The organism is Coleofasciculus sp. E2-BRE-01, assembly GCF_040221695.1.
Lineage (GTDB): Bacteria > Cyanobacteriota > Cyanobacteriia > Cyanobacteriales > Coleofasciculaceae > Coleofasciculus.
The window spans coordinates 1-57,671 of the sequence record NZ_JAVKEA010000211.1; the positions used below are offsets into that span (position 1 = coordinate 1).

Annotated in this window: 54 protein-coding genes and 2 pseudogenes (1 of these 56 running past the window's edge); 22 read left to right on the forward strand and 34 right to left on the reverse strand. The window is 47.1% G+C overall.

Annotated features, from left to right (window positions below):
• From RIG66_RS28080 to RIG66_RS28090, 3 genes and pseudogenes are all read right to left on the reverse strand, one after another.
• Positions 1-230, reverse strand: a pseudogene (locus RIG66_RS28080) (IS4 family transposase); the annotation flags it as partial.
• Between the two features lie 6 nt (positions 231-236).
• Complete coding sequence (locus RIG66_RS28085; RefSeq protein WP_446382507.1) at positions 237-641, reverse strand: hypothetical protein; 405 nt, start codon at positions 639-641, stop codon at positions 237-239.
• Between the two features lie 360 nt (positions 642-1,001).
• Complete coding sequence (locus tag RIG66_RS28090; RefSeq protein ID WP_446382508.1) at positions 1,002-1,331, reverse strand: hypothetical protein; 330 nt, start codon at positions 1,329-1,331, stop codon at positions 1,002-1,004.
• A gap of 182 nt (positions 1,332-1,513) precedes the next feature.
• Between RIG66_RS28090 and RIG66_RS28095 the strand changes: the two genes are divergently transcribed.
• Entirely contained in the window at positions 1,514-2,290 is a 777-nt protein-coding gene (locus RIG66_RS28095; RefSeq protein ID WP_446382510.1) for a CHAT domain-containing protein, read from the forward strand.
• A 112-nt stretch (positions 2,291-2,402) separates the two neighbouring features.
• On the opposite strand, the gene RIG66_RS28100 is transcribed toward RIG66_RS28095, so the two are convergent.
• From RIG66_RS28100 to RIG66_RS28175, 16 genes are all read right to left on the reverse strand, one after another.
• Positions 2,403-2,906, reverse strand: a complete 504-nt coding sequence (locus RIG66_RS28100; protein ID WP_446382512.1) for a GNAT family N-acetyltransferase — start codon at positions 2,904-2,906, stop codon at positions 2,403-2,405.
• A 71-nt stretch (positions 2,907-2,977) separates the two neighbouring features.
• Complete coding sequence (locus RIG66_RS28105; RefSeq protein WP_446382514.1) at positions 2,978-3,526, reverse strand: type II toxin-antitoxin system TacA family antitoxin; 549 nt, start codon at positions 3,524-3,526, stop codon at positions 2,978-2,980.
• A gap of 183 nt (positions 3,527-3,709) precedes the next feature.
• Positions 3,710-5,362: an ATP-binding protein gene (locus RIG66_RS28110; protein WP_446382516.1), complete on the reverse strand. Its 1,653-nt coding sequence runs from the start codon at positions 5,360-5,362 to the stop codon at positions 3,710-3,712.
• Positions 5,363-5,364: 2 nt separating this feature from the next.
• Entirely contained in the window at positions 5,365-6,999 is a 1,635-nt protein-coding gene (locus RIG66_RS28115) for a hypothetical protein (RefSeq protein WP_446382518.1), read from the reverse strand.
• Positions 7,000-7,062: 63 nt separating this feature from the next.
• Positions 7,063-7,431, reverse strand: a complete 369-nt coding sequence (locus tag RIG66_RS28120; protein ID WP_446382520.1) for a hypothetical protein — start codon at positions 7,429-7,431, stop codon at positions 7,063-7,065.
• 122 nt (positions 7,432-7,553) lie between these two features.
• A complete protein-coding gene (locus RIG66_RS28125) occupies positions 7,554-9,458 on the reverse strand; it encodes a type IV secretory system conjugative DNA transfer family protein (protein ID WP_446382522.1) in 1,905 nt (634 codons plus the stop codon).
• Positions 9,459-9,516: 58 nt separating this feature from the next.
• Complete coding sequence (locus tag RIG66_RS28130) at positions 9,517-10,077, reverse strand: hypothetical protein (protein ID WP_446382524.1); 561 nt, start codon at positions 10,075-10,077, stop codon at positions 9,517-9,519.
• A 40-nt stretch (positions 10,078-10,117) separates the two neighbouring features.
• On the reverse strand, positions 10,118-12,013 hold the full coding sequence (locus RIG66_RS28135) for a hypothetical protein (RefSeq protein WP_446382526.1): 1,896 nt from the start codon (positions 12,011-12,013) through the stop codon (positions 10,118-10,120).
• On the reverse strand, positions 12,010-12,735 hold the full coding sequence (locus RIG66_RS28140; protein ID WP_446382528.1) for a hypothetical protein: 726 nt from the start codon (positions 12,733-12,735) through the stop codon (positions 12,010-12,012). The genes RIG66_RS28135 and RIG66_RS28140 overlap by 4 nt, the downstream gene beginning before the upstream one ends.
• 6 nt (positions 12,736-12,741) lie before the next feature.
• On the reverse strand, positions 12,742-14,424 hold the full coding sequence (locus RIG66_RS28145; protein ID WP_446382529.1) for a TrbI/VirB10 family protein: 1,683 nt from the start codon (positions 14,422-14,424) through the stop codon (positions 12,742-12,744).
• Positions 14,424-15,200, reverse strand: coding sequence for a hypothetical protein (locus RIG66_RS28150; protein WP_446382531.1), 777 nt, complete (start codon positions 15,198-15,200; stop codon positions 14,424-14,426). The genes RIG66_RS28145 and RIG66_RS28150 overlap by 1 nt, the downstream gene beginning before the upstream one ends.
• Positions 15,201-15,212: 12 nt before the next feature.
• Positions 15,213-16,256 (reverse strand): hypothetical protein, encoded by a 1,044-nt coding sequence (locus RIG66_RS28155; protein WP_446382759.1) that lies wholly within the window; start codon positions 16,254-16,256, stop codon positions 15,213-15,215.
• Positions 16,257-16,272: 16 nt separating this feature from the next.
• The gene (locus RIG66_RS28160) at positions 16,273-16,986 is read right to left on the reverse strand and encodes a hypothetical protein (protein WP_446382532.1); all 714 of its coding nucleotides are present in this window, start codon (positions 16,984-16,986) and stop codon (positions 16,273-16,275) included.
• 23 nt (positions 16,987-17,009) lie between these two features.
• Positions 17,010-19,799 carry a hypothetical protein gene (locus RIG66_RS28165; RefSeq protein ID WP_446382534.1) on the reverse strand — a complete coding sequence of 930 codons (2,790 nt, stop codon included), beginning with the start codon at positions 19,797-19,799 and terminating at the stop codon, positions 17,010-17,012.
• A 14-nt stretch (positions 19,800-19,813) separates the two neighbouring features.
• Entirely contained in the window at positions 19,814-20,134 is a 321-nt protein-coding gene (locus RIG66_RS28170) for a hypothetical protein (RefSeq protein ID WP_446382536.1), read from the reverse strand.
• Between the two features lie 5 nt (positions 20,135-20,139).
• Entirely contained in the window at positions 20,140-20,679 is a 540-nt protein-coding gene (locus tag RIG66_RS28175; RefSeq protein ID WP_446382538.1) for a hypothetical protein, read from the reverse strand.
• Between the two features lie 230 nt (positions 20,680-20,909).
• Here RIG66_RS28175 and RIG66_RS28180 point away from each other — a divergent pair, with 230 nt between their 5' ends.
• The 4 genes from RIG66_RS28180 to RIG66_RS28195 all read left to right on the forward strand — a co-directional run bounded on the left by RIG66_RS28180 (position 20,910) and on the right by RIG66_RS28195 (position 22,721).
• On the forward strand, positions 20,910-21,158 hold the full coding sequence (locus tag RIG66_RS28180) for a hypothetical protein (RefSeq protein WP_446382540.1): 249 nt from the start codon (positions 20,910-20,912) through the stop codon (positions 21,156-21,158).
• A gap of 108 nt (positions 21,159-21,266) precedes the next feature.
• Positions 21,267-21,773: a hypothetical protein gene (locus RIG66_RS28185; protein WP_446382542.1), complete on the forward strand. Its 507-nt coding sequence runs from the start codon at positions 21,267-21,269 to the stop codon at positions 21,771-21,773.
• Positions 21,774-21,901: 128 nt separating this feature from the next.
• Positions 21,902-22,288 carry a single-stranded DNA-binding protein gene (locus RIG66_RS28190; protein WP_446382761.1) on the forward strand — a complete coding sequence of 129 codons (387 nt, stop codon included), beginning with the start codon at positions 21,902-21,904 and terminating at the stop codon, positions 22,286-22,288.
• A gap of 91 nt (positions 22,289-22,379) precedes the next feature.
• Entirely contained in the window at positions 22,380-22,721 is a 342-nt protein-coding gene (locus RIG66_RS28195) for a single-stranded DNA-binding protein (protein WP_446382544.1), read from the forward strand.
• A 17-nt stretch (positions 22,722-22,738) separates the two neighbouring features.
• Here the strand turns inward: RIG66_RS28195 and RIG66_RS28200 are convergent, their stop codons facing one another.
• The 5 genes from RIG66_RS28200 to RIG66_RS28220 form a co-directional block, all read right to left on the reverse strand.
• A complete protein-coding gene (locus RIG66_RS28200; RefSeq protein WP_446382546.1) occupies positions 22,739-23,398 on the reverse strand; it encodes a hypothetical protein in 660 nt (219 codons plus the stop codon).
• A 79-nt stretch (positions 23,399-23,477) separates the two neighbouring features.
• Positions 23,478-24,182 carry a DUF6753 family protein gene (locus RIG66_RS28205; RefSeq protein ID WP_052307505.1) on the reverse strand — a complete coding sequence of 235 codons (705 nt, stop codon included), beginning with the start codon at positions 24,180-24,182 and terminating at the stop codon, positions 23,478-23,480.
• 15 nt (positions 24,183-24,197) lie between these two features.
• On the reverse strand, positions 24,198-24,950 hold the full coding sequence (locus tag RIG66_RS28210) for a mobilization protein (RefSeq protein ID WP_446382548.1): 753 nt from the start codon (positions 24,948-24,950) through the stop codon (positions 24,198-24,200).
• A gap of 61 nt (positions 24,951-25,011) precedes the next feature.
• Entirely contained in the window at positions 25,012-25,404 is a 393-nt protein-coding gene (locus RIG66_RS28215; RefSeq protein WP_446382550.1) for a hypothetical protein, read from the reverse strand.
• On the reverse strand, positions 25,397-26,542 hold the full coding sequence (locus tag RIG66_RS28220) for a ParM/StbA family protein (RefSeq protein WP_446382552.1): 1,146 nt from the start codon (positions 26,540-26,542) through the stop codon (positions 25,397-25,399). The genes RIG66_RS28215 and RIG66_RS28220 overlap by 8 nt, the downstream gene beginning before the upstream one ends.
• A 374-nt stretch (positions 26,543-26,916) precedes the next feature.
• Here RIG66_RS28220 and RIG66_RS28225 point away from each other — a divergent pair, with 374 nt between their 5' ends.
• Together RIG66_RS28225 and RIG66_RS28230 are read left to right on the forward strand one after the other, a co-directional pair.
• On the forward strand, positions 26,917-27,843 hold the full coding sequence (locus RIG66_RS28225) for an A1S_2505 family phage non-structural protein (RefSeq protein WP_446382554.1): 927 nt from the start codon (positions 26,917-26,919) through the stop codon (positions 27,841-27,843).
• Between the two features lie 618 nt (positions 27,844-28,461).
• Positions 28,462-29,901, forward strand: a complete 1,440-nt coding sequence (locus RIG66_RS28230; RefSeq protein ID WP_446382556.1) for an SWIM zinc finger domain-containing protein — start codon at positions 28,462-28,464, stop codon at positions 29,899-29,901.
• A 269-nt stretch (positions 29,902-30,170) separates the two neighbouring features.
• Here the strand turns inward: RIG66_RS28230 and RIG66_RS28235 are convergent, their stop codons facing one another.
• A complete protein-coding gene (locus RIG66_RS28235; RefSeq protein ID WP_446382558.1) occupies positions 30,171-30,539 on the reverse strand; it encodes an HNH endonuclease in 369 nt (122 codons plus the stop codon).
• Between the two features lie 792 nt (positions 30,540-31,331).
• Between RIG66_RS28235 and RIG66_RS28240 the strand changes: the two genes are divergently transcribed.
• Both RIG66_RS28240 and RIG66_RS28245 read left to right on the forward strand, forming a co-directional pair.
• A complete protein-coding gene (locus tag RIG66_RS28240) occupies positions 31,332-31,682 on the forward strand; it encodes a plasmid mobilization protein (protein ID WP_446382560.1) in 351 nt (116 codons plus the stop codon).
• Entirely contained in the window at positions 31,679-32,875 is a 1,197-nt protein-coding gene (locus RIG66_RS28245) for a relaxase/mobilization nuclease domain-containing protein (protein WP_446382562.1), read from the forward strand. Before RIG66_RS28240 ends, RIG66_RS28245 begins: the two co-directional genes overlap by 4 nt.
• 161 nt (positions 32,876-33,036) lie before the next feature.
• On the opposite strand, the gene RIG66_RS28250 is transcribed toward RIG66_RS28245, so the two are convergent.
• The 5 genes and pseudogenes from RIG66_RS28250 to RIG66_RS28270 form a co-directional block, all read right to left on the reverse strand.
• Positions 33,037-34,188 (reverse strand): site-specific integrase, encoded by a 1,152-nt coding sequence (locus tag RIG66_RS28250; RefSeq protein WP_446382564.1) that lies wholly within the window; start codon positions 34,186-34,188, stop codon positions 33,037-33,039.
• Between the two features lie 110 nt (positions 34,189-34,298).
• Complete coding sequence (locus tag RIG66_RS28255) at positions 34,299-34,454, reverse strand: hypothetical protein (RefSeq protein ID WP_446382566.1); 156 nt, start codon at positions 34,452-34,454, stop codon at positions 34,299-34,301.
• A gap of 38 nt (positions 34,455-34,492) precedes the next feature.
• Positions 34,493-36,169, reverse strand: coding sequence for a DNA repair helicase XPB (locus RIG66_RS28260; RefSeq protein ID WP_446382568.1), 1,677 nt, complete (start codon positions 36,167-36,169; stop codon positions 34,493-34,495).
• A gap of 38 nt (positions 36,170-36,207) precedes the next feature.
• The gene (locus RIG66_RS28265; RefSeq protein ID WP_446382570.1) at positions 36,208-38,052 is read right to left on the reverse strand and encodes a helicase-associated domain-containing protein; all 1,845 of its coding nucleotides are present in this window, start codon (positions 38,050-38,052) and stop codon (positions 36,208-36,210) included.
• A gap of 194 nt (positions 38,053-38,246) precedes the next feature.
• Positions 38,247-39,065: pseudogene (locus RIG66_RS28270) on the reverse strand (hypothetical protein); the annotation flags it as partial.
• 18 nt (positions 39,066-39,083) lie between these two features.
• On the opposite strand from RIG66_RS28270, the gene RIG66_RS28275 reads away from it, so the two are divergent.
• Positions 39,084-39,326 (forward strand): hypothetical protein, encoded by a 243-nt coding sequence (locus RIG66_RS28275; RefSeq protein WP_446382572.1) that lies wholly within the window; start codon positions 39,084-39,086, stop codon positions 39,324-39,326.
• Here RIG66_RS28275 and RIG66_RS28280 read toward each other — a convergent pair.
• Both RIG66_RS28280 and RIG66_RS28285 read right to left on the reverse strand, forming a co-directional pair.
• The gene (locus RIG66_RS28280; protein ID WP_446382574.1) at positions 39,323-39,775 is read right to left on the reverse strand and encodes a DUF932 domain-containing protein; all 453 of its coding nucleotides are present in this window, start codon (positions 39,773-39,775) and stop codon (positions 39,323-39,325) included. The genes RIG66_RS28275 and RIG66_RS28280 overlap by 4 nt on opposite strands.
• The gene (locus RIG66_RS28285) at positions 39,772-40,134 is read right to left on the reverse strand and encodes a DUF932 domain-containing protein (RefSeq protein WP_446382576.1); all 363 of its coding nucleotides are present in this window, start codon (positions 40,132-40,134) and stop codon (positions 39,772-39,774) included. Before RIG66_RS28285 ends, RIG66_RS28280 begins: the two co-directional genes overlap by 4 nt.
• A 150-nt stretch (positions 40,135-40,284) precedes the next feature.
• Here RIG66_RS28285 and RIG66_RS28290 point away from each other — a divergent pair, with 150 nt between their 5' ends.
• A complete protein-coding gene (locus RIG66_RS28290; RefSeq protein ID WP_446382578.1) occupies positions 40,285-42,090 on the forward strand; it encodes a macro domain-containing protein in 1,806 nt (601 codons plus the stop codon).
• Positions 42,091-42,221: 131 nt separating this feature from the next.
• On the opposite strand, the gene RIG66_RS28295 is transcribed toward RIG66_RS28290, so the two are convergent.
• Complete coding sequence (locus RIG66_RS28295; protein WP_446382580.1) at positions 42,222-43,064, reverse strand: hypothetical protein; 843 nt, start codon at positions 43,062-43,064, stop codon at positions 42,222-42,224.
• 120 nt (positions 43,065-43,184) lie between these two features.
• On the opposite strand from RIG66_RS28295, the gene RIG66_RS28300 reads away from it, so the two are divergent.
• Entirely contained in the window at positions 43,185-43,406 is a 222-nt protein-coding gene (locus RIG66_RS28300) for a hypothetical protein (RefSeq protein WP_446382582.1), read from the forward strand.
• Positions 43,407-43,547: 141 nt separating this feature from the next.
• Here RIG66_RS28300 and RIG66_RS28305 read toward each other — a convergent pair whose 3' ends face one another.
• Positions 43,548-43,814: a hypothetical protein gene (locus tag RIG66_RS28305; RefSeq protein WP_446382584.1), complete on the reverse strand. Its 267-nt coding sequence runs from the start codon at positions 43,812-43,814 to the stop codon at positions 43,548-43,550.
• A gap of 77 nt (positions 43,815-43,891) precedes the next feature.
• Here RIG66_RS28305 and dnaX point away from each other — a divergent pair, with 77 nt between their 5' ends.
• From dnaX to RIG66_RS28355, 10 genes are all read left to right on the forward strand, one after another.
• Complete coding sequence (gene dnaX / locus RIG66_RS28310) at positions 43,892-45,034, forward strand: DNA polymerase III subunit gamma/tau (protein ID WP_446382586.1); 1,143 nt, start codon at positions 43,892-43,894, stop codon at positions 45,032-45,034.
• 146 nt (positions 45,035-45,180) lie between these two features.
• A complete protein-coding gene (gene holA / locus RIG66_RS28315; protein WP_446382588.1) occupies positions 45,181-46,110 on the forward strand; it encodes a DNA polymerase III subunit delta in 930 nt (309 codons plus the stop codon).
• A gap of 7 nt (positions 46,111-46,117) precedes the next feature.
• Positions 46,118-47,293 carry a DNA polymerase III subunit beta gene (dnaN, locus tag RIG66_RS28320; protein ID WP_446382590.1) on the forward strand — a complete coding sequence of 392 codons (1,176 nt, stop codon included), beginning with the start codon at positions 46,118-46,120 and terminating at the stop codon, positions 47,291-47,293.
• Between the two features lie 234 nt (positions 47,294-47,527).
• Complete coding sequence (locus tag RIG66_RS28325; protein WP_446382592.1) at positions 47,528-49,837, forward strand: hypothetical protein; 2,310 nt, start codon at positions 47,528-47,530, stop codon at positions 49,835-49,837.
• 54 nt (positions 49,838-49,891) lie between these two features.
• Positions 49,892-52,006, forward strand: coding sequence for a DNA polymerase (locus RIG66_RS28330; protein ID WP_446382594.1), 2,115 nt, complete (start codon positions 49,892-49,894; stop codon positions 52,004-52,006).
• Between the two features lie 14 nt (positions 52,007-52,020).
• A complete protein-coding gene (locus tag RIG66_RS28335) occupies positions 52,021-52,488 on the forward strand; it encodes a hypothetical protein (protein ID WP_446382596.1) in 468 nt (155 codons plus the stop codon).
• 6 nt (positions 52,489-52,494) lie between these two features.
• A complete protein-coding gene (locus RIG66_RS28340; protein ID WP_446382763.1) occupies positions 52,495-52,626 on the forward strand; it encodes a DUF6884 domain-containing protein in 132 nt (43 codons plus the stop codon).
• A gap of 61 nt (positions 52,627-52,687) precedes the next feature.
• Entirely contained in the window at positions 52,688-52,954 is a 267-nt protein-coding gene (locus RIG66_RS28345) for a hypothetical protein (protein WP_446382598.1), read from the forward strand.
• A 174-nt stretch (positions 52,955-53,128) separates the two neighbouring features.
• Positions 53,129-54,835 (forward strand): UvrD-helicase domain-containing protein, encoded by a 1,707-nt coding sequence (locus RIG66_RS28350; protein ID WP_446382600.1) that lies wholly within the window; start codon positions 53,129-53,131, stop codon positions 54,833-54,835.
• 202 nt (positions 54,836-55,037) lie between these two features.
• Positions 55,038-57,671: the 5' portion of an NACHT domain-containing protein gene (locus RIG66_RS28355; protein ID WP_446382602.1), read on the forward strand. It continues 255 nt past the right edge of the window; only the first 2,634 of its 2,889 coding nucleotides appear in the window; its start codon is at positions 55,038-55,040; its stop codon lies off the right edge, out of view.

Genomic DNA, 57,671 nt, shown 5'->3' on the forward strand with positions numbered 1-57,671 from the left:
AGACGACAGACATATTTTTGTTGCTTTTGACAGCGAGTTTTGTTACCTTTTAAAGAAGCGATAGTATAAGCCATTGCAATTAATAAGACTAAACGATTTAAACGTTCTATGCATGCCTTAGTTCCTTCTAGGTTATAGCCACCCGTCTTACAATCTTTGAACAAGGATTCTATACCACTGCGAGATTGATAAACCTGAATAACTTCATCAATACTACTTAAATTGGTCAAAATGAATTAGCCTTGTTTTTCAGATGAACCTCGATACTTCCGTTTCCAATAAGCGGCTAAATTAAAACGACCAAATCCCTTTTTCTTTGTATAATTAACTCCCGAATGAAATAACTTCATCCCCGGAGTTAAACCTAACTCACTTAGCTGTTGATAGTTTCCTTTTGATTGACGGATATAAGTATCTTGCTTGATCCGCAATGCAAAAAATACCTTCTTTGTCTTCAGCCAGTAGGCTAGTTCAACGCGGCGGAATTCCCGATCTCCAATGAGAACAATTTGATAACGGGAAAGCAATTTTAAGACTGGACGAATAACTGCTATTTGTTCGGATATATTGCTACTGCCCGCTTTCTCCAAAAATTGCCAATATACAGGAAAAGAACGTTTTTTCCAAATCACAGCAATCATTAACAAGTTATTGCTGTCCCATTGGGTTCTATCTATAGCCAGAATAACACGACTCCCGAGAGGAACTTGAGTTCTTAATATATATTTAAGTATCGGGAACCAAATTAATGGTAGACTAAGATTGGGAAGAACTAAAAACCTTTGTAGATGTTTTCTCCTACTTTGATAGAGGATGGGTACAGGAAAGAGCGCGGCTAATCTCTCAATCTTGACTTCTTTGTGTACTTGAAGCAGCCACAGTAAAATTTCCAGGGTGAGGAGTTGAGACTCACTTAAATAATTCTTAAGACAACTGTGATAGAATCGGGGTAGCATTATTTATTGGGCGGTTAACTTGAACCGAGATAGACCGCTCTTTTTTTACCATAAAATACATATATTTTCATTTAAGTTTTTGCAAAAACTCCAAAATGTCCTAACGGAAGCAATTCCACTCAGCCCCAAAATTGAAATTCCCTCACGGTGAGACTTTTCGGGATTTTTCTGTCGTCTTTTCTCCTGTTTAATCGCTCTGTGCTTTGTTTGTATCAGGGTTTCAAGCGCAATATTTTCTATTCCCTTTAATTGCGCGATCGCATGCGCCTCTCTTCCTCCAGATTGCCTTTCTCCACAACCCATGCCTGACAAGGGGTTTGAATCACCCGCTTCTTCGACGCGATTCGAAGAAGCGATAGCGAGAGCTTCACGCACGCCGCCCCCAAAACCTTGTGACCTGAAGGGGTGCTGCTGAAGGGGGGAGCATTTAAGGATTAAAGATAACCAACTGACTCTTGGATCATCACCCAGGTGATTATCATTCTCATTCACGTATTCATTCGCAATAAACCTGTCAATAAGCTCTCATCTTTTCGAGGCTTGAAGGGGGAAATGCTTTGCCGGCCAAGCTTTTGAGCTGCTTGTCACCCCTTCAGGCACCTAACACTCTTGCCATTATCGCTGACCCCGTTTTCTCTCCAGATGATAAACGCTTCAACGGTGAAACCAACCCTCCATCTAAAGGAAATCGTGGTACAGAAGACATCGCCCAACGTAGTTTAGAACGCTCAACCACCACCGCCGAACTCGACTTACAACCTCTACCCTTTACCCGCGATGAAGCCGATGATATTCTTGAACTACTTCCCAACAAATCGAGTTTGGGTATTTTCGATTTTGACGCCAATTTAAACCGAGTCAAACGTTCCGATTTAAGTAACTATCAGATTATCCATTTTGCCACCCATGGCATCCTCAATCGTGAATACCCAGAACTATCAGGATTAGTTGTATCCTTAGTAGATTCTCAAGGTAATCCCCAAAACGGCTTCTTACGCCTGAATGATATTTTCAACCTCAATCTCCCCGCCGAATTAGTCGTCTTAAGCGCTTGTCAAACAGGCAGTGGAAAAAATGTCAAAGGAGAAGGAATCGTCGGCTTGACAAGAGGATTCATGTATGCAGGCGCACCAAGGATTATTGCCTCATTATGGAATGTCAACGATGCATCAACCGCCGAACTCATGAGCCAATTTTATCAAAAATATCTGCAAGAAAATCTACCTCCAGCCGAAGCCTTGCGACAGGCACAATTAGCCATGTGGCAAAGCAATGTTGATTGGCGAAAACCCTATTATTGGGCAGCCTTTACCCTTCAGGGTGAGTGGCGTTAAACACAAATATGCCATCATTATGTAGGGGCGCACCGACGTGCGCCCTTTACTAACGTGCGCCCTTTGCCCATATTTACCCTTTCCCAGCGTGCGCCAAATTTAACCCTAAAATTTATTCCATAGCCTTTGATACTGTTTTCAAAGGAATAAATAATGACAGCGAATTATTTTGTAACGCGATAAAACCATATCTCAAATAAAACGCCTTAGCCTCCTCATTCAGTGCATCAACTACAACTGCAAAAATACCCACATCCTGAGAAAGACGAATCGCACGACGCAAACACTCCATCAGCAAAGCTTCTCCCAACTTTCTACCCTGCATTGAGGAATCAACTGCCAGTTTTCCCATCCGCATCGCTGGCACCGGATAACGTGGCAATCCTTTCCCATAACTTTTCGGCATCGACTCCCGTTGAATTTCCGACATACTCACCGAATAATAACCCGCAACATTCGGTTCTCCGTCTTCGGGAATGGCTACGAATGTTTTAGCGATACCCTTTTGATGATTTTGTTTGGCATATCTTTTGAGATAATCATTTAATTCTGGAACGCCGCAGTCAAAGTTATCCCGGTTTACCGAGTTATCTATCGGCTTAAATATCCATGTCACCTCAAGACGATTCCTGTTTACAAAACAATAGATGCTACACCATTTCTGTCATACAGTTACCCATTCCCCGATTAATTCTGATACTTTTTAAACGCCTCTTTTAAAACCCTATTGGGTTCAGGTGGATTTTTCAAAGCCGAGGCAAAGATATCCCAATCTTGTTCATCTAAAACCATGGGTTCTGGAGTCGCTAATTCCTGAGTCGCTGCATCCAGAACAAGTTCAAGTAGATATTCACTCAAAGTTAAACACCGTTTAGCCGCCGCCTTTTCCAGAGTTTTCTTGTGTTGAGGTTCCAGAATCAAGCTGATATAAGTTTCCTGGGTATCAGGGGATTGACTTCCCTTTGCCAAGGATTGTCCCATCATCCCTACCTCTGACACCGATTGTGTTAGAGAACTGTTCTGTGTAAACAGGTTGGGCGAACTATCATCGTGATACTCTGAACCCAAAGATTGAGACGGTGTAAATGCTCTCGCCTCCTCAATGTCCTCAATCGCTAGATACTGATTAAGTTCCTGTTGTTCACTCGGCGTCAGTTCACCTGCTTGGCTACGAACCAGAAGCGTTTGCAGGCGCTCCTTATTTTCTTCAGGGACTTCAATCGTCAGTTTTGGCACGGTATAACCTTGAAGTATCGATTCTTACTGTTATTTTATAACTTAAACAAAAATAAACGCCAAATAAAGCCCAAACTGGCTTTATAACCGACAAAGGAAGTCCCTATTTTTGTTTAACCAACTGATAAAACCAGTGGCAAAATGAAAATATTGATTGGCGAAACCCCTATTATTGGACAGCCTTTACCCTTCAGGGAGAATGGCGTTAACATCTGTTTCTGAAGAAAAAACACTCGAATCCCCCTCTACATTACCCCACAACGTCATCGGCGGTGGCGCATACGCTGAATCATCCACAGACGCCGCCGAAGTCGCCATCCGTTTTGCCGCATTCCGCATCCGCAGCAGGCGATCCGTATCCGCCATATACAGCGGAGTAATCTCCTCCCGCGCCGCCATCAGCTCATCCAACCCCAAAGTAATTTCCCTCGCCCCAGCATGAAACTGCCGCTTAGCTGCCTTCTCCACCATCCCCGCCAACTCAGCCCCCGTACAATTAACCGTGCGAGACAGCAGAATCCGCCATTCCTTCATCGTCAACACCGAGCCATGGCGATAGCGGTGGTCAAATCGTGCCAAATGTAAGTGTAAAATATCCTTACGCTCACCCGCTTGGGGGAAATCCACATAGAAAACCTCATCAAACCGCCCCAAGCGCGTCAACTCCGGCGGCAAAGCGTCCAACCGATTCAGCGTAGCAATCACAAACGTCTGAGAAACCTTATTCTGTAACCACGTCAGCAGAAATCCCAGCACCTGGCGCTGCTTCACATCAGCCGGAACACCGGGATCAGGAAACAGCTTATCAAACTCATCCAAATAAACCACAGCTGGTGCCGATGCCTCCACCCGGTCAATTAACCGCCGCAAATAAGACGCACCTCCCGCCGCGATCGCACTCGTATCCACGCTAATCAGAGGAAACTCCAGCATCTTAGCACAGAACTGACAGACCAACGTCTTCCCCGTCCCCGGAGGACCCACCAGCAACCACCCCTTGGGCAAAGGAATCCCCAACCGCCTAGCCGCCTGAGTGTAATCCCGCTTCACCCCATCAATAGCGTCCCGAATCCGATCCATCCCACCAAAATCCGACACATCGGGTGACGGTGTAAACGCCAAATCAAACTGCTTCAAGCGCTCCACCTTAAAATCCAGCAGTAAACCCACCCCCTTTGAAGCCAAAGAACCACCACTTTTCGCCACAGCCAAGCGCAAACTCATCTTAATCTCCTCAATAGACAACCCACCAGCTCGTTGCGCTAATGTAGGAACTATCTCTAAATCGACTCCCGATTCAATCTGAGGTAAAAACTGGCGCAGCATCGCCTCTCTCTCCTGATAATCGGGCAAAGGATACCAAACCTCCGGAATCAGGCTCCTAATCACCTCTGGCAGCTCCACGTTCTGCAAACCCAGTAAAATCAGATATATCGAACCATCCGACCGATCCGAAGCAATATTAATTAGCTGAGACACCACTCGCCCCGCCACCATCCGAGATGGCACATCATCAGCTTCCTGATCCAGAAACGGATGCAAATCTTCTAAAATATAGACTCCCGGCACTGCCTTGTCAGACAAAAACTCCAGCACATCCAGTGGCTGCGATCGCTCCACACCGCACACATCCGAATTCCCCTGACTGGAAACAGCCCGCGACAACTCCTGAAAACGCCCCGTTCCCAAATTCCACAAATAACAACGTAACCCAAACGCGATCGCCAACTCCCTCTCTATCGCCCGAATCACATTCACCCGCTCAATTAACGACGCTTGTAGCGAAACAACATGACAACCCGACTCAATCGCCACAGTAACTTCAGCTAAACTCATAATCAATCCATCTCCAACTGCATCTTCCGACTTGGCTCCCCGACAGACACCACCGACTCAGGTTTAGTCTGTACAACCAGCGCCTTCAAAACCTGCTCGAAATGCACCAAATCCTTCTCATCCATGCGGCTGCGTAACTCCCCTCCAGCCTTAGCCAACAACGCCCCGCGCCCATCCTTAGCATCGATGCGTACTCGACCATCAGCCGTAGCCCGCCACTTATAGGAAAACTTGCCATCAATCCGCACATTCCCGCCCTGAGTCGCGGCATAATCACTCAAAGCCTGGGTAATCCGATTCACCCGTGCCAAATAATCAGCTTCATGGCTTGCCATTGACCGAAACCCGCCCTCAGGCTGCCGAGACGCTGCAACAGAAGCCTCCAACTGTTGCACCTGTGCCAAATCCGCCTCAGCTAATGGCGGCAACCCCTGATCCACCCTAACCCCCAAAACCGTGGCATCAAATTCCATCAGGGGATTATTCTGTTGATCAGCAAGTCTGTACCTCAACCCCTGCTTAGATAAACGATAGGAAGCCCCCTCGTAAACCTGCCCTGAACGCAACTGGATCTGATGAGCAAACCGCTTCAGCGTAGATGCCGCTCGATACTGCTGCCAATAACCATGCACCTTAGCCATTGAGGATTGCACCGTCACCGATAGCGTCTGCCACCAACGAGTCTTATCTCTGTTACGTTTGCCCAAGCGTTCCCGCACCAATTCCTGTACCTGAGAAATCGACGAGTCACTAGACAACGGCGGCGACTGCATCTGGGACGTCAACCCCTGCATCAGAGACTTAACCGCAGCCTCCGGCAATCGCTCAACAGACTCCATCACCGCATCCAAACCCTTCTTTGTCGGTTGCCGATTTATCCTCCCTACCGACTCCCCAGAACGATGAGGTACACTTGGATGGATCTCACCAGATTCCTTTCGAGTTCTCTCAACTCCTTTATTGGGATTAACCGCAAAGAAGTCTTCAAATAGTTCTGGTTGTGCATCCTTCGTTGATTGCGGCTGATTGTCCTCCTGGCTCACGCGATCGCGCTTAAGTTGCTCCAACACCAACGGTACCATCAGTTCCGCTAAAACTTCTAACTGTGCGTTGCGTTCCTGGCGATTGGGGTGTTCCCCAGTCAAATCCTCCAGGGTTTGAGATACCCCAGACTCCCTCTCTTGGCTCCGTTCAGGCGACACTAACCCATCTGCCATCCCTGACACCCCAGCTTTGGGTGCAACACCTGCCTCCGTTTCCTGAACCTTTTCTGGCGTAAACGTAGTTGCCCGCCCTCGTGAATCAACGTGAAGAATTGGCTGACCATTGATTTGAAACGTCAACCCTTCCTGCTTCTCAACACCTTCACCCCTAGACCAGGAACGAATTCCCTCAAATTGCTGAATATGCTCAGGCGTCAAATCATTGACAAAATTACCCTTTTCATCTTTACCATAAAGCAAAACCGTCTTCCCATTTTCATCCGTCTGAACAATTTGCACATTCGCTGACTCATCCTCTAAATCCCGCTCCAACTCCGGCAAATTCATGTCCAAAAACGTCTTTAACCAAGCTTCGACAAGCTGTTGATAACGTTCCTGGAAAGATGCCGCGTTTCCTGGAGACACTGAAAACATAAAACCTCCTGTATAAATTAACGCTTTCCCCAGACTCCCTCCTAGATAGGAAACAGCTTACTATTACCGCTCATCTGACCTCTCAAACAGAGCCGCAACACTCACCAATGACAGGCGATTAATGACTATCTCCCCACCCCCCTGAAACAAAACTAACTCCCCATCAAAATACCAAGCAGTAAACTCAGAAACATGGTCGAATGGCACCTCAACTGAATACCCATAATCACCCACTCGACCAGCAAGTAAACCCTGTTGGTCAAATACCTCAACCACTAGGGGAGAATAATCCATAGGCAACGGGGAACAATGATAAGCTTCAATGACTCGCATTCTCCACTGGGGATAGCGCAGCAAAACCTCTATGGATTCAATCGATAATTCTTTAAGCAATTGTTCAATCACACCCCTATGACTCTCAAAATTAAACATTGTTCAAAAATCCCCTAATCGAACTATCTACTGAAATTGCCTCAAACGGGTCAAATTCAGCTAGTAAATCTTCCCTCTTTTTACGTCTTGTGACCTCTAACAGCTATTACTGAACCTCCGCTTTAAAAAGCTTCTGGGACAAGTGAAGAACTAAACCCTGTAGAATTCGTCTCTGCCTCAACAGAACCCTCATAAGCCTCCGGATTAACTTGGGGTAGGGGAAATAATTTCTCAGCCAAAGCGCGACGTTCCTCAAACTGCTCTCGACGCTCGTCATCGGAAATCAAACAATGATTGCGCTCAATTAACCGCCGTTTTATCACATCCCATTTCCCTTCCGACCATTTCTGCTGAGCAATATCTGCTGGCGGCACCTTAATCGACTGCAATACCGGAACGTAAGCTTCTTGACCCCGTTGATAACCCGGATTCACCACAACCGCCCGACCCGTTCCTAACTTCAAAAATTCAGAAGGCTCCAATAAATACCGCTTTTGATGGTGGTCAGTCAGACTGTGAGAACGTCCACCTTTGCCTGCACTGCGCGTCAGGCTTTTCGACCGAAACTGAATTTCTTGTTCACCCAAATAGTCAGCAAATAACTTAGCTGATTCCCCATCCTGGGGATTAAACAAAAACTTAGTCGCCGTTCCCCCAAAAATTGCCCGTGCTAGCTCTCGACCATAACCCTTCTCTAACTGAGACAAATTCTGATATCCTAGAATGCCACAAAATCCATCTTCTCTATTCTCATTAAGCCAATTAACTAATTGTGGTAAATATAGAGTTGGTAGTTCATCTAACACTGTTACTAACGGGTCTTGACGAGGTACAGTGCGCGAAACATTCCGCACCACAACCATATGCAAAATCGCCGCTAGCAGAGGTCCGACAATATCCCGATTATTCCGGTCTAATCCAAAAACAATCAACTGCTTCCCATCCAAATCCAAAGGTAGCGTCGTCTTGCCACAAAACGCCCCCACAAAGTCTTTCTTCAGGAAACGCTGAAAGATTCGCTGTGCCGTACCCAAAATGCCCGCCACTGTCTTTTCCGAATCCTTAACACTGATAAGCTGAGAAAGGGGTCGGCTCGTCCAAACCTTCAACGTTCCATTTTTCGATGCCAACTCCAGGCGCTGTGGCAACTGGTCAAGACTCAAAATTGCCTGTGCCATCATCAAGTCACAGTATTGAGGAGAACGTAGCCGTCCCACTGCCTTAGTCAGCATCAAAACGCCTGCTACCAGCGTATCACCCGCTTCGGAGAAAAAGCGATCGCCATTATCCGCTCCCCCCCTATCGAAGTTCCGATTAATCACCTCCGCCAACTGACCCGCCGCTACAGCGTCTTCTTCATCCCGTAAAAAGTCTAGAGGATTGCAACTCTCACTTTCAGCAAACCCCGGTGCAAACACCCGCACATTGTAACCCCGCTTGAGCGCATACGCCACCGCTCGCAGAGTCTGCGCCGGATACTTAAAATCATAAAGACATACCGGAAATCCTTGATCAAACGCCGAACGCACCAACGGGTCAATCACTGAGTAGGTTTTTCCCGTCCCCGCACCTCCACACACGGAAATACCCCGCTGTGCATCCGGCACATACAGCGTCGGCGACGCGCTAAAAAATCCTCGAAGTGCTTTTTCCCAGCGCCGAGTTGGATGAACTCGCCCCCTTTGAACCCACTCTTGTTCCAAATGAGAGCGGATAAAAGCTGGCGTTCCAATAAAGAGTGCCACACTGTTCCGCGCCACGTTTTTGATCTGCTTTTTCGCTTTTTTTGCCGCTTTCCCTTTCTCCTGAGAACCCCCCCAATAGGCTGTTGCCACTTTACCCTTTTTAGCACCCCAAATATGAGCAGCAACGAGAAGTGCTGTACAACCGAAAAGCACTGCCCCTAAGGGGGAAACAAACTTGTCTTCTAATTGTTCCCATCCCAATTGCAACGAAGGGGGTATTTCCTGACCAACGCCAGCAATTTGATAATGAACGACTGGCTTGTTCAATGTTTTGCCAAACATAATCTTATGGTATTTTGCAAAAAAGCTGGGTTTCCCTATCCGGAAATTAGTCCCTAAACTAATTTGAATTTTCTCGGCTTTGTCGCTGCCGATTAACTGGCAAAAAAGACCCTTGAGAAAAACAAAATCGATTCGAGACGACAGCATTTTTCTCCACCTGAGAAACTACCAGACAAGGAAATTCATTGCCATACGACGATTTTTCGACAGCAAACAATGGGTAATCTTCTGGTAAAGAACGCCTCAGATACAAACTCAATACCCGCTTACCGTCTCCTGTATAGACCACATACAAACAGCCTTGTCTGCCACAGCTATTTGGGGTATTCAGGTCAAAAATGAAAAGCTGATTACCTCCTTGGATAGGAACAGTTTGAACTAACACACTCTTCTTGTCCAACTTAGCTTCCGCACTCGCCCTTGAATAATTGTCCTCAATCACCTGCTCTAACAAAGGCTCAGATACAATCGGGTAAGCGGGAACAAATCCTTCCTCAGCCGACGTAGAGCCTGAAAAAGCCATCCAACTTAGCACAATAATCCCTGAACAGCCAACACCAAATACTGCTAGCTTTCCGGGTAAATTTAATAAATCCCCAAGGTCAACAATTTTCTTCATGGCTCATTATTCTTCAACATGAACAATTCAATTGTTTACATTAATTACAACCCATTGAATAAATAACCTGCTGATAGTTTCTTGCTACTTGAGAGCCGTAAGATTGAACGGAATACTTTTGGTGAATATCTGTAGCGGGTGAATCAATTGGCACAGCAACCCCGCCAAAATGCATCTGAGCTATCCGTTCCAGTAAGCGATTGTCGGTAAAATAATCTCCGGTTTTTGGGTCTGTTTCTTGGGACGCCGCATCAATCAAGTAGCGGGCATCTGCCTCAAATAAATCCTGCTGGTCAACGGGTGAAAAATAATATAGAAGTTGCTCTTGGCTCACCGATTCCCCTTGATCAAGCCCTTCTAAAAACTCTTTTCCACCAGACTTTGCCAAGATTTTGGAGCGCACATCATCCCGGTAACTCATAAACTGCATTGCTCCTAAACCGCGTCCGCAGCGACCACGGCTGTCACAGGTGAAGACACCAACCGTGTCATAATCTCCTTCAATCTGCGATAGCGATACAGCTAAGGCATCCAGTACTACATCCTGATATTGATTTGAGCAAGAAAGGGTCGGTGGCAAAAATGAACTCAAGCTTTCCGAAGATACAAACGAATTTCCAACACGACTTTTCACAGACGCAGATGTACTCGGTTTGGAATTAGGCTGAAACTCACTCGATGAAATAGCTTGCATTTCCGAAATAGCCACCTGAGTTGGTGTTGAAACCACTGAAGGATCTCCTGCCTCTAACTGCCCCAAAAAAATCGAATCCATTTCCTGGTAGGTCATAAAAGGCAGAGGTCCAATAAAATACGGAGTACAGCCCAAATCAGGAATTCCGCGCTGGCACATTCTAAAAAACATGGCGCTAGTCGCTGTCCCTGTGGTTTCATCCATATCCCACAACACAACCTTAAAGGCATCGCCAAATAGGTGTCTACCCACAGGTTCTTTCCCACCATTAACCGCTGCCAAAACACCAAAACCGCCTCGGGTTTCCTGATATTTACCGCTGACCCACTGACGCCCTAAAATACTCTCAGTGCCAGACAGTTCAACATGAGCGCAGCCCGCCTCACAAGACACCTCAAACCCTTCAAGAGTACTGCCCGATATAGTACGTTGGCGCTGCTGTTCTGCGGCTCCAAAAACCACATCCACAATACCCACCCCATCCCCGACGGCGGCTGGGGGATTGGGAAAGTCACTGAATGGCACCTGGCTCAAACCGGGAATGTCTCCAATTAGAGTTCTCTGCCAATCTTTAAACCGCTCAATGGGTGTAATATCGAGATTGGGAATATCCCTCAGGGCATATTCATCAAGGGGCAGATCGGCAAAAGCCAGCTCACCCAAATGTGGCGCTCTTTCCAGAAATTCCCCAATGGTTTGATGCACATTAACTCGACCAACGGCTTGCTCAATTAAATCCTGTACGGGTAGGACTTCCCGAATCGGAAATTCTGCCAAAGATTCAATCCCATCAACCAAACTTTGCAGCGTCTGGAACGGCATTAGACCCAAGGATGCCAAACTCACCGAATCCAAATCTAATCCCACAATCTGACTGATGGTATCCAGGTCAAAATTCTCCAGGCTGAACGAATCTTGAAAGTCCCCTAGCGCCAAATACTCTTCAGGTTTCTGCCCCTTTGTCCAAGAGCGAGAAGGATCGTACCCCAACTGAGAGATAATATCAGATGAGGCATGATAACTACCCGAACTAGCAATCGGCGGCAGGCGATCAAAGGAAATGCTCTGCCAAGAAGGAACCCGTGTTCCCCCGAACTCAACCGTCGGCACACTGCTACTGACTGCCATCGTTGGGGACGATTGCGCTACAATTAACAGTCCAGACAGTACCAAGGACAGAGCTATACCCGTCACGAAAAAGTACAGCCAAACGAATAAACCACGCGATCGCATTTTCATCATTGTTCCCCCTGCAACTCAACAAACGGCTTCCCCCCATCAGAAAAACCCGAATCCTCACCTCTACCCAACTGCTCCAGGCGTTCTACCAACTCCAGAGAAACTCCCGCCTTTTGCCGAGCATCTTCTAGCCGATAAGCAGCCAACAAACTTAAAAACTGCACAATTCGCCGATCTAAAAGACTCCCTGACTCCAACAAATTTTGGCGAATCGCCTCCTGACGCCCCCGCTCTAGAGCCGAAACATCGACTAATCGCCCTGGCACACCGGGCGGAACCACCTCAACCGTGTGATAATCTGGAGGACTCGAAGCCCGAACCACACGAAACACACTCAACCGCCGCTCAAAGGAAGCCGAACGAGTAATCACCGTTAACTGAGCGCTTGTTGCTGACAGTAAGCCAGGAATAGAAAGCGGCTCAATGCGGCGCAAATGCAAAACCTTTGCAGAAGAGGCTTCACACTCCGACTCACCCAACCCCGCCAAACAGCCATCCACATCCAGCACCACCCAAGACGGGTCATCTAGCCAGACTTTTTCAATCACTTCCCCAGTTCTCATAAAACTGATATTGATCCCATACCCCGGTGCAAGCCTTATTTCTGATACCGAACTCTCATTAACCCTCATCTGGCGAACCCCTGTAGAGGCTAAACTCAGACTGGGTACACCCAAAACCGACAGCGAAACAATCCCCGATAGCAGAAGATTTCTAAGTTTCATAACTTCTCACAACGTAAACGACTGATTGACAAAAACCTGCACTCCCGCTCCCGCTTCCACATACCAGAGGGTTTCCATCTCATCCAGCCGAGCGATCGCACTCTGATTGCGCTCCATAATTTGCTCTAGAATGGGTGTGGCTCCCCCTTCCAGGACAGCTGCCCAAATATTAGGTTCTGATGTCTGCGATGTGGTTGTGGTGGAAGAGATGCCATTAGTAATCGATGTCGAGGTTTGCGATTCCGGGCGATTGATCACTTCCCCAACCTGGGTGAGAGCGCCCAGTAATGCGGTGGAAACATCCATTGAGGCAATCTCATCCCCATGGTCAAACCAGTCCTGAGCCACCAGCGGTTCCCCTCCAGAGCCGCGCACCACCAAAGCGCCGTCCGGCAAAGCATAGTCCCAATCGCCTTTAACCACAGACAAAGCATTGGCTTGCACCAAGCCGTTCTCCGCGACGTTCGCTATCTCAAACACAACCTGGGTTCCCGCTGGGAGGACTTCAACCCCCAATCTATCCAGAAGGGGTTGGTTCAGCGTGACCACAAAACGTCCTTCCGTATTACCTTCTCCTGACCAGATAACCGGAGTCATCAGTTCTCCTGATGCCATTGTCCCCACCGTTGCTCGCCGAATAGGTCTACCTTGCAAAATTCTGGATTCGGCTTCTGCCAACACTCCCTCAGTAGAGGGCGGTAAGGTGTCCACCGCCTCGGCTATGACAACAGACTCCTGGGGCAAAACCTGATCAGCCGATGGAACCGATACCCGTCTCATCTGCCGTTCTTGAGACAGTTGTACCCCCTGTGCCTCACCGTTTTCAGCCTGCACTTGACCGTAACTGCCCAACTGTGCCAAAGCAGTCCAGCGCTCCATAGGATCAGTCGGCTTAGGGCTTGGGGTCACCTCAGGTTGCACCTGAGAACGAGGACTCGACGGGGCTGTCGCCATCGTTGGAGTAGTCACCTGAGACAGAGCGGATGACCGCCTGGGCTGAGGACGAGGAGCAGGCGCTCTCGCTACCGTTCGCCGGGGCGCTGGCGCTGGTGGTGGTGTTCGACGAACGGGCGCTCTCTGAGGAGTCTGTGCCTTACTCTCTGGGTTTTGTTCCGTTTCTCCAGGTTGAACCCCTTCCTGCTCATCCTGAGAACGCCGCTGGCGTGCTTCATCAATTTTCTCTAACTCTTCCGCCTGCTGCGACAGAGCCAGTTCGGTTTTCAGCTTACCATTAGGATTGCCTTGTTCATCCGCCATCACTTTAGGCGTTGGCGACGGTTCCGGTTTTGAAGCCGTCTGGGGTGAAGGTTGTATTCCATCCATAATCGGACTCAAAACCAACCCAGCACAAACAAAGACCACCAGTAATCCTGACCCAACCAATGCTCCTTTAGACCAACCCTTTTGAGACATAGGTTGGGGTTCGGGTTGGGTCTCATCAAACAGCTCCTCAATCGACAAGATGGGGCTATCGGGTTCTAGATTATCCCCATTCTCAGGTTGAGTCGATAGTTCCGGTGATACAGCCGCCGGATTGGATGTATCGTCTTCCTCAAAACCAATCAGTTTCGCTAATGATTCTTCGCTCCAATCATCGACTTCATGGGTTAACTGATCAACAGAATCGTTTGGGGAATTCTCGACCTCACTATTACCCTTGTCGGGTATTTCTTGAAACTGAACCATCATCAAAGCTCCTGTTGCTGTAAATCTCGAATAGCATAAATTTCCAGTCCACTCGTCCGGATGGCTTGAACAATTTGGGCTATGCCTTGAAGATGAGATGCATACTGAGGAGGGGTTACGGCTCGAACAAATACATCCTTATTAAAGGCAATGGTTTCACCCAAAACATTGGTATTGTCTACAACAATCAAGTTCGCCACAATTGGCACTCGCCATTTTCCCGACTCAATCTTCACCGGATTACCAATATCAATGGGGACAAAAATAACTTGCGTATCCTCTTGAAAAACGCCGGCTGGTGTTAGACGAGCCACCTCCGTGAGAAACTCTTTGCGAAAGTCTTCACTCAACGCAAATGCTGCTTGATAGGCAGGTGTTGTCACCTTACCCTGACGCCCCTCAGGGGAACGGATTTTCACACCTTTATCTTTCATCTCCTGACCCCCTTCTGCCGGAGATGGCACTGTCCCTTCCCACGTCATTAACATCGCCAAGGTAGCGCGAACAAATTCCTGAATTACCTCTGGAGTTCGCTCCAGAGAACCCAGGGGGGCAACATGAATAGAGGAGCCATCTGCCATTTGGACTAAAGTTGGTGCAGGTTTATGGCTGAGATTTTTATAGGTTAAATACTGCAAAAAATCCACACCAAATCCTAAAACATGGAGTCCAATGGCGGACAACGTAATAATACCCAAAAGGTCACTGGAGGAAAACCGTGCTTCCTGGGGTGAACTGAGAAAGCGCAGTCGATAATTATTGCGTTCTCTTGCTGTCATTGTCTGCTTAATTTATCGGATTAATGTTTTCTGAACGTTATAGGGGAGCAACCGTCCCAAACCAAACGTAGCCAGAGTTGAAAGACTATTGAAAACTGCCATCCCTCCTCCGGCGGCTAATGCTAGGGATAAAATAGGAGAAATTAGCCCAGTGGCAAAGGCAAAAATCATCGGGTCACTATCCCCAGCATTCAAAACCATAACGGCAACTAAGCCGTTGATAATGTTGAAAGAAAGCTTAACCATTCCCACTGAAAAAAAGCCAGTTAGCCAAGCAAAAATTGCTTTATTGCCAACGGGTAAAAGTGACCCGCCCACCGCTAACGGACCTAACAACCCCGTTAGCAACATAGAAATCTCGACAATCCACTGGAAAGCAATGCCAAATGCAATCAACCAACCGCGAACAGCCATCTGCAAAATATTGGTGTTAAAAATCTCACCTACATTGAACCGTTCCAGAAATCTCTGAAAGCGATTTGATGGAGAGTTATCCAAGTTCCCAGAGATTTGTTGGGCTTGCTCTTTGGCATTCTCCAGACAAGAGAGTTGCTGTTCTTGGTCAGCTATTGCCGCGCATTGGTCAAGCAAGCCCCGCGCCGCATCCTCAGCCCCAATTTCCTGAACGATCTGCCGATACGCTTCCTCTAAGCGAACGGAACTAGAGGTAGATTGCAAAACCGTTTGATTTGCTTGGTTAATAATACCGCGCACCTGCAACGTACAGGTGGCTAAAAGCCCCCCATCATTTGCCAGTAGCACCACAACAACCAGGGGCCAGATAATCTCTGAAAAGGATGATCCGGTTCCATCCTCCAACAGAGTCTTCGCCCACTGCACTGCCCAAATCAGCAGCGTTCCTATTGCAAACAGTACCCCTAAATTAGCGATCGCGGCATACAAACCGCCACTATTGCCCAGCACATCCTGCCAAAGCTGATCCATTGCCGCCGCAATCGACTCAGCCGCTAACGCTCCATCGGAGGTAATCTTGGCAGCACTTTCACCGGAATTGGGATTAATCGAGGCAACAATGAACGGAATTAAAACAACCATCATCAACTCTGGACGCTTAGAATAAACCGGCTTGAGAGGTGATTCTCAAATTGCTAAACCCGACACCCACCCGGTCAGCATTCTCAAGTTGGGTTTGACCATCGAGTGTGCGTGAGATATTAGTAAGCTGGGTATTCGTTTGTGCCTGTTGCTCGTTACTTTTGAGTAGGTTCGACTGCACACTGCCCATCACTTTTGCCGTTTGAGCATTCTGAATTGCAATCTGTTTCATCACATTTTGGGTCACTACCTCAGTTTGAGCCAGATCGCTGGCTTGTTGCACCGCATCAACCGCCTGCTGAGTCTGCTCATAAACAGCTTTTTGCTGCTGCTGACCCTCCTGACTCAAAATGCCAGCAGCCGAGGCTCGAGTGGTCTGACGGTCGATCTCATTCGCCGCGCGATCGCCCGCATAAATCGCACCTTCAGAAGCCGCCGCCGCTTCTTCAGACGCTTGGCGAGTTTGACTCGGATCGGGCAACCCCAGCACTCCAGCCGCATCACCAACAATCCCATCAAATTCCGACCCTAACGCCTCCGTCAGTGCCTCTGCCTTATCTTGTAAAATACCATTGGCATAGTTCTCAATCTCCGCAATTTGCTGGTTGAGCCAATCGAGCAATCCAGACAGGGGTTCAGACGAGGGTGTCACGGCTAAAGCCGGGGGAGAACTCATTGTCGATAAAACCAATGCAACGGCTAACGTTGCAGCATAACGTCCCTTGTTCATCACGGTTCCTCCTTTGTTACTATTCAAGAAGCGCGAATTGAGGCGACCAACTCGCGAGAAAACTGATTAAGTCCGACAAACTTATTGCCATGGCGCTTCATCGCTGCACTTCGCATCGCTTGTTCATCGGGATTATTCGCCACGGCTGCCAAAAGCACGTAACCGGGATAGTATCGGGCGGCGGTGTAGGTTCCCCTGTCATCCACCAGCCACTGAGAGTACATTCCCTCTTTTTTCGGGAAAAAGCTCTCCGAAGCATTCCGGGCAATAACCTCCTTGGGATACTTGAGAATCTCGACAAAACTATCCACCGCTGTCGGTTGAATCCGCCCCACCAAGCGCGTGGTCATATTCTGAAAAATCTTCGCACCCCCTGGAGAAGCAGCGATAGTATTTGGGTCTTGCCCAGAAAGAATCACCCGGACGCCTGCCTTAGCCCCATTCGCACACAGTCGTGCGACTAAATTTGAAATCGCGTCATATTCAAACAGGATGGGACTCTCATCAATGAAGAAAATCGAAGCTGGAGATGCCAACGCCCGTCGCAACGCCGCCGAATACGCCGAAAGCGAAAGAATGGCAGCATCATCGTCATTGGAGAGATTCGCCAGTGCAAACACCAACAACTGTGCGTCGGTGCGGAACGTGGACGGACGGCTAATCGCTTTGCCCACACGACTCTCCATCCAAGACGAAAGCCGCAGCTTAATTTGCTCCATCGCCGTTCGGATCTCATCGCTGTTTCCATCCAACTCCAGCCGCTCATAAGAGCAAAAGGGTACAAAGTCGCGCAGGGTGGGCATATTCTGCCACTCTTGGCTACCAAAACCAGCCCGATAACTCATCCCATAGCGATCGCGAATCAGTTCATCTTTAAAGAAGCCATCAATCGCTAACGTCAGGATTGACCGCACAGTGGAGGAAAACGCCTTTTCCCTAGCACTCTCTCCAGCTTTTGCACCAACCACCATCACCATCAGTGCTGACACCAAAAAATCCTTATAATCTTCAAAGCGATCGTTCTGGTCTTTAGGTGAGAGCTGGGAAAGGTCGGGCAGCTCAAACAAATTAATCGCCTCTGAACGAACGTTGAAATAGCTGCCGCCGACAAAGTGAGTATAATCAGTAAACGTACTCGTTCCATCCGGTTTGGGATAGTCCATAACCACCACCGGAAGACCATGAGCCAGTGCTTGGGTAAGGATGCCCGAAGCCATCACGGATTTCCCGGATCGGGTTGTGCCGAATAGTGCCAGATTCTTGTGCTGTTTGAACAGATCCAGATAAATGGGTGTCCCGCCTTCATCAGCAACCAACTCTAACCCCCACTCATCAATCGTGCGCGTCTTGACCAACGGCATCAGTCCTGGCACCTCGGAGGTGAGATAAACTTGCCTTCTGTTAAACGGTTTCGCCAGGAGCTTCTCCCAATTAATGGGAAACGTTTGCACCCAGACACGCCACGGATACTCTTGTTCCCTAGACACCCACGCGGGTCGTAAAAACAGAGACTCCAGAAAACGGCAGGCTTCATCAAGGGGTCCCAATCGGGTTCGGTGTACCAGAAAGGTTACAGCGGTGTGAAAGGGTACTGCCCCTTCGTACAATGCTTCTTGGGCTTCAACGCCTTTTTTGATATTCAGATGTGCCTTAACGTCAATGGAATTCTTATCTGCCGCCAATACCGTTGCCGTATTAGCCTGTTTAGTCAGGCGCTGCATATTGGTTTTGACCAGAGCCTCATTCGCTCGCGTTAGCTGACAAAAGACCTCGGTATCCCAAACGCGGTCTTTTGCGATCACCTCCCAAAGATACCGCAACTGTGCCTCTTTATTGCGCCAGCCTGCGGGCTTATCCACAAAGGTCAAAACTCCGACATACTTGCCATTCGCTTTAACCCAGCGTCGTTGAGCAACTGGAATGGGTCCTTCAACCAAAAGCGTCAGGGGTGATAGCTCCGAATGCACCTCCTCTCGTAACCCACGTTCACCCAGAACCACCACCTGCGGCACTTTGATGGGCGGTGTACTATTGAAGCGCTGCCAAAGAATTTCCCACAGTTCCTCATCCGTCAGCGCCCGAATCTGCAAACCAATTTTATTCGCTAGTAACTGTTCCCACTGCTGAAAGCCATAGGCATAAGCAGAAGTAAACAGCCGCTCCATCCGCAGAAACTGTACCTTATCCAGTTCACCTGTAAAGCGCCGCCAATACCGCTCTAATTTCGCCAAAACCTTTTCAATCGTATCATGACTCCCTGTGGTATCTGGCTCAACGGTATAGGTGCAATACAGTCGCAACGTCTTGGGCTTGCGTAACCCTAGCCGAGTCAGCTCCTGCACTCTAGAGCGTTCTGAGAGTGTCAGAAATTTCAACTCAACCGTTGGTGCAACAGCTATAAGCTGTTTAAGTTGTTCTTGCCTAGACACATCCGTTGTGAAGGATGATAAATGAATCGTCAGGTGTTCCGAGGGCGGAAAATCCTTTAAACCTGCTGACAAGGCATCAAAAACTGGCTCAATTTCATCCGCACGCAGAGTGGGATGGATACCCTTACACTCAAACCCAAACTGGATAGTAAAACTGTTCTCACCTTTACGAAGAACATAAGCACCCACCTTGCGCCCATCCAGCTCAATCCGCAGCATAGTTACCAGGGAAAAAGCATCTTCAATCGGTGTTCCTTTGCGCCGAGTGCTGCCGTCGTGGATTTGACGAGCGCCTATTTTTGCCTTGCCGGAGGTGGGTCTTTTCACCTTCACCTGAGCCGCCTTTTTTGCTCCATTAGATTGTACAAGAGAGAAGAATTGCATGAAAATCCCCCAATCTACGATCGCTTTTTGCTATTTCTATTTCGCTGTCTATGCAGCAGTGGGCGATACAACCCATACCCGCGAACCCAGTAGGGAGTGCCAATGAACTTGGAAAGAAATCGCCAAGGTTTACTTCCGGTAAGTACCCACCAGGTTGCCATTCCCCAGGCGGCTAGCAGTCCCGTCCACAACCAACTCAAACCCAGCAGCACTTTAAAAAGATAATATGCCCCTCCAGCAATTACTGCCCATGGAATAAACTGATCCGCTGGAAATGGTCCAATATTCGGCTTGTTACCTAGGGACTGATTTACCTTTCGGAATGACTTTTCCATTGCCATTAACCCGTAATCAGTACAGAAACGATGTCAGCTACCGTTACGGCAATGACAATAATTAAAGGAGTACGGGCTAAACCTTGCCAGTCTTCATCTTGTCTTGCCGCGTTGATAATCCGTACCAAAGCAATCCCTACATACAACAAGAACAAACCCCGCAGCACATTAAAAACCAAAGGAATAACATCCCCAGCATCAGGGAACTGACTACCTAACCAATCTTCAGCCGACTGAAAAAATTGAGCATTTGCCGGAGTTGCCATGCATTGGAGAATAAACAGCCCTCCTACAGTCAGCAAAAGGACGCTTTGCCAGCGGTAACGCCGATTGATTTGGTGCATCCACCTGAGCAGACTACTAACTTCTTTGTGCCAAACTAAATAACTTACGGCTGAGGCTCCAATTGCCGCCGCCGCCACACTGAACGTGCTAGTTGTGACCACTAAATTTGTGAGCAGCGCTCCCGATGCGCCCAACATTAACCCGGCTGTATCTTCTTTAAGAGAAGCCTTTTTAGTTCTATTACGAACAGCTAGCGTCATATCAATGCCTCTTTTTCTCGAAACAATTGCTGATATTCTTTTAATACCAAACCGGATTCACTTAAAAAATCACTCGCACCAAATAAGTCTCAAGATAGAGGGATATAGTGAATAGATGCCTGAGTGTTGAATGAGGCTCCTAGCCAGAGTTCAGTCTGTTAAAACTTGCGTTCTCTTTCCTAAGATAGAGAGCAAAACGTGCAAAATTAATAAAACTTAACATTCAAAACATGACCAACCGACAAACACCACCACCTCAACCCGCTAACCAATTCTTAGACCGAATTGACCGTCTAATTAACTGGGCTTTAGTCATAACGCTGTTTTTGGCAGCGGTGTTAGTGATACCCACAAACGTCCCCATGGGATTAGTCCTGCTAGTGCTTCTCGGCATCCTTTATCCTGACAACAAGCTTCCCAAAAGTCTTAAACTGGCTGCCACCGTACTCGGATTAATCCTCATCGAAGTCGTTCTTTAACCCCTATTCCACTCAAACAGAAATCGCTATCGCTATTTAAAACGTGACAAAAATGCCCCCGACCCATTAAGCGGTCAAAGGGCAACTATTACGTTTAACTGCTTCACGATGAATAGTAGCGAACTAGCCTTCAAACATCTGCTCAAGTCTGCCAAAATACCATCGCTAAACTTCAACTCAAAAACCCTGATCCAAACGGCAAAACAGTTCAAGATTGGTCGGCAGCGAATTGCAACTGCTACACCTTATATCGCGGCAGAATTCGGAGACAGAGCTACGGGACAATTCAACTGGGATAATATCCCCGCCCCCATCATTCTGGATCTGATATTTGCCACCGACTTTGCCATTAACTTCCGAGGTTGGCACATTGCCATCGACGTTACATCTAATCCAAACACCTTAGACGATAAACAGGCTAAATTAAATAACGTCGAAGCTAACAGCGGACTCAAACACCTCCTGGATGCCATTGGTATCGACCATTCTGTTGTTTGCTTGGTCAAAATTCCCGGCAGTCGAAAGCCTAAAATCCAACCGAATATCCAAACACTCACTCAACTCTTACGTCAGGTCATAAAAGGTTCATTGCAAGTCGGAGAACTTGCCCTCTAAAAAATTAGCTATCTTCTGACCAGTTATCAGCTCACTGGTCAGGAGAAAAAAGCGCCTATCGGCGCTAGGGAAGTGAAACAAAAAATAACCAAAGAGGTACAACCATGACTCTAGCGACAACCAGCATCATGGACTTAAACCACATCCAGTTAGTCGGTCGCGTTGGCGCTGACCCTGAGGTGCGTTACTTCGAGTCAGGCGCCACCAAATGTGCGCTGACTCTTGCCGTTGATAAGCGACAGCGCCACAGTGAAAAACCCGACTGGTTCAACCTGGAAATGTGGAGCAAAACCGCAGAAGTGGCTGCCTCCTACGTCCGTAAAGGAAAGCTGATTGGTGTTTCCGGGTCTTTGGAAATCCAACGCTGGCAAAATCCTGAAGACGGTTCTGAGCGCTCCAAACCGATTATTCGGGTTAACCGCTTAGAATTGTTGTCACCGAAACAAGATGATAACGATTCTAGCTCAATCGATAGCGATAACAACAGCGACTTAGACGACGACTGCCCAATCTAGGGGCAACAAGCGGGCATCTATCCCAGATGCTCGCTATTCAAAAGCCTATCGGCTTTTTTTTTGTGAAGTCAATTAATAAGGAATTTACCTGATGAACACTGCAACTCTTGGCGCACAGGTGACCGAAGCGACTGAAATTCGCTACACCATTGACGGTGAACGGAAAGTCGCTGTATTTAAGGTTGTGTTTAAGAGCGGGTGGGGAGACAACCAGCGTCTAGAACCGTTGAAAGTACTGGCTTGGGGCAAACAAGCTGATGTTGCCCAGCAGTTAGCCGTCTCTCAAGAGGTAATTCTCAATGGCTATCTCTCTATGAATGTCGTCGAACGAGATGGCTTCAAGGAAAAGATAGCCCAAATGACCGCTCTTGGCATCTTCACAACAGCAACTGCTACTGAAGAAATGCCAGAAGACGAACCGCAAGCTGCCTAACAGCAATCAAGATTCGGCTAGAAAGCCGGATCTTTTTTTTTCAAGTATCGCGACCGATAATTGTGTTTGTTCATTCGCTTGGCACTCTGAACCGTCCACTGTTTGATAGGCTGTAGCATCGGTACGTTTTTCAACAATTTCTGATAGCGATGAAGTCCCGTCAAAGATGCGATTTCATCAGCTAACTCCTTGCAGCAGCTTTTCGGATAGCGAACGACTTGCTCTTCAGCAAAACGTATGACCATCCAATTCCCTTTCAGAAAAAACGTATTGCGATAGCGATCACGCCAGTCATCTATTGAATGAGTCGCACGATTATTTTGAAAGCTAAACGGCTCATCTACCTCGATGTCCCAACATAGTCCAAGTTCAGGAAACATTAGGGCAAAGTCAACACTGTAGAAAGCATCCTGGTCGGGAATAGGAAACCTTAGTTGAGTGTGAATGCGTTCGCCAAAATATTGTCTCAAAACCTCTCCAAATGTGGTTTCGCTAGCCCCCAGAGGTGCATCACTTATCCCATCAGGCTGTCTAACTCGTCCAGCTAGCAGACCTGTTAACTGAAAAAGATAATCGCGTAGCTGTTCAGACCGACAGCAATCCTCTTCATGAGGAGGTGAGTATTTTTGTCGAAACCTTGAAATCAACTGAGGATATAAAATAACAGGATAACTCATGGTTTGGCAACTTTATGTATCGTAAGCCAATAAACGCCTCAACGTCATCAGTCATAATTGAGACGTTTATTGTTTGTATTCATGACTCAAATTTTCGTTTGGAAACAGGTTCAACCCACAACGCACAGAATCCTGAACTCACCTTCCTTCCCCCCAACGACAACGTTACACCCAGATTTTTCACATCTTGTTGGCAAACGGGTAAATAATCCTGATTCCATTCATACAAGTCACGCGCCTGTCTTCCTTCCTGAGATTTCGCCCAACGCAACAGCGCTGCATCATCAGCGGTCAGACGCTCTCCAGCAACATATCCACCCTTCAAAAACGAGGGAACCGTCATTCCCCCCACAAATCCCACTGCCAGCACCACCGCCGCCGCCACCGAACCCGGAACAATTCTTTGCCAAAACGAAGTCAGTTCCTGCCTGTGAGCTTGACGAATCAAACTAGCTGCCGCCTCGGAAATCGCCGCCTCCTGTCGCCGTACAATTTGCCCCTCACACAACTCCAACGCACCGACAACTTTTGCCGCCCACCGCTTAAACATAGTATCTAACTCGGCTGGCTTTTCGTTAAGCAGCACCTGAAGGGAACCCGTTGCCAAGAGAATCACAAACAATGGGTCGCTGTAGTTTGTGTAACCCGTGCGGGCAACCAACTCAAAGACCTTGCGTTTGAATTCTTCAGACTGACCCTCAATCAGCTGATCTAAAAGTGTCTTGCTCTGATGAGAACCTTCCCCTTCCTCAAAAAACTCCTCTGCCAGCTCTGAACGTGCCACCAATCATTCCCTCCCTCAAGCTACTTGGTCTTTTTCAATAACCGAGTGGTCTTCAAATGCCTCTACAGTCACTAGACCTGTTTTCTCAATAGCGTTATAAGCCTCTTTCATGAAATTAACCACCCGCTGCTTGGATAAAATGGGCAAATGCTGGCTGTCCTTCCGAATAGCATCAGCAAACGTTAATTGTTTTTGGTCAATCAAATTGCGTTCCATTGAACTCAGTTTGGGAAACTCTACTTCCAGGACTGAGTATTTCTTCTGAAGTTGCTTCAACTCGTCATACAACTTCAAATGCTCCCAGTCATCGCATAGCCCCATATTCTTAACAAAGACATGGCAAATTTTCCCCTTAAACTCCTGTAAACTTTCCAGGAAAAGCTTAATACTATCATGACCGCCCGTACACAAGAACCACTTATAAATTTGAACGTTGTATTCCTGGGCAATTTCTGAATCAATCAAGTTATTTCTCTTAATCCAATCGGTCACCATCGGATAGACCTGTGCGGGAAGATTCACAAAAACAGGTTTTTTCAATGATAAATTGAAAATCAAATCGACTTCAAAGGACTTCTTTTCCTGTTCGCTAAAAAAGACTTGATGACAGTTATCCGGATAAAAAGCTCCCACATCTGGATTGGTTCTATCTGATTCGACAAAGTGGAAATCTAACTCTTTATCCAAACAGTACTGGAGTAATACCCGACAAAATAATGATTTACCGACTCCTCCTTTTTCGCCATCAACAAAGTGGATTTGTGCCATTTTTACCTCTCAAATGAATGATTATCAGAAGTTCATGCGTTTAGATGCTCTCTATTTTTGCTTACAAACCACTTGCATCAAACTCACGAGAAGCTGCCTGAGAAAAAGCGCCCCACGCTCCATCTGATGGTTTTGATAAACCTCTCCGAACTGCCCGAGAGGAAACGACTTCTTGCTGATAAGAAACTAACTCCTCTGGCTTAAGCCCAAACGCCTGCCGTAACTGTTCAATTTGTCCCTCCAAACAGAAAATAGCCTCTTGCGCGGCGGCGGCAAGTTCTGCCTGATTTCTCACACCAGTTGCCTGATAAGCAAATGGCAACCAATAGGCTCTAATCGGCCTCAGCACCAACTCATTTGGAGACACTCCACTTTTGAGATAATCAAGAACAACACTATCCGGCGTATCTGCCATTGGCTGGAACCGGAACAAAATATCCCGTCTCTTACGCACTTGTGGCTACCTCCGTTGACTCACGCAAAGATTCGACTAAAGACTGACCAACAATGCTTTGGAAATAAAGGTACATTCCATAGGCATCGCTAATTCGATTACCCAGTTCTGCATCCCGTAGGTTGGGAGGCAGCTCTACACCATGCCAGATCACATCCACCCCAGCAAAATGCTCTTCCAACTCCCGTTTGAGATAATCGGCTGTCCCTCCTGATAAAATCACCTCATCCAGATCTCGTGGCAGTACTTCCCGCAACCAGCTTCGCAGCGCCAGGGCATACTCTGGACGACATTCAACAATTGCATTAGTCAGCGCCGCCATTTCCTCTTTGCGTCCCTCACGGGTTACCGACTGCAATAGGGGTTGCAATAGCTTCGGTGAGGGTTGTTCTCCACCAAGGGCGATCGCTCGTGCTAACCTTCCCGTATCCAGACCCGACGTGCGGCTATCTACCATCTCCACCAACCGCACAAATCCAAAAGAAGAGGTCACACGCTTGCCAACTTGTCCCCGTTCTGAAACCAGCACACTGGCATTCCGGTAGCCCAGCATCACTACTGCACAAGTCTTGCGTTTTAGAGCCATTCCCTCCGATTGCGTCCGCATCAAATAGATTCCTGCACCTTCGGGCTTACAATCAAAGTGCGTTAGCTTTACCCTCAACGTTCCATCCGGCGTCTCAAACCGCTCTAGACCCGAAGCAATCATCGCTTCCAATCGACTAGCATTCTCGTATTCCCCCGGTGGCAGTAGCGCCGCGAGCGCCACTTTAAACCGATTTCCTAAGCCCAGAGACGTTGCTGCCACCCAAACGGCTGCCAATGTTTTGGGATAGGCTCGCTCGTACTTAAGTTGAGACAACCCCGCATTCCCATGGAACCGCTTGGCGGCTAGATAACCCACAGCATAATAGCTTTCGTCAACTTTAACCCAAGCCCTATCTTGTGGTAAAGCTTCTCCCATGTCTAGGCTTAGCCGCTCGTAGGCATCAACGGATGCGGCAGGTACGCCAATTACTTCTGGCTCCATACATAACACAGTAGGCTCTCCATTTTTGCCCATATAAATCACTTTGGTGAGAGAGCCACCAAAATCTAAGACCAGAAACAAATCGGGTGGTTTTGGTTTTCGACCCATGACGAAACTCCTTTCTATTCAAGAGTAATTTAACTCAATAGGAATTGGAAAGACCTTGAAAAGACTTCATTTAATTTTCCTCAAGTTCTCCTCAAGACTATTGTTATTCTTAGCAAAGAATCCCCATAGACCACCATAACCCCTCAGACATAGCGCTCATTTCAACCTTATCCCCAACCCAATTTCATCATCTCTCTCTATCAAATGGATGAATTTCATTCACGGGAAATCAACGAATTGAGGTTGATGTTCTCTCTATCTTGTGAAAGATAACCCTCTACAGTTACTTGAGGAAGATTAAGTCAAGTTCTTCCCAAAGAGGGTTTTCATTGAGGCTATCGCCTTACCTCAAATGAAGTGATTGAGGTAAAACCATGGCACATCCCGGCGTAAATATCTATTCTGGCAGTTGTGACCCGCTCGGTGCGGCGCTGACATTTCCCACAGAACTCAGCTTTAAGAAGGGAAAAATCTTTCAGCACTATCCAATCACCGACAAGAGGGGAACCCTATACCGAGACGCAGAAGGTGCCTATCAGACTTTGAAGAAGCGCTATCCTCAAGGTTCGCCAAAACGACTGGAACTGTACATCCGCATCGCCACCGCGAAGTTCAAACAACATCCCCAACTGGCAGAAGCGATCGCCAAACGGGGTGGCATTCCCTGGCTCCAAGAGTGCCGTCACCAAACGGGCGCTCTAACCAAACGTTTTCAGTGGTGGGAAGGAGAAGGTATCAACTCACCGATGATTCGATGCCTCATTGAAGCATATCGACGATACCGATGTTCTGTTTTAGCTCAAAGAGAACCTGCTCCTAATCCAATTGTTGAGCTAGAAGAGGGTGATGTCTTTGTCTTTGGATCAAACGGGAAAGGTATACATGGCGCTGGCGCTGCACTTCAAGCCTTTGGACAAGAGTATCACGTTGAGTTGGTTAACCGACAGCAACCATGGCAACCTGGAGAAGAAGTTATCGGCAAATGGGCTATCTATGGCAGACCAAGGGGCTACCAACAGGGTCATGCTGGGGCGAGCTATGCTATCGAAACCAAGACGGACTGGCGGCGAAAGCAATCAACTTCACTATCCGTTATTCGTGTCCAGATTGAGGAGTTGGTAACTTGGGCTAACCAACATCTTGACCGTCGGTTGCTCTGTACGGCAATAGGCTGCGGTAAAGCCGGCTATTCCACAGAAGCTATTGCCTCCCTTTGGCTGGAACTGGAGCCGGAAATCCCATCCAATATCTTACTAGCTCCTTGTTGGAGAGACTATTTCAAGCAGCAAGGTTCCGTCTGAACTATAGCCCGACAGAGGATATCTGTTGGGCTATTTTTTTAGAGCGTTAAAAAAGAGCGCACCGTTCCCCACCTAAATCTTCCAAGACGCTGCATTTAAGTCAAAAAATTTATTTTGATACATCCCAACATGAGAGATAATTGAGGGATAAGTGAGGGAAATTCCACATTATTTCAGACTATTATAAGTGAATCTACCAACTTATACGGCAAAATAATACCTGTTGGTTGTTCACGATTCCGACGAATTTTCCTCAAATACCCCTCACACTCTTCCTGAGAGAGCAACGCTCCGCTTTGGTGCTAGATTGAGGAACAGGTAGCCCCCCGCCGTAGGAGCAAGCCAAGTGTTTGTTCCCCCATTTGGATTCCAAACCTTGAAGGGGAAAGGTATTAACTCTCTTGGAGTTAGCGATCGCGCCTCCCTTGCGTTGTCAATATCTATAGTGGATGAGAGAGTTGAGGCACAGCAATAGAAAGCATTGTAAGCTTCAATGGGTAAGCCCGTCTTCGAGGGAAACATGTCAATACCTGAGCTACTTGAAACCCATTACCGCGATCGCACAACACCCAAAGTATTCCAGCCAATCTTGTCCAAACACAAGGGCTGATCCAAAAATTGGTCGCCAAGCAGCCAGAGTTAATTGACGATATTGATGACATTGTTACCCAAATCACCCAACCCATTCCCCAAGCTCCAATCAGAGCCAAACGTCAAACATCCGTAGATCCCCAACCCTATCGCTCTCAGGTTAAGTCTCTGATGCGAAATGCCTTGCGCTATTGGGAAGAGGGATATGAGGATAACCCGATTGAAGAGGAATTACCTGATATTTTGGCACAGGCTCAAGCCTTTAGTGAACAAGGCGATGGCAATAATGCGCTGGTTATTCTAGAAGCCATTACCCAAGCTTGTACCGAAGATTGGGATGACCTAGTTGAGTATGGTGGGGATAGTGATTATTTAATGTCACTCCTTGATCCAGTTTGGGCTGAGGCAATTTTAAGCGCTAAATTTCAACCCGGTGAGGAAGTCGATTTACAAATCAATTTAGAGGACTGGCAAGATCGGTTGGGAGCAACGTTTAACTTAGCTTCAGCCGCCTTGCGTCAAGGGTGGGATGATTTGGCATTACAGGCTGTCTTACGGGGAGAATCAACAGATTTGTGGGAGGATAATCGTCCCGACGATGCTGACCAACTTACTCGGATACGCCTCTCTATCTTAGAAAGTCAACAACGGCAGGAAGAATACCTCAATCTTGCCCGTGCTGAAGCGATTGAACCAGAGTATTTGACGATGTTAACTCGTCTGGGGCGTGTAGATGAGGTGATGGCACAAAGAAATCAACTCACCTGTGTTGAACAAGCATTAGAAGTCGCCAAAGCACTGCGAGAACAGGATGCCATACCTGAAGCTCTCTTAATTGCTCAACATGGACTAACACTTCCAGAATCCATGCCATCTCATTCCTATTGGGCAACCCTAAGCCAATATAAACCCTTGGGCATCCATCGCTATCAACTGGCAGACTGGACGAGTAACTTAGCCGAGGGGTTGGGTGACCAAAAAGCGGCACTTTCTGCCCGAATAGAAGCCTTTAAAGCACAGCCATCTTTCAAAGATTATCAAAGCGTGCAGCATTTAGCCGGGGAGAACTGGTTAACCGTGCAAGGCGACTTGCTTGAACATCTGCGGCAATGTGATAATTGGAGTACCCAAGAAGCCCAGGTGGATATCTTCTTGCACGAAGAGTTAATTGATGATGCCATTGCCGCATTAGGACGTTATTGTCGTGACCACTTAATCCATCGGGTAATGGATGTGGCGATTTCCCATCGCCCAGAATGGGTGATTGAACAAGCTCGTCACCATGCAGAAGATATCATAAATCGGGGTAAAGCAAAGGCTTACGATGCAGCGGTGGAGTGGTTGCAAAAAGCTCGCGCTGCTTATTTCCAGTTAGGGCAACAGAGTGAATGGAATGATTACCGAACTCAGTTGATGACGACTCACGCTCGCAAGTATAAGTTGATGGGGTTACTTAAGACGATTTAAAAACTTCCGCCATCGTAACTGAATGGTTGGTTTGTCGATGAGGAGGATAAGGAGATTTACGTTTGCAGCGCTCTGTACAGCTTATTCGAGGTATTGATAATCAAGTTGTTGAGGCGGTTCTACTGACTCTCGCACAGAACCACATCAATGACTCTCCTGTTGTGAGGTTCTGCATCTGTAACCTCTCAATCCGATGAGAAATGGCTCGTTCATCGTTGAGTTGTTTCAAGGCGATAATCAACTGATAGCGCACGTAGGATGCTGATTTCTCAACTTGAAGTTAGAGAGAATAAATGGATGTTTGGAATAATCTTCAATACCCCATTCTCATCATAAATATAGCTAAACAAGGACAGTTGACCAGGAGAGACATTACCATTGCGTCCCCCATGGACAGCAATATGACAAGGTGTACACAAAGGAATTAGATTTTCCGGTCGGTTGTCCTCTGGCATAAAATTAGCATGATGCACCGATAGCGTCGCCATTGTCCACTCCGAACGGGTGAGATTTGATGGCTTTTCGCCGGGACGCAGACATTGTTTCCCACAGTGGCGACAGCGCCAAAGAGCAGCTTCTTTGACAGATAGGGCGATGTCTGACCAATTATCGGCGTAGCGCTGGCGGTTGATTGGCATCTTCGGGAGAAAGAGTATCTGGGAACAGCGATAAGCACAACTATTGTATTCGGAATGGGGTTGCTATGATAGCCATCGCTCGTACAAAGGCTCCCAGGCTGCACTTGTTTATGATATCTGCTTTTTCGTCAGCCTGTTAACGGGTTGGTATGTGAAACCGCGCTGCATTAGATTTATTTTCTGTTCCCCGCTATCCCTAGAACATCGGTTCAATCGCCGAATCATCTACTGAAATTCCTAAAAAACAGTCACCTCAGCGACTAAACAATTCCTGTTTTGACCTTAAACAAACGTGCCATGGCACGTTTGTACTTTTTCCGGGGTATTTTCCTCAAAAAATGAGGGACAAGTGAGGGAAAACTTACACCCAATTAGCGTATTATTAGCCAATTGACGCTAACCTAAGCCCTTCTGCCTTACAGTCCTGAGTAAATCTTATCAGCTATTTCCCTCAATTATCCTTCCTAAAAATTCCAAACTTGCCCCAAATAATCTTCCTTAGGATAGTTTTTTGAATAAAATAGAGCCAATGAATCAGTTTTGCGCTAGGTTAATCGATATACAGCTCCCCACTACCAGAGCAAGCCAAGTGTTTGTTCCCCCATTTAGACTCTAAACCCCGGTTAACACCCCTTCCAAAATCGGCAACTCACCCCACACCTTTCCTCCATTCCAACAAACATCACTTTCTTTTTTGAAGACCAATTGAAAATTGTGACCTGTGTTCCCATAGCTTTTCACTCTCTATCAATACTTTCCTCCCGCAGCTATAACAGGTAGCCGCCATGAACCATGAACAAAACAACTGAAATTAAAATCCGAGTCACACCGACTGAGAAAAAAAGCTGGCTGATTAAAGCTCAAAAAGCCGGGATAAGTCTTTCCGAATATCTCAGACGCTGCGCTTCCCGGCGAGAAATACCCGCTCAACCACCAGAGGTCAATTACCACTTAGTCCTCCAACTGGGTCGAATCAGCAACAGTCTCAACCAACAGGTTTTGGCGATGAACGCGGCTGTGACATCCGGACAAGACATTTCCAATATCGCTGAAGCAACAGAAGCCGTTGCACAAGTCCTCGACTTACTCAAAACTGTACAATCCCAACTCCTCAACCCACCTGAATCCCTAGACCAGAAATGATTGGCAAAATCACCAAAGGCTCCGACTTCAACAGTCTGCTACGATATATTGAAAGCAAACCCGACGCCCAATACCTGGGTGGCAATATGCTTGGCACCACCAGAGAGGAATTCTCTCAAGCCTTTCACCTGGTTTCCCGCCGTTCCAACCGAGTCAAATTTCCCGTTGCTCACATTTCCTTAAGTCCCCACCCCGACGAAAAACTCTCTACTATCCAAGTCTTGCAATTTGCTCAAACCTACCTGAACAAAATCGGATGTTCTGAGTGCCAGTGGGTTCTCTACTCTCATAACGACACAACCACCGAAGAGGGCAAAGTGCGATCGCATTTCCATATTGTAGTCAATCGGGTGCAAATGACCAATGGATTAACCGTATCCTCCTGGATGGACTGGAAGCGTTCTGAACGAACCCTCAGAGAACTAGAGAAACAGTATAATCTTACCCCAGTAACACCAAGCTGGGACAGTGAAAAACAGGCTCCTTCCACTGGACAGGAACGGCGACGCCGACGGGAGACATTCCAATACGAAAGGGGTTTGCGTTTATCTCCCCCAGAGAAACCTATCAAGCAGCGTCTCCAGGAAACAATTGACCAATTCACGTCTATTCCTCTGACATTACCTAACCTGATTAAACAACTAACCACAGTCGGTGTGAATGTCCGCATTTCTGCCAACGACTCCGGAAACCTTACTGGTATCAGCTATGGCTTTAAGGGACTCGCTTTTAAAGGTTCCCGACTGGGAAAGGCTTATACCCTAATGGGATTGCAAAAGTATCGAAACGTCAGCTATGATTCTTCCAGGGATTATCTGCCAATCCAGCAATTGTGTAACTCAAAAACACCTCCCTCTGATAGCACCTCTACAAACTCTACTCAAGTCTCTTCCACTCAATGGCAGCGCACTCAGTTTGTTGCCACGGTTCTCAAGAATTTGCTGGCTAGCCAAAAGACAAACTGTCTCAAAGGAAGGAATTACCAAGCTACCCTAAAAGCTGGACAATTATCCCTAATACATTTACCTTCTAATACTGAAATTATGAGGGCTAAATCTAGCGAAAATGCCTGGGAACCGCTTACGGCTTTTCTCAGTGACCAGCACATCATGGACTTTCAGGAGATTCACTCCCAATTAGCACAATTGAACCAATCTAAACCAACTAAAAATAACTCATTTGTTGAACTTTAATTTCTCCTGTCTATGAGGGCTTCGTCTACTTATTTTATCCTTCAGATTGAAGTGCAAAATTGTCAATCAATATCAACAACCATGCCAGTAATTATACCGACTGGAGTTTACCGAGTTGAACCGATCATTTATCCTAGTCAGGTAACAATTAGTATTTTCCTTCAAAAATCGGTCAAATCCTCCTCTAACTTAACTTGCGGCGGTCTAGGTCGGTCAGGTTTAGCCAACAACCGCTCAAAGGCTAGCTGATGGTGTTGGTCAGCCAACCACGCATGATACGTTTGACTATGAATCGTCGCCGAATGTCCCATTTGTTGCGCCGCCAGCCCAATTTCCAGACCATACTGCATACTCCGAATCGCCCAACAGTGGCGCAAATCATAAGGGCGAAACGGCATCTCCTGACGCCGGAAATACCGAGTCACTCTGTTCCCCAAATCGCGGTTAGTCTTCCCGTGACAAGCAGGCAGTTTAACCTCACTCAAGCTAAACTCCTCCACCCACTCCGGATGCAGGGGCCAGACTCGCCTAGCCCCCGTTTTCCCCGCCAAAACCCTCAACACTCCCCCACCCTGGGAAAACTCTTCTAAATCCAGATAAAACAACTCATGGGGGCGCAATCCGTAGGTCGCCAGCATCCCATAAGCCCAGCGCCAAGCGGGGTTAGACAGGCGATAGTACCACTCAACAATCACCCGATCACTCGGTAAAGAGCGGGGAGACACTTTAGTCGGAGAGTAGTTTCCGGCAAACCGCTTGGCATCAAAATCAACACCCGCTATTTTGGCTAACTTATCCAACGCCAAACAAGTCTTCTGACGGATGCGAGTATCTGGCGGCGTAGCGGCAATAGCCTTTTTGAGGATTAGTTCGGTCAACGATTGGTCACCAGGCAGGCGCTTAAACACCTCATTATAATTCGTTTCCCAAGTCGTCAGAGATTGAGGCGTTTTAGCTCGCCGCATAAAATAATCCATTTTTAGCGCACCAACCCAATCCCCAACTGTTTTATAAGGCAGGGTTCCCGTCAGACGATGGCGCAAATAAGGCTTCCAAGAAAATTCCCCACTCTCAAGCCGAAAACCCACTTTCCGGGCTTCTTTTTCCGCCATAGAAAGCCCGTCAACCGTGGCATAAACTCCCAAAGCAATCTCTTGTTGATGAGGAAAAGACTTATTACTCATTGGACGCGGGGGAAGTGTTGCCCGCAAATATAATCGATTGCCTTTAATAATAATTGTCACCCTCGTCTTATCAGTTTTCAGTCTCCTGTTAGCCTGATTGAGCAACTCAATAAATTCACAATCTTTCATCAATAATTTGGGTATAATAAAAACGAGTACACTTCAACACCGAGGGAGTTTGGAAGATGGAGACAGATACTAGGCGATCGCCCTTGCCCTTAATCGTCAAACCCTCGTTATTATGGGCATCCCACCCCGTTGACTCCCCATCGCCTCACCTGGGTGACAATCTGTCCCTCTAACCGCAAGTCAGCGTTGGGCGGTTTCCCCCCTTGAGTATAGGACAAAAGCAGACTTAAACCAAAGATGGGAAGGGGTCTAGTGTCTTCCCTCATTTTTCCCTCTGTTGGTTTGAGTCCAACAAGCAATGGAATCAAGAGAGAATCTCTATCTCATAGCCATAACCTTGCTCCGTCAAAAATAACTGTCGGTGACGGGCAAAATCTTCTTCACAAGTCCGCCGGGAAACTAGGGTATAGAAACGCGCCACTCTGCCATCGTTTTTAGGGCGCAGAATCCGTCCCAAGCGCTGGGCTTCTTCCTGTCGGGAGCCATATTTTCCTGAGACTTGAATTAACACGTCCGCATCGGGTAAATCAAGGGCAAAGTTACCGACTCTTGAGAGGACTAATCCTTTTAATTCTCCTGTGCGAAACAAGGAATAGAGTTCTTCCCGTTTCCTTTGGGAGGTTGAACCGACAATGAGGGGAAAGGCTGTCACCTTGGCTAAGTGTTTGAGCTGAGAAAGATACTCCCCAATAATCAGGATTTTGTGGTCGGCTGCTTGTTGGATCAAATACTGAACCACCTCAACTTTGCGGGGATTTTCTGCCGCCACTCGGAACTGCTGGCGACGAGGAGTAACCGCATAGTGCATTTGCTGCTCACTATCCTGGGGGATGCGAATTTCTGTACAACAGGCTGTGGCGATGAATCCTTGAGTTTCCAATTCACGCCAAGGTACGTCGTAACGCTTGGGACCAATGAGCGCAAAAACATCTCCCTCCCGTCCATCTTCTCGAATCAGAGTGGCAGTGAGTCCCAAACGCCTTCTGGCTTGGAGTTCAGCGGTGATGCGGAAGACAGGGGCTGGGAGCAGGTGGACTTCATCATAGATAATCAGCCCCCAGGAACGGGCGTTAAAGAGGGAGAAGTGAGGAAAATCAGCCGCTTGGCTAGGACGATAGGTGAGAATTTGATAGGTGGAGAGGGTGACGGGTGCGGTGGATTTAACCTCGCCACTGTATTCGGCAATGGCGTCAGGGGGTAAGTCTGTTTTATCGAGGAGTTCTCGACGCCATTGTCTCACGGAGGTTAAGCTGGTGGTTAGGATTAAGGTATGTTCGCCAACGGCTGCCATAGCTGCCATACCGACAATGGTTTTTCCTGCGCCGCAAGGAAGGCAAATGATGCCACTTCCCCCTTGGACGTAACCGGATTGATAGAAGGCTTCGGCGGCTTGTTGTTGGTAGGGGCGGATTTGGAACGGTTGACCACTGCGAGTCTGAGAACGTAATTGCAGGGGTAAGGTGTCACCTGTAACGTATCCGGCTAAGTCTTCAGCCGGATAGCCCAGATCAACTAAGGCTTTTTTGAGTAGTCCGCGAAAGCTAGGGTTAACGTGAAAGGAGACGGGGGAAAGGCGCTTTTCTAGGAAAGGGGCAACCGATTTTTCCCGGATTAAGAGTTCTGCCAAAGGCGGGTCAGCAACGTTAAGCTCAAGAAAGAAAGGATCGTCTTTTCGCTCAAGGCGGGTGAGTCCGTAACGCTCTCCCAGGGTCCGGATTTCCTGAATTACTGCTTCGGGAACAGGGTACTTGGAATAGTGATGGAGTGCGGTGAGCATCCCTTCCACTGCTAATCCGGCGGCGCGAGCATTCCAAATACTCAAGGGGGTAAGGCGGTAGGTGTGGATGTGTTCTGGGCTTTTGATCAGTTCAGCAAAGGGAGCGATGGCAACTCTAGCCCCATCAGCCTTAGGGGAGTGAACCTCTAAGAGAATGGTGCGATCGCTCTGGACAATGAGGGCATTTTCGGGGTTGTAGGACATTTAAAGGCAGAAGAATCTAAGGCAGAAGGTAGAAGAGTTTAAGGCTTTGGCAAACTATAACCTAGCTTCTGCAAAGCACGGTGAAACCGAGTTTCCGATTCAAGTGGCACCACTAAACGGCGTTCCCCTGCCAAGAAACAATACTTTTTGGTGCGGGAATCATTGGCAATTAAGACGGCGAGCGCCGGATCATTACATTCAATTAAACGTGCTGTTCCTAAATCCTGCAAACTCCCTGTCCGGGACTTGACATCGGCTAAAAATTGTTCAACGGTTTGGGGTAAAGGTTCCGGACTGCGTGCCACTAAGAAGTCTTCTAATTCTTGGAGTCTGTAACCTTCTGCGACGGCTTTGAGTAGTTTCGTTTGGTCTAAACGCCACACCGCATCAGAAACCTTCTGGGTATACAACTCCAGTAGCAGCACATCAGCCGCTGTCAGGGATTCTCCCATTGCCGCTATTTCCAGATTGGGTAAGACTCGCAAAACCGGTTGAGCCTCTGGAGAGGCTGGGATGTAATGATCCGTTAGTTCTAAACAGTAAGCGCCAAGAGGAGTCAAGCGGAAATACAGCAACCCATCGTAGCGGCTCAAGAACTCTAGGTCATCGGTTCCCCAATTGTTGCAATAGTCAGAACGAGCCTCCCGTGGAGAAATGTACGCCACATCAACCATGCCTAACGTGGCAGCATATTCAAATAGTAGGCAGAGTACATACCTGCCTTGCAACATACTCCAGTCGTGATACCCCAGATAGCCTAAACTGCCGTAGCCAGCTTCACAAATATAGAGATCCCAAGGGTTACGGGTGACTTCAAAATCATAATCGCTTGCCTGGATGTAGCGAAAAAATTCATCCACCTGAATCCAACGATTGACGGGACAAGCGTATAGTGCCATTGTAATCGCCTCCCGCCGTCCCACCACAGCGGTTAAGCTTCTTTTCCCTTTACCCGTTTGCCCTTTAATCTGATCAATACGCCTGAATTCATCCAAAAGTTTAGTTTTACGCCATTTCTGCCAAAGGGTGTGTAGGGTTTTTGGAGGAGGAAGAGTGAGGGCTTTTTGACCCGCTTTGGTTAAACGCAGTTTTTTGCCGGACAACTCGGCTAAACCGCCTGCTTGCACGAGCATCGACCAAGCAAAGGCACGGATCAAGCCTATGGGTTGGTCATAAAAGTTACCCTCTTCTGGAGGGGGATCGGTGTAATAATCTCCACCAGAAAGTATCGCTGTCATGGTTTTCAAGGTAGCCGTAGAAGGAAAGCGAGTTTTATCGCTTACAGATACCTTACCCGTATCAATCAGCCGCAGCACCGCTAGTAAGTCTTGCTGTGCGGCTCTTTCCATCAACCGCTGCTCAACAGAAACATCGACAACTTGGGTTTTAAATGTTCTACTGTTGTAGTCAATGACTGGTTGTTCTTGCTGGATAGTTTTGGGAATCTCATTCTCTGTTTTCAGCTTAGCTTGAGCCGGAGGTGGCACGAAAGCAGACAAGCGTTCCTTCAATTCCTCTGGCATCAGATAGTCGAAGAAAAATAGTCCCAACCTGGAAGGGTTTTGCAGGGTGCCATAGGCATTAACCGCACCCCAATTGGGCAACTGCCCATACTTTGCCTGAAACTGAGCCGCATCAAAGTGTGAATCCAGTGAATAAACCACTTCTGATACAGCAGTTTGTTGGAGTGGGTCGAGTTTTTCCCACTGTGCTTTGAGTTCTTTTCCTTGCAGGTAGGGCTGAATTAGGGCAACCAGTTCGGCTTTGCGGGTTGGTCGTTCGGTTGTTGGCAGGTGTGGCAGGAGTCTTCTGAGATAGTCTACAGTTTGCTGGTTGAGCGCCTCAGCAACGGTGGCAATGATTGGGTCTTTGGAGTAAGGCATCAGCACTGATGAAGGTGACAGGCTTTAGGAATTAGGGTAGCAGGAAAAGGGAGAATCCGTTTTCGCCCATCGATGAACTTGGCGTTGGTTGGCAAAGAGAATTTGTGCGCCATGGCGCACATTTTTAACCATCCTCAATTGCTTTCTATGGCAAACTGCCGTCGCAGAGCATTAGTGGATTCCTTAGAACATGCACGAGTCACCTGTTTGACTGGTTTGGGGGTGAATTGGACAGCCACACACCATCTGCCATCCTTCCGGTAAAAATGCCAGGTTTTAGCTCCTTGTGCTGGTAATCGGTTGATTCTACGGCGAAAATCTCCAATTTCAGATGACACATACTTGCCAAACTTGTCCTCTAAGCAGTAGGGAACCCGAATCTTAATCGTTTGCCCATCCCACTGGCAGGTCTGATTGCCGAATGACTCGTCTTTAGCTCCTACCACATAAGATTGTCCTTTGGGAATAGTGACCCGAATGGGAGCCGCTTTAAGGTATTTGATTTGCAATTGGTAGTGGTGGAGCTTGCGCTTTTTATGGTGCAATTGAAAGCGTAAATTCTGCCAGTTAGTATCCTTGTACTGAAGAGATACCGAAAGAGGAAACTGACAGCCAGTTTTACTATTCTGCCAGTTTTTTCTACCGTAAAATTTACGGGCATTTTTTAGCTTGCGTGTAGCCTTTTTAATCCACTTCTCGCCGGATTTGACCTTAGCAGCTAGCACCTTAATGTGACGCTTACGGTTGGCTTTCGCCGTATCTACCGCCCCCTGACTGAAGGCTATCACACTATTGGCGTGACGCTTGTTTATCCCATACGCCTGCTGCAAATGCGTATTCCATTGAGATTTGTTGAATTCATCTTTCCAGAGGAGATAATTGGCTGTCTCGCATACTGCTTGATGGAAAATAAATGAATATTCGGACAGGAACATTTCCAGTTGAGTCTTTCCCAACGGGTTTAACTCGTTGGCTGGAGTAGGAAGTCCTTTGCAGTATGTGATAGTAGCCATTGATTCGACCTGGCGGCAATGTATGTTGAACAGATGCGGCTTAAGGACAAGGCTCCTCAGCCTATCCCCTTTGCGGTTCATACGTTGTCACAGTTGCGTCAGCACCTGCATCAAAGCCGTCTAGAGAAACAGGAGCAAGTCCGCTATGGGTTAGCCCAAACTCCAGTGGAAACGTTCAAGGTCCAAGAGGAAGAACGGTTCTGTGACTTCCGCTTGAAAACGGCGCTGGGTAAGAATTTTGCGGGTGTAGGATATTATTAAGCCAAAGTGCTGGCACTCTGGGTAGAGCGATAGGAGAGAGTGTAAGAGGCAGATGGGTGTGCATCTGGAGCATCATTGAGCATGGCTAAGGCGACCTGATGAGCCTTTGTGCGTAGGCGAGCGCCAGAGCCAAACCACGTTGAAAACAGACGAGCTTCGGCGAGTGCTTCTCGCTGATGATCCAGCCATTCAGTAATGCTGTTGTAAGCATCCCAGAGTGTTTGACCTTGGTTACCCCGTCCGCTCTCAAAGTTAGCCACGAGTTGTGACCAGGCTGGGTGTAAGGTTGGTTGTGTTGTACCCAAGACTCGTCCTATGTAGTCGGCGAGTAACTCAGTTGTGAGTTCCTTATGTGCCATGGCTTGGTATTCCTCGACGCTGTACTGGAATTCCTTCTGGGTTAGGTCGAGGATGTTATGGATATGTTCGAGTTGTTCGGTAAGGCTCAAAGAGTGAGGAAAATCCAAATGCGTTTTCCACCTTTGAGGCTACCTGCGGCTTCTAACTGCACGCCGCCTCTCGAGAGGAGGGGGTCAAACCAGCGAAAGGCTTCTTCGTTTTGCAGGGGGGTGTAGTCATGCTTGACGATACCGAGAAACGCCTGATCGCGATCGCGCCGCAGCTTTTTCTTGAGAATAATCTCTGAAGAATTTCCTTCAACCTGATATAAGGGTTCCTCAATGACTCGCCAATTCAATCCGGCTTCAACAATCGCTTGTTCAGTCGTTGGCGGATTTTGCAAGACGGTGTCAAGTTTATGCCAAGCGGCTTGATGGACAAAAAATCCTGACTCAAATTTGTGTGACATGAGCGAACTCTCCTTGGAAGAGATTGTGAATGATTTCTAGCTATTGGTTAGAGTGGCTCTCAACAATTGGTTCTAATTAGAGTTTATAATTCAAGGATATGTTTCCCTGATCCGGCTTGATGTCCCCTTTAAACAATAAGGTAACATCCCATGAACGCCCCACAGATTGAATTTGTTCCCCTGCGCGATGCGGTGAGTACAGAGGCTCTGACGACCCTGGATGTACTGATTAAAATTATTCCTCCCCAACCAGAGGCTAACCTAAAACGACCCGAACTTAATCTGGGTTTAGTGATTGATCGTTCCGGTTCGATGGCAGGGAAGAAAATTGCTTATGCCCGTCAAGCGGCATGTTATGCGGTGCAGCAACTTCTGGGGAGCGATCGCGTGAGTGTGACGATTTATGATGATATCGTCGAAACCTTAATTCCTAGTACCCTCGCCACGGAAAAGAATTACATTACCCGTCAGATCGAACGGATTCACCCCAGAAACATGACTGCCCTCCATGATGGCTGGGTTGAGGGCGGTAAGCAAGTGAGTCAATATTTGAATCATGAGGGGTTGAATCGGGTGATTTTGCTCTCAGATGGACTAGCTAACACAGGGCAAACCAATGCTGACGCGATCGCCTCTGATGTCTATGGACTGGCACAACGGGGTGTGAGTACCACGACAATGGGGGTTGGGGATGATTACAACGAAGACTTGTTGGAGGTGATGGCGAATAGTGGGGATGGGAATTACTATTACATTGATACTCCCGAACAACTGCCAGAGATTTTCCAAACTGAACTGCAGGGCTTAATGGCAACCATGGGGCGGGAAGTGCGGCTAGGGATTGAGCCACAAGCAGATGTGGACGTGGTTGATGTCCTGAATGATTTGGATGTCTCCCTTCAGGGTGAGTTCAAGTTACCCAATTTGGTCAAGGGTAATCCTTTTATGGTTGTGGTGCGGCTCAAGGTGCCACCCATGAGAGCAGCCGACAGTGCCAACCTCTGCAATTTCCGTTTAAGTTGGGATGAACCCGAACAGCAGGAACGACAACGGATACGACAGATGTTTCAACTGCCCGTCGTCGCGGCGGCTGCTTTGGCTGAATATCCCCTGAATCCAGAGGTGCAGCAACAGGTGGTGCTGATGAGTGCAGCACGCGCCAAGAAGGAAGCGGTGCAAAAGGTGGATGAGGGAGACTATGCAACCGCGAGCCAATTGCTACAAACCGCCCGGGAGCAAGTGTTGGCAGCCCCGGCGTCCCCTTTGATGGAACAAGAGGCGATCGCGTTAATGGATTTGGATCGGGATCTTCAGTCACGACGGGTACAACAATTTCGCAAAATGTCTACTTACCAGTCTCATAGAAGTCGCCGCAGTATGAGCCAGTCTACTTATCATGACTATCAAGTGCAGCGGAGTCAACGCTATCGGGGGCAGAATTTACCTGATGATCTGCGGGGTCGAATTGAGGTGATTCAGGGGGATATTACAAAACAACAGGTTGATGCGATTGTTAATGCTACGGATAATTATCTGTCGGGTAGTGCTGGTGTTGATGCGGCAATTCACCGGGCGGCTGGATCTGGGCTAAAGAAAGAATGTGAACAGATCCATCGTTGTGAGACAGGTGAAGCGAAGATTACCCGTGGCTATAATCTGCCAGCTCGATGGGTGATCCATACAGCAGGTCCAGCTTGGCAGGGGGGCCATCAGGGAGAGGATCGGATGCTAGCTCTATGTTATCAGAACTGTCTAACGTTGGCAGAGCAATACTCGATTAAAACCATTGCCTTCCCGGCTATTAGTACAGGGTTTCTGGGCTTTCCAAGTGACTGGGCATCCCGAATTGCTTGCTCGCAAGTCAGAACATTTTTACGGGGACATGCTGCGATTGAGAAGGTGGTTTTTGTTTGCTTCCAGCAGCGGGATTTTGATTGCTATTTAAATAGTGTTTAATCAGATGTTACTCCGGTACAGATTGATAAAAATAAAAGGCGATCGCTAAATACTCTGATTGAGCCACAAGTATCCTTGTTTAAAGCGAAAAGAGCCAGTGAATATCGCTCCACATAATTTGCCCATGTCTTTTATTTAGCTGATTTCAGTTTAGCCTTTGGTTTGACTTCTTTCAAATGAGCAGGAATCCATTTATTTTTCCAATCATCTTGTAGCAAATTTTGAGCATTACTGGGATTGATAAACATTTCTCGACCAATTGGAATGGAGTAATGATTTTTAGCATATTCACTCTTAGTCCCAATACTTTTTTTGTAATGCTTCCACATCTGCTCACGTAAACTGTTGTGCAACTGTGCCCACTCATCCTCAGTTTGATCAGGGAATAACCGTGTTAACTCATCCTGAATAAAAGATTCTGGATAGAGCACATCAAACATATGCAATCCACCTTTACCTCCTCCTGCACCTTGACCAAACACTCGTGCCGCAAAGTTCTCAGTAGTGTGTCCTGCTGTTGTATGTCCATAGACTGTACTTTGAGACCCAAGTTCTTCAGCCAACGCCGCCGCAAAGGAATCCTCTCCACTGCGCTCACCCTGCGTGTGTTCAGTCCACTCTTCATAGGAGGCTGCATCCTTGCCTTTTTTCTTATCGCCTTTTTGTTTAATTTTTGCGGCAATTCGAGCGCGATCTGCACCTGTATTACAGGCATACAACTGTACGTTTACATCATCAACTAAGGCATCTTTTAAACCACTGACAAATGTTTTCACATTCTCGGATTTTAGTTCAAATTTATTAGACTCATGCAATCCCAGACCAAAGGGTTCACCATGAGCAAATAGAGCTAGATTTTTAATTCTCGTAAATTGGGGAGGTGTTGTCGTGTCATTGTCTTCGGGATGAGACTGTTTATATTTATCGACAAGTCCGAGATGGATACGCTGTAGTGTTACCGTAATCTCACTCAACTCCTTAATCGGGATGGCTACGCCAATGTCAACGGAATAGCAGCAGCGTTGTAACCAAAACGTTCTGCCCCAGACTTTTGTTCTTCAATTGATCGGGTATCCTGATGCTTTGGCTGTGCTATGAAAGGCAAACCAAAGGGGCGGGTTTGCCTGAGACTGGTTTTAGGTAACTCCGCCGATCTTGCCGGGATGCCCTTACCAAACCCACGAGTTTTGGAAGGATTAGCTGCTGGAGTAAAAGTGGACTCCAAAGAAGCTTTTTTTGAGATGTGCCGCCGGGTACTCATGACCACCTCTGTTTTTGATGAAGTCGGAAGCACTCTCACTATAGACGCAACGTGAGTGTTCACACCTAGACCTATCAAAAAACTTTACACTTAAGAAGTCATCAAAAAGTAAGTTCTGAAAACTTGAGGAAAATCCAGGGGTAAGCAAATCGGCACTTAATGCGGTGTAGTTACTAGACCGACATTCTAACCCGCTTTACCAGGTTTTTGTTGCATGATAAACGCCTTGGTCATCCTGAGTAATGATTCCTTTTTGCAGCAAAGCCTCCACATTAAACTTAACCGTAGGAGAATCGGGTTTCAATTTTCGTGACCAATAGGGGGCAGTCTGTCGCACTTTCCTTAACAAAGCCAGCCAACTCATGGGAGAGTCTTGCAAAAGTATTAAAATGAGTTCCTGTAACTTCTTGGATTGTCTGAATATTCTTTTCTTTTTTGTCTTCTTCGTCTTGGGTTCATTCATCTTTACTTCCCTCCAGCCATTAGATTTAACTATTCCCGGCGACTGCCTTAAAAACACGAAGATTCAAACTCTACATAATGATGACATCTCAACAATCCTACCAACCTTGGCATCTAAAATACCGCCCTCAAAACCTATCTGAGCTAGTTGGTCAACCCCTAATTGTCAGAACCCTAACCAACGAACTCAAAACGGGAAACCTACCCAACGTCTTCCTATTCGATGGTCCACGAGGAACAGGGAAAACCTCCACCGCCCGAATTCTCGCCAAATCTCTTAACTGCCTATCATCGAGCCAACCAACCCTCACCCCCTGTGGCATCTGTTTGAGCTGCCGCAGCATCTGTTCAGGCAGTAACTTGGATGTCCGAGAACTGGATGCCGCCAGTAACAACGGTGTCGATGATATCAGGGAACTGATTAATTACAGCAAACTGTCAACAACCAATCGCTACCGTATCATCTATCTAGATGAGTGCCAAATGTTGAGCCGCTCTGCCCAAAATGCGGCTCTCAAGCTATTTGAAGACCGACTTCCTAATACTATTTTCATTCTGGCAACAACTGAATCTGAAAAACTCTTAGATACTATTATCAGTCGCTGTCAACATTTCCAATTCAGCCGTCTCTCTACCCAAGATATCATAGAACGATTAAGCCAAATAACTCTAAATGAGAAAATCTCGGCTAACCCTGAAGCTCTCCGGCTAATTGCTCAGCATTCTCAAGGAGGTATGAGAGATTCGGTACAACTGTTAGAGCAATTGGCTATGAGTACGAATGGTAAGATTGAACCTCACCATGTCCGGGACGTCATTGGCAGTATTCCGACTGATTCCTTAGTAGACCTTTGTGTTTCTATTTTCCAGGATACACCCCAAAGACTTCATAATCTGATGGCGCTGTCTAACCAACTCAACGATGAGGGAGTAGAACCCGTTCACTTAGTCAGAGAACTCCTCGCCATTCACCGAGACTTGCTGGTGTTTCAACTTTCCCAAGACACTAATTCTCTCACACAAGGTAAAGTTCCCTTCGCCAGCCTGATTGACCTGTCCTCCATCGAATCTCTATCCCAGCTTGTCTCTATCCCAGAAATACACCATCGGCTCCTAATCCTAGAAGCCGCAGCGTTAAGCGTTCAACAATCCTCTAACCCTTTAATCGGGCTGGAAATTTGCCTGCTGCAACTTGCCTATCTTTCTTTAGGAAAGGAATGACACTTGCAGTAAAAGAGATGGGGAAGTGAGTTCAAAATTCCCCACCTTCCTTAAGCTAAAACGCATTTCAATTGTGTATTCCCTGTTGCCTGTTGCCTTCCTTGGGATTGAGGCATCCCAATCTAAATGCCGTCTTACTAGTCTCTATGAAAGCTTTCACTCTCACAGGAAATGATACCCATCGAATCACGCATTTTATCCAAGAACAGAAGCATAATTTAGATCCAAAGTGGGCGATTTTCAATGTTCAACACTTCTCCTTTGAGCAACTAGAAGATGCCCTAATTTACGCCCAAACTCTGCCTTTATACGGTCAAGAAAAACTTCTAGTTATTCGAGGTAAAATCACAGCCAATCATTTTGAATTGCTCAACAAACTGCTGTCTCTAAATACACCCTCAACTGTCGTTCTAATTACTCCAATCGACACCCGTACTCGCATCGGCAAACTCATCAAACGTGCAACAACTGTCAAACAATTTAATTGTACGCCTTCCTGGAAAATCAATGAACTGGCGACTAACGTTCAGCAAGAATCACGCACTCTGGGAGTCAACCTACCTCTAGCCGTTGCTACCTACATTGCCAGCGCTACAGGTTCTAACAGCGCTCGCACGACTCATGAACTGGAAAAATTAGCCACCTGTCGCGGTGAGGAAACTCTAACCTTTGGTGAAATCAAACAGCTAATCCCTAACCTCAACCATTCAATCCTAGAACTTGCCAACGCTCTCAAACACAAAAATGCTCTGCAAGTGAACCAACTAAGCCAACAGTTACTTTCGGTTGGAGAACCTCCCCTCAAAATTACAGCCACACTGCTAACCCTCATTCGGACTTGGTTAAAACTTAAAGCGGCATTAAAGGCTGGAATCCGCAGCGACAAAGAGTTAACAACTGCTACAGGTATTTCTAACCCTAACCGCTTGTACTTCCTCAAGCAGGACATTCAAGGACTCTCAACCTCATGGCTGATCAAAAGTGCGATCGCGCTATTTAATCTCGAAGGTGAAATCAAACAAGGACTACCCTCGGATTATTTTACCACCCGTCTACTGACTCTGCTTACCTATTAGAAAAACAATGAAACTAACTTGCTCCTCTGTTGACCTACAAACTCACCTTTCTCTCTCCTGTCGTGCGGTTCCATCTCGACCCTCTCACCCCATTTTAGGTAATATACTCCTATCTGCTTGCTCAGACACGCAACAGATACACTTAACAGCGTTTAACCTCAGCTTGGGAATCAAAACCCGTTTCTTGGCTCACATTGAAACGGGAGGTCAGGTTACTATCCCAGCTAAACTTTTCCAGGATATCGTGTCCCATCTGCCCGAGGGAGACATTACGGTTTCGGTACAACCTGAAGCCCAGGAAACAGAAGACGCTGACCCCAGTTGGATGATTACCCTAACCCACGCCAGCGGACGATACCAATTCAAAGGCACAAACCCGGAAGACTTTCCCCAACTGCCTGCTATTAATGGGGGACATTCCCTTCAAATTCCTACGTCATCGTTAAGCGAGGGAGTCCAAAGTTCGTTGGTTGCCACTAGCACGGACGAAGCCAAACAGGTTCTGTGTGGCGTTCACCTTACCGTACAACCCGATTCTCTGGAATTTGCGGCAACTGATGGTCATCGACTTGCGGTAGCGCAGACGGCGACTCAGGTGACGGAGACGGAAACTACTGATGAGGCACAAGCGGAACCAACCCAACTGACGATTCCCACCAAAACCCTCACTGAGTTAGACCGGATACTCTCCACCTCCAAGCCAGAAAATCCAATTGCCCTCCATTACTGCCAAGGTCAAGTTATCTTTGATGCTCAATCAGCCTATCTGACTAGCCGTACTTTAGAAGGGCAATATCCAGAATACCGCGCCTTGATTCCTAAAAAATTCAAAAATCACATTACGGTCGAAAAACGTCAGCTACTAAAAGCTCTGGAACGGATTGCCATATTAGCTGATCCTAAGAACAAAGTGATCCGATTGACCCTTGACAAAAAGAACCAAGACGTTCTCCTGACAACCGCCACAGAAAATGGCACAGGTCAGGAAGTGATTCCCGCACAAATTTCCGGGAAAGACCTAGAAATTGCCTTCAACAGTCAGTATCTCATTGAGGGTCTAAAAGTTACCAAAACTTCTGATATCCGACTGCAAATTAATGAGACCCATTCCCCGGCTATTCTTACCCCATTAGGGGGACAAAATCTCACGTATTTATTAATGCCTGTGCAGATCACGGGTTGAAAAATTAAGACTTTTTCCCCCACCCTACAGCTAGTCTGCCGTTTAGCTTTCTGAGCCGCCCTTTCAGAGGAGGCAGAGGGGTTCTGGAACCTCATCCCTAATCCGATGAAGTAACCCTTCTGCTTTGTTCTGGCTGGTTGCGGCTGTGTCAGCTAGATGCATTGGGGTTTTTCCTAGAAAGTCTTTGCTCGCTATCGCTCGTATGGAAGCGATTACACTCTCACGGTATAAATTATGAGCGAAAATGTTCTCAAACTTCCCGTATACGACTTATACCAACAAGACTATCTGCCAACTGAAGTTGTGTACTATAATACCCTACTCCAGTATTTATATCCCGATGCTAAATTCGCCATCGGCGACGTGTCAGGATTTATTGAAAAAGAGGATAGTCCCGGCGCGATCGCGAGTCTGGAGAAGGGGTGGGAAACCTTCAAACTTTCTGGTGCAACGAACTCCCGCCGCTTGGGTCGGGCGATATTTGCTCAATCTGAAGAGGACTCAACTCCCGACCATTTTCTACGCTTACTGGGAAGCAATCGGGCGGCGGCTAATTATGGCAGTAATTTGACGACGGAATGTCAGCTGATTACTACCCTAACGCTGAGAATCCGTATCGTCGAGGATGGTAAATTCAGAACAGGGGATTGCCACGCCAAGGCATCGGCACTCCTGTTTAAGACTCTGGGACTGCAAGCCTATGTGCCGTTCCAATTCCGTGCTGTAGACCCCGACAAATGTTGGCTCACTAAAGGTACTATTGCCTACCTGCCTTCTTTAGACAGTGACCCGAATGGGGTATCCTTGGTTATCCCTCGCTCCTGCTTCAAGGGTAATAACCCTGGACGCAATGGCATCAGAGCGCCCAAAGCCCTGGTCTTTGGCGTGGTTCAACTGGCTCCCCGGAATCCGGGCAAACGCTGGGGAAGCGCTAACAGCAGCTATTCTTGTATCCAGTTCTTACCGTGGGACGCCGTTAAGCGTGATATTGTACCCGACACGCTCAAAGCTGTGCGGGAACTCAATGAATTAAGTAGCGATCGCACGCATCTGTTAGAATTCTTAACGGCTAAAGTCTCCGGCACTTCCACGCCCGAACTGCTACAAATTCTCCACCATGACACTCATAGTATCCTGACCACCCACCCGCGAGTCGTCAAGCACACCCTGGAATTGATGCGCGAGTACCTCGTGGGACTGGCAACGGGGGGAAGCCTTAAGTTTAACACCAGCATGACTATGCCCGACGAGCAACTCGAAGACGGGGAAGTCTGTATTCCTGGCATTCCTGATGGCACAGAGATAGTGGGCTTCCGCTATCCCATGCGCTGGCGGTATGATTGGAAAGTCTGGGTCAACCGCGCCCTTGACCGCTGGCAGAACTTTGATGGGATTATTGCCGCATCAGAGAAAACGTGGCGTGAAATTGGGGGTGACTGTGATGGAGACTTGGTCTGTTGGAAACCAGCCCAAAGGCTTCCCAACGTGGCGGCTGCGATTAAGACCTTTGCTCAAGCACCACAACTGACCAAAGACAAGGAAATCCTGGATGGCAGTTTAGCGGAGATTACTGTTCGGGCAATGAGCAACAATGTGGGACTCATCTCCTACCTGATTGCCAAAGCCAATGCCATAGGTCGCTCCGATATTGTAGAGGAATTAGCTCAACAACTGCAAATTGAGGTCGATAGCCTCAAACACGCCGCCAAAGCTGACCCAACTGTGATCTCAAACGCCCAAAAAGCGATGGGATACAACCGCGTCCCCTGGCTGTCACACTACAGGAACCGCGATGTCTATGTGAAGACGCCGCTACCGGTCAACGAAGGGGCTACAGATACCATCTCTCAACTTGTAGGCGAGGTCAACCAACTGTTCATCCCGCCTCAGTTCCGGATGGCGAACTTGCGAACTTTCATCAACTTGTTTCCTGACAAAGTGCCTAACTCCTGGCTTGTAGCGGCACAACGACGGGTCGAAGAGTTCGCCCAGGATGTGCAAAGGGCTGTTGCTCCTGCTACACCTTACAAAGAACGTAATCAAAGAGTCCCACGCACGGTACAGGACAAAATTGATGAGAATCTTAAGGGAGTAACTGATAAATACAGAAGCCTGTTGGATAACTGTAAAACACAGCAACAACGTCGCCAGGTTATTGCTGCCTTATGGCAAGTCCAGCACCGTAATAATACCACGAAACGTTCCACCGCTCTCGTCTTCTTGGTTGGACTGCCCTTTATCCTCGATGTCCTAGACAACCCACCCATTCACACCTTCAAGCTGATTGGACTCAAGGGTTCTGACTATCCCGACACGTTATTCAAGGGGGAAACACTCCAAGTTAAGGTGGATTCGGATTCGCGCTTTGGCAACTATTTGGTTGCCCGGGATACATCGGGTAAGGTTCTGGGAACGTTCACGGAGATTGATGGGATACCCGTTAATCTCGGTCAAGAATTCCGGCTGAAACTCTACACCCGATTCTCTAAAGCTAATAAACCGACTCGAATTGATGCTTTTGTCGTCGGGAAGTCTGCGGCTTAATTACCCAATAGCCTCCATAACTGGAGGCTGATTTTTTTTACGATTAAATTTAGCATGACTCAATTCTACCAGTATAAACTGAATCTTTTTCCTGAAGCTTCACGGCAAGATAATATAATCGGTCTAGAGAACCAACGATTGAATCAGGCAATAGGTCTTTTTCAACAATCCCCCCGATTTGGATTTGACCTAGAAACTTTTTCTCGGGCATCCACTCCAGCAATTGCACCGGAAACGGGAGAGATTCGCTTAATTCAGATAGCTATAGAACAACCGGCTGTCCAAGTAATAGTAATAGATTTGGGGTGGACGGCAAAAGAACGCTCACGTATTCATCAGAAATTAGAGTCTCTGGGGTTCTGGACAACGCTTCAAGAACGATTAGCGAATCCCCAGGTTGAAGTGGTTGGACATTCCCTAGATTTTGAGCAGCGATGGATGCTGGCTAAGTATAATTTCCCCATCCGTAACCTCCGAGATACTAAACTTATGTCTCAAGTTTACTGGGCTGGACTAGACCCTTGGTTGTTAAAACAGCACGGGAAACCCCACAGCTTAGAAAGTGTTTGTTTGCGACTGGGAATCTCTATCGATAAATCCCGACAAACCTCTGACTGGGGTTGGGGAGATTTAGGCAATGGGCAATTGAGTAATAATCAATTCAATTATGCCGCCAATGATGCTTCTATTACGCTTAAGGTACATGATTTATTAGAGCCTCGGCTCAAAGAAATTAGGGTTTGGACTAGCTACTTAATTGAGTGTGCCGCGTCACCGGCTTTTGCTCAAATGTCTCACTACGGAATGCCTGTGGATGAAGGGGTGTTGGCTGATGTCACTGTTGCTTACGAGGCGGCTTATCAATCGTTGGTGGAGCAACTGGGTGGAACGTTTTCTGAGTGTCTTCCTCATCTTTATTCACCGAAGAAGTTAATTGCTCTTATCAATAGAAGGTTTCGGGTTACGCTCAAATCAGCCAATGTTGATGATTTAAGTAAGTTATGGGGGATTGCCGAAGTACGTTTAATTAGCGTTATCAAGACAACTAAAACCTATGTTGATTATCTACATTCTATTCAGGCTCAAGTAAGAAATGGCTTTGTTAGAGGAAAGTATACCCAAATCAATCGCAAGGGATTTGGTCGCAGTAGCTGTTCTGAACCGAATTTACAGAATCCTCCTTCACCGACTACATTTCCTCCTGAGTTAACGCCCTACAATTTGCCACCTATTCGCTCGGTATTCCGCACTCCTTCAGGATGTATTGGTGTTTGGTGTGATGCGTCTAAGCTTCATGCTAGAGTGGCAACTCAAGCGTCACTTGACCCGGAGTTAATTGCCCGATTTAATAGCCCTAACGGGGATATTTTTTGCACAATTGCTGAGAAATTATCCCAGGTGGAGGGTATGGGGTCGGATTGGACAGAAGAGAATATTAGGCGATGGACGCTAGATAAACACCACGCCAATTATGGACAGGCTTCTCGTTTACGAGCTATGTCTAAGTCCGTTCACTATGGGTCGCAGAATCTGCAAGGATGGCGCACGTTGCAAAAGACAATCCGGACTAAATCTGGAATTGTTTTATCGGATGAGAGTGCGAAAAATTCGATTAAAGCTTGGAGGCAAACTTATAAGGTTTTGGCTTCTTTTCAGCAATCTATTGTTGAAAAAGCGAATCATGAGCTGCCATCGGTGTTAGGAATTAATCCAATACAATCGCGCAGTAAATTCGGTTTGGGCTATGTCCGTTGTCTAACGGGTCGCGGTGTGTTTCTTCCTAAATGGCGGCAAAACGTTGAAGATGGTAGGGAGCAAAAGATAGAGGGCAAACGGAAAAAGTTTAATGGTCTATATTCTACGTTGGTTTCAGTGAAAAGTCCAGATGCTAATGCGGCTTACTGGACAATGTGTGAAGCTGATATTATTAAAACTTTTTTGGCGTACTGTGTAGCGGCTTTTGATGCTCATCCTGAATGGGAAGCTTGGGTGGGGAATTGCTGTCATGATGAAGCGGACATTTTTGGTAAAGAAGAATTTGGTGTTGAAATAGCTAGTGCTGTGCAAATGGCGATGGAACGGGCGATGGGAATAGTCATTCAGGATATTCCGGTTTCTGAGGATGAATGTCCAGAACGTCTCTTAGGAAACTGTTGGACTGACAAATAGATACTCTCAACCCAATGCTCTACTCCCAAGGCTTTTCCCTGCCAATTTTACCTCCAACGACCTACGCTTGGTATCAAAAATGCGATGAAAAAGTGACCTCAACAGGCAATTTAACCCCTTTCGTTTTGTTCGAGATTTCCCAGCTTATTTGCTTCGCCCCAACTTTACAAGAACAGCATTACAAAATCAAAACGCCCTGGGGATGGACATCTGGAATTGTCCACCACTCGGTTCCGAACTCGACGATAGTCCAAGTCTTTCTTCCCGAATTTAAAGACGATGTACTGTCTTGGATTCAGTCTCTGATTAACTGGTGGCTACCCTTTGCAATTATCTACCTCAATGAGGGAAAACTATACATCCAAACTCCGGCTTCACTCTGGTATTCACCAATCCAGTTATTCGCCGCTCCCATTACTCCTTATCCTACCCAAACAACGAACCAACGCCTGTTTACACTGCACCTCAATCGCCATGAGTAAAATAAACTGGTTGTTTTAGCTGGAACCGATTATCGCCGTTTTTTAACCTATCTTACTCCTGATCTCTATGACATCAGTATTCCTCTGCAAGGGTTAGGAATTGGTCAACAGTTAGCTTGGCTCAAAACCCATCGGTAATGGGTGAGCGACTGCTTTTCAAAACGCGCCTATAAGATTAGGGATTTTTAGAGTAGTACTCATGAGCGACAATATTCTCCGCCAAATTAGACAAGAAAGCCATGCTCAATGGTATCAACAAAATACAGCGATAATTGAATCCGCTCAAATTCCCTTTAAATGGGCTGGTAAACAGAAAGTTACTATGCTATTTCGCGAGGAAAATAAGCCGAAAGTGGATTTTTATCCTCACACAGGACGTTGGCGGGTAGCGGGTGTGAAAAAGACATTCAGAGGTGGAGCTAAATCCTTTATTCAGTGGTATCAGAAGCAATCGATACAAGGATAAATGCGTCTGAGGGAAGGACGAACCACCTCCTCTATGTGCGCCTGTACGCTGCATCATGGATTCCCAAGAGTTAGGGGGGTGTGTCGATTTTTGAGTTGGAAGTGAAGCTCATCAGTCAGTCCCGAATATGCCGAATTTCCTTTCAATAGTTGTTGAATTCATCTTTATCAAATTATGCTGCGAAAGCTAACCCCATCACCTTATCAAACCTGTATCCTTAACGCTGTTTCCAAAAACTTAATTCTACCCATTAAATCAGGAATCGGTGTCATCGCTTTAGCCGGAACGGGAAAATCCACACTGATTACTTTAATTGCCGAAACGATTCAGAAGCAGGGTCTTCAGCCGGAGGAGATGGTTATCCTAGTTTTTGGGACTAAAAATAAAGACGATTTAAGGAAGTGTATCCAAGCAAAATTGGGGGCAAAGTGGGGTCGAACTGTCCGAACTATTCATTCCTTAGCTTATTCTATATACAGGGAGGCTTTGAATGTCAGTACTGCCAACGTTAACCCCTACAAATATGAAACTATTGCCTCTAAGTTAGGCTGGATTACCGGAAATGTTGGCGGATTAGGACGACTCGTTGCCAATTCCGACTATCCGGCGATTCTTAATGAGAAAGCCTTTATTAAACTGTTGGAACTCTTACGCCTATACGCCTACCAACCCAACCCAGAAAATATCCAAACTCTCAACCAAACTTACAACCTATCAGTTACTGATCTCTATGGAGTTGCTCAAGCGGCGAAAGACTGCTTAGACAGAGGGGAAGAAGAGGCTCTATTTAGAAACAAAATTGACACAACGGATATGGTCTGGATGCCCTGGAAATGCCAGGATATTCCGTTTTTTAAAGGTGCGATCGTGAGGTTAAAAAATCGCCTCAAAGTTATCCTCATAGACGAAGCTCAAGATGTCGATAACCTTCAGCTTTCTCTGCTGCAACTTCTAATCACTCCATCCCAATCTTTCCTGATTGCTGTTGGTGACCCTAATCAATCAGTATACCATTTTCGAGGGTGTTTAAGTGATGGACTGGCAAAGATTATGTCTCGCTTCAATTGCCAAGTATTTGAGAGTCCCCTCAATTACCGCTGCGGTCAGCTTCACCTCCAACTCGTCAGAGACATATTCCCACACATTCCTATCCAAGCTCACCCGAACGCTCCTCAAGGGGAAATCCGAATTATTTCCAGCGCTGACTTATTAAAATGCTTCACCGACTCCACCCTCACCTATTTAATAGTAAGCCGAAAAAACTCGACTCTCATTCAAAGCGCTATCCGAATTATTGCCACCGGAAAAACCGCAACTATAAAAGACGAAAAAGCCGGAGATTATCTGTTCAAAGAAATAAAGCGCATCGCCGAAAAGCCATATAATCCCCTGACTTTTGAACACAAACTGGATGTTTACGCCGCCAAAACTCGCCATTTTCTCGAACAGTCTCCAGATGCTCCAACCCGACTAGCAGAATTTGCCGACTTTATAGAAAGTATCCGCACCCTTTACGATACTTACAAACCGGCTACGCTGCAAAAGTGGCAAACAACGATTAATCAAATTTTCAACTCCAGGAAGTCTACATCCATTCATTTACTCAGTATCCACAGTGCTAAAGGTGCAGAAGCTGAAGTCGTTTTCCTCCTTTATCCAGAGGAGATACCCTTTACCCACTCCCAACAATCTCTAGAAGAACTTCAACAGGAGTGGAATACTCTCTACATTGCTCTAACCCGAATCAAAGCCAATCGAAATCCTGGAAGTGGTATTCTGTATCTCGTTTTAAAAGAGAGAGATTGTACTATCTATCCTGATTGGCTTCCTCAAGCCTATCGACAGTTATATAACTTCGGCAAACCTGTCAATTCGATTTAGTTCAATATTTGGCATCGGAAAGCCTGTTCTAGGCTTGAGGAGCCGAGCCAACACTTACTTTTTTCTTCCCCAGAGTCTTACTCTATTCTCTTTCCCCTACCTGGCAATGTCAAAGCACTGAGTACAAGCATTTACAGTTTCAGAAAGTTGATGGGCATACTAAAATGAAGCAAATAGCCCCACGTTAACCTTCCTTCAGTAAATGCCTACCCCTGATGAGTTGATAGCGATGCTCGATGGCATTCTCAATGGTAGTCGAGATGAGTCAGAAGTTGCCCAACTGCGGCAATGGCTCAAGGTGAGTGGCACTACGCTGCAATTCGTCTCTCAGGATGGTAAGTTCAATACGAATATCGGGCAGGTACAGGGAGGCGAGATTCAGATTGGCGATCGCATTTACCAATTTGACGTTGAAGCACTCCGGGAACTCCTGCAACCGACGACTCCTGTGCCTGATATAGACTGGCAGGCTGTCAGTCAAGGGATGCTGGAGGAGCAACTGCGGCTCACTACCAACCCGCTGACGAGTGGCGAGGGGATTAGCTATCGAACTGAGCAGGTGTATGTGCCGCTGGGATTGGTGGAGCGCAAACGGCAGACGCGGCGACGGGAGGATGTGCTTCCAGAGCAGGGTTCGTTGCTGTATGAAGAGACTGAGATTACCCAGCGCTTTGAACACGAGCAGTTTCTCGAACGGGTATTGCAGCAGGGGCAAAGTCCCAAGAGTGGGGGGAAGCGCCTTGCTATTATTGGCGAACCGGGAGCGGGAAAGACGACGCTGTTGCAGCAGATTGCCCGATGGGTGAGTAAGCAGGGAGAGGGGGCGATCGCGATTTGGGTGTCGCTGGCAGATTTGCAGGGGCAAGAATTAGAAGCGTATTTGTTGGAGGGATGGTTGCAAGCGGTTGTCCGGAAGCTGGGACAAGCGGAAGTTTCTCCTCAAGTTAAGGATGCCTTTGTTGCCCAGTTTCAGCAGGGGCGAGTGTGGCTGTTGCTGGATGGGGTGGATGAAATGCAGGTGTCATCGGGCAATCCCTTGGCAGAGATTTCACGGCAGGTGCGGATGGGAGGATTGCTCTCGCAGACGCGAATTGTGTTGAGCTGTCGGTTGAATCTGTGGGATGGCAATCGCAATGCGCTGGATACGTTTGATACCTATCGCACGCTGGAGTTTTCCTATCCGCAGCAGGTGGAGCAGTTTGTTGGGCAGTGGTTTGGGGCGTTGTCAGAGGTGCAGGGGGAGCAGGCAGAACGGTTGTGTGCGGCACTGAAGACACCGGGGAAAGAACGGATTCGGGATTTGGTGAAGAATCCACTGCGGCTGACGCTGTTGTGTTTCAACTGGTATCTGGGGGAGGGAACGCTGCCGGAGACAAAGGCGGGGCTGTATGAGCAGTTTGTGGCGGATTTTTATGAGTGGAAGTGGGAGCAGTTTCCGACGACATCGGAGCAGCGCAGGCAGTTGAATGCAGCGTTGGGGGAGTTGGCGCGGGAGGCAATTGATAAGGAAGAAACTCGGTTTCGGCTGCGGCATGATTTTGTGTGTGAGTTTTTGGGTGAGCTGGATGAGGAAGGTTCGTTGTTTGAGTTGGCATTGCAGTTGGGTTGGCTGAATAAGGTGGGGGTGGATGCGGAGAATCGGAGGAAGGCAGTGTATGCGTTCTTTCATCCCACGTTTCAGGAGTATTTTGCAGCGTTGGCGATCAATGATTGGCACTTTTTTCTGAATCATATTCGTGAGAACCCAAGTCATCCTGATGCCCGTTATCGGATTTTTGAATTCCCATGGAAGGAAGTAATTTTGCTATGGTTAGGCAGATATAATTTATCCAAACAGGAAAAAGAGGCATTCGTATGGGCAATCAAAACTTTTGATGAGGGATGTGAGGACTTTTATTGGGAGCAAGCAATTTGCTTGGCAGCAACAGGGATCGTAGAATTTAATGAATGTCAGTGGGCTGATGAAATTGTGTCGCTGATGGTGGAAAAAGCTTTTGGTTACTTCGATGTCAACCAACAGACTTGGCAGAAGGGTTTTGCTAGTCCCTTTAAAGATCCATTCATCACGGCATTGCAAGAAACAGATCGCCAACGGTTAATCATTACTTTAAGCAATCTACTTAATCTTAATATAGAAGATAGAGAATCTCTTTGTGACATTGCCGTTTATTTATTGCAAATTTCACCTAGTAATCCAAAGGCTATTGAGGCTCTGAATAAAATACTGGATTCTAGTCCACCGGAATGTTTTTTTGCTAAGCTAGATCCGGAATTTTTTGCCAAACTCGACTACGAACCACCAGATTTTACTCGCGAGAAAGCCGCCTTTTGGTTGTTAAGTAATTACCCCGATCTGAGTAACTCAAAGGCTATCAAAATATTGCTTAAGCCACAATACATCAGTTGGGATACATGGCAACATTTACAAGCTAGGAATCAGAATGCACTAAACCAATTACTAGAAGTTAGCAAGAAGCAGTACCTGCAACGAGAAGCAACAGATATTTTGAAATACAGATCTAGCCTTCCAAATCTTAGTAAAGATGAAATAACTGCAATAGTTGAACGGTTGAAAAGCAAACTTAATTTTCTTGAACAGTGGACAAGTTGGAGTAAAAGGTTCGATCCTCGCAATCAAAAATTCTCAGAGTCATTCTCTTCAGAGATGCATTCTATTAGTAATGATCTGGCTAAACTAGAGTTGAAAGTGGATTTCGCTCATTCAGGTGCTATTAATTTTCTTATGGAATTAGCTAATGACAATAAAATCAGGTTAGATAATGATACTCTTTATTGGAAAATCTTAATGATTCTTGGGAAAATTGGTGCTAATGAC

Coding starts and splice junctions, on each gene's coding strand:
- RIG66_RS28240 (WP_446382560.1), top strand. CDS start 31,332: ATGAACAAAACAACTGAAATTAAAATCCGAGTCACACCGACTGAGAAA.
- RIG66_RS28130 (WP_446382524.1), bottom strand. CDS start 10,077: ATGAAGAAAATTGTTGACCTTGGGGATTTATTAAATTTACCCGGAAAG.
- RIG66_RS28145 (WP_446382529.1), bottom strand. CDS start 14,424: ATGATGGTTCAGTTTCAAGAAATACCCGACAAGGGTAATAGTGAGGTC.
- RIG66_RS28195 (WP_446382544.1), top strand. CDS start 22,380: ATGAACACTGCAACTCTTGGCGCACAGGTGACCGAAGCGACTGAAATT.
- RIG66_RS28125 (WP_446382522.1), bottom strand. CDS start 9,458: ATGTTTGGCAAAACATTGAACAAGCCAGTCGTTCATTATCAAATTGCT.
- RIG66_RS28110 (WP_446382516.1), bottom strand. CDS start 5,362: ATGAGTTTAGCTGAAGTTACTGTGGCGATTGAGTCGGGTTGTCATGTT.
- RIG66_RS28250 (WP_446382564.1), bottom strand. CDS start 34,188: ATGAAAGATTGTGAATTTATTGAGTTGCTCAATCAGGCTAACAGGAGA.
- RIG66_RS28165 (WP_446382534.1), bottom strand. CDS start 19,799: ATGCAATTCTTCTCTCTTGTACAATCTAATGGAGCAAAAAAGGCGGCT.
- RIG66_RS28160 (WP_446382532.1), bottom strand. CDS start 16,986: ATGAACAAGGGACGTTATGCTGCAACGTTAGCCGTTGCATTGGTTTTA.
- RIG66_RS28245 (WP_446382562.1), top strand. CDS start 31,679: ATGATTGGCAAAATCACCAAAGGCTCCGACTTCAACAGTCTGCTACGA.
- RIG66_RS28305 (WP_446382584.1), bottom strand. CDS start 43,814: ATGAATGAACCCAAGACGAAGAAGACAAAAAAGAAAAGAATATTCAGA.
- RIG66_RS28300 (WP_446382582.1), top strand. CDS start 43,185: ATGAAAGGCAAACCAAAGGGGCGGGTTTGCCTGAGACTGGTTTTAGGT.
- RIG66_RS28335 (WP_446382596.1), top strand. CDS start 52,021: ATGCTCTACTCCCAAGGCTTTTCCCTGCCAATTTTACCTCCAACGACC.
- RIG66_RS28150 (WP_446382531.1), bottom strand. CDS start 15,200: ATGACAGCAAGAGAACGCAATAATTATCGACTGCGCTTTCTCAGTTCA.
- RIG66_RS28085 (WP_446382507.1), bottom strand. CDS start 641: ATGATTGCTGTGATTTGGAAAAAACGTTCTTTTCCTGTATATTGGCAA.
- RIG66_RS28175 (WP_446382538.1), bottom strand. CDS start 20,679: ATGACGCTAGCTGTTCGTAATAGAACTAAAAAGGCTTCTCTTAAAGAA.
- RIG66_RS28260 (WP_446382568.1), bottom strand. CDS start 36,169: ATGTCCTACAACCCCGAAAATGCCCTCATTGTCCAGAGCGATCGCACC.
- dnaN (WP_446382590.1), top strand. CDS start 46,118: ATGAAACTAACTTGCTCCTCTGTTGACCTACAAACTCACCTTTCTCTC.
- RIG66_RS28225 (WP_446382554.1), top strand. CDS start 26,917: ATGGCACATCCCGGCGTAAATATCTATTCTGGCAGTTGTGACCCGCTC.
- RIG66_RS28350 (WP_446382600.1), top strand. CDS start 53,129: ATGCTGCGAAAGCTAACCCCATCACCTTATCAAACCTGTATCCTTAAC.
- holA (WP_446382588.1), top strand. CDS start 45,181: ATGAAAGCTTTCACTCTCACAGGAAATGATACCCATCGAATCACGCAT.
- RIG66_RS28255 (WP_446382566.1), bottom strand. CDS start 34,454: ATGAGGGAAGACACTAGACCCCTTCCCATCTTTGGTTTAAGTCTGCTT.
- RIG66_RS28345 (WP_446382598.1), top strand. CDS start 52,688: ATGAGCGACAATATTCTCCGCCAAATTAGACAAGAAAGCCATGCTCAA.
- RIG66_RS28290 (WP_446382578.1), top strand. CDS start 40,285: ATGAACGCCCCACAGATTGAATTTGTTCCCCTGCGCGATGCGGTGAGT.
- RIG66_RS28155 (WP_446382759.1), bottom strand. CDS start 16,256: ATGGTTGTTTTAATTCCGTTCATTGTTGCCTCGATTAATCCCAATTCC.
- RIG66_RS28285 (WP_446382576.1), bottom strand. CDS start 40,134: ATGTCACACAAATTTGAGTCAGGATTTTTTGTCCATCAAGCCGCTTGG.
- RIG66_RS28120 (WP_446382520.1), bottom strand. CDS start 7,431: ATGTTTAATTTTGAGAGTCATAGGGGTGTGATTGAACAATTGCTTAAA.
- RIG66_RS28170 (WP_446382536.1), bottom strand. CDS start 20,134: ATGGAAAAGTCATTCCGAAAGGTAAATCAGTCCCTAGGTAACAAGCCG.
- RIG66_RS28235 (WP_446382558.1), bottom strand. CDS start 30,539: ATGCCAATCAACCGCCAGCGCTACGCCGATAATTGGTCAGACATCGCC.
- RIG66_RS28190 (WP_446382761.1), top strand. CDS start 21,902: ATGGACTTAAACCACATCCAGTTAGTCGGTCGCGTTGGCGCTGACCCT.
- RIG66_RS28180 (WP_446382540.1), top strand. CDS start 20,910: ATGACCAACCGACAAACACCACCACCTCAACCCGCTAACCAATTCTTA.
- RIG66_RS28330 (WP_446382594.1), top strand. CDS start 49,892: ATGACTCAATTCTACCAGTATAAACTGAATCTTTTTCCTGAAGCTTCA.
- RIG66_RS28115 (WP_446382518.1), bottom strand. CDS start 6,999: ATGTTTTCAGTGTCTCCAGGAAACGCGGCATCTTTCCAGGAACGTTAT.
- RIG66_RS28220 (WP_446382552.1), bottom strand. CDS start 26,542: ATGGGTCGAAAACCAAAACCACCCGATTTGTTTCTGGTCTTAGATTTT.
- RIG66_RS28135 (WP_446382526.1), bottom strand. CDS start 12,013: ATGATGAAAATGCGATCGCGTGGTTTATTCGTTTGGCTGTACTTTTTC.
- RIG66_RS28325 (WP_446382592.1), top strand. CDS start 47,528: ATGAGCGAAAATGTTCTCAAACTTCCCGTATACGACTTATACCAACAA.
- RIG66_RS28140 (WP_446382528.1), bottom strand. CDS start 12,735: ATGAAACTTAGAAATCTTCTGCTATCGGGGATTGTTTCGCTGTCGGTT.
- dnaX (WP_446382586.1), top strand. CDS start 43,892: ATGATGACATCTCAACAATCCTACCAACCTTGGCATCTAAAATACCGC.
- RIG66_RS28185 (WP_446382542.1), top strand. CDS start 21,267: ATGAATAGTAGCGAACTAGCCTTCAAACATCTGCTCAAGTCTGCCAAA.
- RIG66_RS28265 (WP_446382570.1), bottom strand. CDS start 38,052: ATGCCTTACTCCAAAGACCCAATCATTGCCACCGTTGCTGAGGCGCTC.
- RIG66_RS28275 (WP_446382572.1), top strand. CDS start 39,084: ATGTATGTTGAACAGATGCGGCTTAAGGACAAGGCTCCTCAGCCTATC.
- RIG66_RS28200 (WP_446382546.1), bottom strand. CDS start 23,398: ATGAGTTATCCTGTTATTTTATATCCTCAGTTGATTTCAAGGTTTCGA.
- RIG66_RS28210 (WP_446382548.1), bottom strand. CDS start 24,950: ATGGCACAAATCCACTTTGTTGATGGCGAAAAAGGAGGAGTCGGTAAA.